The organism is Kitasatospora sp. NPDC004289 (assembly GCF_053602875.1).
This window is the reverse complement of the sequence record NZ_JBSGEL010000046.1, coordinates 13,431-65,534: the sequence shown is the minus strand read 5'-3', so window position 1 is coordinate 65,534 and position 52,104 is coordinate 13,431. Positions and strand designations below refer to the sequence as shown.

The 52,104-nt window shown below is 72.7% G+C and carries 55 protein-coding genes; 30 read left to right on the top strand and 25 right to left on the bottom strand.

Annotated features, from left to right (window positions below; genetic code table 11):
• Window positions 1-377: 377 nt before the first annotated feature.
• On the bottom strand, window positions 378-1,643 hold the full coding sequence (locus tag ACWEPF_RS27205) for an FAD-dependent monooxygenase (RefSeq protein WP_452174598.1): 1,266 nt from the start codon (window positions 1,641-1,643) through the stop codon (window positions 378-380).
• A gap of 117 nt (window positions 1,644-1,760) precedes the next feature.
• Window positions 1,761-3,965 (bottom strand): MMPL family transporter, encoded by a 2,205-nt coding sequence (locus ACWEPF_RS27200; RefSeq protein WP_452174597.1) that lies wholly within the window; start codon window positions 3,963-3,965, stop codon window positions 1,761-1,763.
• A gap of 126 nt (window positions 3,966-4,091) precedes the next feature.
• Here ACWEPF_RS27200 and ACWEPF_RS27195 point away from each other — a divergent pair, with 126 nt between their 5' ends.
• Window positions 4,092-4,715 (top strand): TetR/AcrR family transcriptional regulator, encoded by a 624-nt coding sequence (locus ACWEPF_RS27195; RefSeq protein WP_452174596.1) that lies wholly within the window; start codon window positions 4,092-4,094, stop codon window positions 4,713-4,715.
• 26 nt (window positions 4,716-4,741) lie between these two features.
• Here ACWEPF_RS27195 and ACWEPF_RS27190 read toward each other — a convergent pair whose 3' ends face one another.
• The 3 genes from ACWEPF_RS27190 to ACWEPF_RS27180 all read right to left on the bottom strand — a co-directional run bounded on the left by ACWEPF_RS27190 (window position 4,742) and on the right by ACWEPF_RS27180 (window position 8,245).
• A complete protein-coding gene (locus ACWEPF_RS27190) occupies window positions 4,742-5,134 on the bottom strand; it encodes an Mth938-like domain-containing protein (RefSeq protein ID WP_452174595.1) in 393 nt (130 codons plus the stop codon).
• 52 nt (window positions 5,135-5,186) lie between these two features.
• On the bottom strand, window positions 5,187-7,472 hold the full coding sequence (locus ACWEPF_RS27185; RefSeq protein WP_452174594.1) for a tetratricopeptide repeat protein: 2,286 nt from the start codon (window positions 7,470-7,472) through the stop codon (window positions 5,187-5,189).
• Between the two features lie 221 nt (window positions 7,473-7,693).
• The gene (locus ACWEPF_RS27180; RefSeq protein WP_452174593.1) at window positions 7,694-8,245 is read right to left on the bottom strand and encodes a cupin domain-containing protein; all 552 of its coding nucleotides are present in this window, start codon (window positions 8,243-8,245) and stop codon (window positions 7,694-7,696) included.
• 126 nt (window positions 8,246-8,371) lie between these two features.
• Here ACWEPF_RS27180 and ACWEPF_RS27175 point away from each other — a divergent pair, with 126 nt between their 5' ends.
• Window positions 8,372-8,941 carry a TetR/AcrR family transcriptional regulator gene (locus ACWEPF_RS27175; protein WP_452174592.1) on the top strand — a complete coding sequence of 190 codons (570 nt, stop codon included), beginning with the start codon at window positions 8,372-8,374 and terminating at the stop codon, window positions 8,939-8,941.
• 307 nt (window positions 8,942-9,248) lie between these two features.
• Here the strand turns inward: ACWEPF_RS27175 and ACWEPF_RS27170 are convergent, their stop codons facing one another.
• Window positions 9,249-9,911 carry a hypothetical protein gene (locus tag ACWEPF_RS27170; RefSeq protein WP_452174591.1) on the bottom strand — a complete coding sequence of 221 codons (663 nt, stop codon included), beginning with the start codon at window positions 9,909-9,911 and terminating at the stop codon, window positions 9,249-9,251.
• 269 nt (window positions 9,912-10,180) lie between these two features.
• Here ACWEPF_RS27170 and ACWEPF_RS27165 point away from each other — a divergent pair, with 269 nt between their 5' ends.
• Window positions 10,181-10,501, top strand: coding sequence for a DUF1232 domain-containing protein (locus tag ACWEPF_RS27165; RefSeq protein WP_452174590.1), 321 nt, complete (start codon window positions 10,181-10,183; stop codon window positions 10,499-10,501).
• A 34-nt stretch (window positions 10,502-10,535) separates the two neighbouring features.
• On the opposite strand, the gene tpg is transcribed toward ACWEPF_RS27165, so the two are convergent.
• The 7 genes from tpg to ACWEPF_RS27130 all read right to left on the bottom strand — a co-directional run bounded on the left by tpg (window position 10,536) and on the right by ACWEPF_RS27130 (window position 17,289).
• Window positions 10,536-11,081, bottom strand: coding sequence for a telomere-protecting terminal protein Tpg (gene tpg / locus ACWEPF_RS27160; RefSeq protein WP_345284635.1), 546 nt, complete (start codon window positions 11,079-11,081; stop codon window positions 10,536-10,538).
• Between the two features lie 73 nt (window positions 11,082-11,154).
• Entirely contained in the window at window positions 11,155-13,512 is a 2,358-nt protein-coding gene (tap, locus tag ACWEPF_RS27155) for a telomere-associated protein Tap (protein ID WP_452174589.1), read from the bottom strand.
• 283 nt (window positions 13,513-13,795) lie between these two features.
• Window positions 13,796-14,056, bottom strand: a complete 261-nt coding sequence (locus ACWEPF_RS27150) for a hypothetical protein (RefSeq protein ID WP_345284639.1) — start codon at window positions 14,054-14,056, stop codon at window positions 13,796-13,798.
• Between the two features lie 477 nt (window positions 14,057-14,533).
• On the bottom strand, window positions 14,534-15,400 hold the full coding sequence (locus ACWEPF_RS27145) for an NmrA family NAD(P)-binding protein (RefSeq protein ID WP_452174588.1): 867 nt from the start codon (window positions 15,398-15,400) through the stop codon (window positions 14,534-14,536).
• A complete protein-coding gene (locus ACWEPF_RS27140; RefSeq protein WP_452174587.1) occupies window positions 15,397-15,924 on the bottom strand; it encodes a hypothetical protein in 528 nt (175 codons plus the stop codon). Before ACWEPF_RS27140 ends, ACWEPF_RS27145 begins: the two co-directional genes overlap by 4 nt.
• Window positions 15,925-16,032: 108 nt before the next feature.
• Window positions 16,033-16,554 carry a MarR family winged helix-turn-helix transcriptional regulator gene (locus ACWEPF_RS27135; protein WP_345284645.1) on the bottom strand — a complete coding sequence of 174 codons (522 nt, stop codon included), beginning with the start codon at window positions 16,552-16,554 and terminating at the stop codon, window positions 16,033-16,035.
• Between the two features lie 87 nt (window positions 16,555-16,641).
• Window positions 16,642-17,289: an O-methyltransferase gene (locus ACWEPF_RS27130; protein ID WP_380150236.1), complete on the bottom strand. Its 648-nt coding sequence runs from the start codon at window positions 17,287-17,289 to the stop codon at window positions 16,642-16,644.
• A 361-nt stretch (window positions 17,290-17,650) separates the two neighbouring features.
• Here ACWEPF_RS27130 and ACWEPF_RS27125 point away from each other — a divergent pair, with 361 nt between their 5' ends.
• Window positions 17,651-18,181 (top strand): ArsR/SmtB family transcription factor, encoded by a 531-nt coding sequence (locus ACWEPF_RS27125; protein ID WP_452174586.1) that lies wholly within the window; start codon window positions 17,651-17,653, stop codon window positions 18,179-18,181.
• Window positions 18,182-18,292: 111 nt separating this feature from the next.
• Complete coding sequence (locus ACWEPF_RS27120) at window positions 18,293-19,006, top strand: hypothetical protein (protein ID WP_452174585.1); 714 nt, start codon at window positions 18,293-18,295, stop codon at window positions 19,004-19,006.
• Between the two features lie 683 nt (window positions 19,007-19,689).
• Here ACWEPF_RS27120 and ACWEPF_RS27115 read toward each other — a convergent pair.
• Together ACWEPF_RS27115 and ACWEPF_RS27110 are read right to left on the bottom strand one after the other, a co-directional pair.
• Window positions 19,690-20,226 (bottom strand): glycine-rich domain-containing protein, encoded by a 537-nt coding sequence (locus ACWEPF_RS27115; protein WP_452174584.1) that lies wholly within the window; start codon window positions 20,224-20,226, stop codon window positions 19,690-19,692.
• 728 nt (window positions 20,227-20,954) lie between these two features.
• The gene (locus ACWEPF_RS27110; protein ID WP_452174583.1) at window positions 20,955-21,128 is read right to left on the bottom strand and encodes a hypothetical protein; all 174 of its coding nucleotides are present in this window, start codon (window positions 21,126-21,128) and stop codon (window positions 20,955-20,957) included.
• Between the two features lie 208 nt (window positions 21,129-21,336).
• Between ACWEPF_RS27110 and ACWEPF_RS27105 the strand changes: the two genes are divergently transcribed.
• On the top strand, window positions 21,337-22,152 hold the full coding sequence (locus tag ACWEPF_RS27105) for a helix-turn-helix domain-containing protein (RefSeq protein ID WP_380150235.1): 816 nt from the start codon (window positions 21,337-21,339) through the stop codon (window positions 22,150-22,152).
• Entirely contained in the window at window positions 22,149-22,352 is a 204-nt protein-coding gene (locus tag ACWEPF_RS27100) for a DUF397 domain-containing protein (protein WP_345286915.1), read from the top strand. The genes ACWEPF_RS27105 and ACWEPF_RS27100 overlap by 4 nt, the downstream gene beginning before the upstream one ends.
• 207 nt (window positions 22,353-22,559) lie before the next feature.
• On the opposite strand, the gene ACWEPF_RS27095 is transcribed toward ACWEPF_RS27100, so the two are convergent.
• Window positions 22,560-23,623, bottom strand: a protein-coding gene (locus ACWEPF_RS27095) for an IS630 family transposase (RefSeq protein ID WP_452174582.1) whose coding sequence is annotated in 2 segments (ribosomal slippage) — window positions 22,560-23,176 and window positions 23,176-23,623 — 1,065 coding nt in all. Because the reading frame shifts where the segments join, the coding sequence is not laid out codon by codon here.
• 1,081 nt (window positions 23,624-24,704) lie between these two features.
• Here ACWEPF_RS27095 and ACWEPF_RS27090 point away from each other — a divergent pair.
• Window positions 24,705-24,860, top strand: a complete 156-nt coding sequence (locus ACWEPF_RS27090; protein WP_452174581.1) for a hypothetical protein — start codon at window positions 24,705-24,707, stop codon at window positions 24,858-24,860.
• A gap of 450 nt (window positions 24,861-25,310) precedes the next feature.
• Window positions 25,311-25,649, top strand: coding sequence for a hypothetical protein (locus tag ACWEPF_RS27085; RefSeq protein WP_452174580.1), 339 nt, complete (start codon window positions 25,311-25,313; stop codon window positions 25,647-25,649).
• A 125-nt stretch (window positions 25,650-25,774) separates the two neighbouring features.
• On the opposite strand, the gene ACWEPF_RS27080 is transcribed toward ACWEPF_RS27085, so the two are convergent.
• The 3 genes from ACWEPF_RS27080 to ACWEPF_RS27070 all read right to left on the bottom strand — a co-directional run bounded on the left by ACWEPF_RS27080 (window position 25,775) and on the right by ACWEPF_RS27070 (window position 28,115).
• Window positions 25,775-26,344 (bottom strand): DUF4262 domain-containing protein, encoded by a 570-nt coding sequence (locus ACWEPF_RS27080; protein WP_452174579.1) that lies wholly within the window; start codon window positions 26,342-26,344, stop codon window positions 25,775-25,777.
• 82 nt (window positions 26,345-26,426) lie between these two features.
• Window positions 26,427-27,556 (bottom strand): IS630 family transposase gene (locus ACWEPF_RS27075; protein WP_452174578.1). Its coding sequence is split into 2 segments (ribosomal slippage): window positions 26,427-27,061 and window positions 27,061-27,556, totalling 1,131 coding nucleotides; the frame shifts between segments, so codons are not numbered across the junction.
• Window positions 27,557-27,608: 52 nt separating this feature from the next.
• Window positions 27,609-28,115 (bottom strand): hypothetical protein, encoded by a 507-nt coding sequence (locus ACWEPF_RS27070; protein WP_452174577.1) that lies wholly within the window; start codon window positions 28,113-28,115, stop codon window positions 27,609-27,611.
• Window positions 28,116-28,753: 638 nt separating this feature from the next.
• On the opposite strand from ACWEPF_RS27070, the gene ACWEPF_RS27065 reads away from it, so the two are divergent.
• On the top strand, window positions 28,754-28,930 hold the full coding sequence (locus tag ACWEPF_RS27065) for a hypothetical protein (protein WP_452174576.1): 177 nt from the start codon (window positions 28,754-28,756) through the stop codon (window positions 28,928-28,930).
• Window positions 28,931-28,963: 33 nt separating this feature from the next.
• Window positions 28,964-29,767 carry a GNAT family N-acetyltransferase gene (locus ACWEPF_RS27060; RefSeq protein ID WP_452174575.1) on the top strand — a complete coding sequence of 268 codons (804 nt, stop codon included), beginning with the start codon at window positions 28,964-28,966 and terminating at the stop codon, window positions 29,765-29,767.
• 10 nt (window positions 29,768-29,777) lie between these two features.
• Here ACWEPF_RS27060 and yidD read toward each other — a convergent pair whose 3' ends face one another.
• Window positions 29,778-30,278 carry a membrane protein insertion efficiency factor YidD gene (gene yidD / locus ACWEPF_RS27055; protein ID WP_452174574.1) on the bottom strand — a complete coding sequence of 167 codons (501 nt, stop codon included), beginning with the start codon at window positions 30,276-30,278 and terminating at the stop codon, window positions 29,778-29,780.
• A gap of 134 nt (window positions 30,279-30,412) precedes the next feature.
• On the opposite strand from yidD, the gene ACWEPF_RS27050 reads away from it, so the two are divergent.
• Window positions 30,413-31,036 (top strand): DUF4865 family protein, encoded by a 624-nt coding sequence (locus ACWEPF_RS27050; protein ID WP_452174573.1) that lies wholly within the window; start codon window positions 30,413-30,415, stop codon window positions 31,034-31,036.
• Between the two features lie 31 nt (window positions 31,037-31,067).
• On the opposite strand, the gene ACWEPF_RS27045 is transcribed toward ACWEPF_RS27050, so the two are convergent.
• Window positions 31,068-31,583: an HAD family hydrolase gene (locus tag ACWEPF_RS27045; RefSeq protein ID WP_452174572.1), complete on the bottom strand. Its 516-nt coding sequence runs from the start codon at window positions 31,581-31,583 to the stop codon at window positions 31,068-31,070.
• Window positions 31,584-31,707: 124 nt separating this feature from the next.
• Here ACWEPF_RS27045 and ACWEPF_RS27040 point away from each other — a divergent pair, with 124 nt between their 5' ends.
• From ACWEPF_RS27040 to ACWEPF_RS26975, 14 genes are all read left to right on the top strand, one after another.
• Window positions 31,708-32,745: an SCO2583/SCO2584 N-terminal domain-containing protein gene (locus ACWEPF_RS27040; RefSeq protein ID WP_452174571.1), complete on the top strand. Its 1,038-nt coding sequence runs from the start codon at window positions 31,708-31,710 to the stop codon at window positions 32,743-32,745.
• A 96-nt stretch (window positions 32,746-32,841) separates the two neighbouring features.
• Window positions 32,842-34,359: a M1 family metallopeptidase gene (locus tag ACWEPF_RS27035; protein WP_452174570.1), complete on the top strand. Its 1,518-nt coding sequence runs from the start codon at window positions 32,842-32,844 to the stop codon at window positions 34,357-34,359.
• 114 nt (window positions 34,360-34,473) lie between these two features.
• Complete coding sequence (locus ACWEPF_RS27030; RefSeq protein WP_452174569.1) at window positions 34,474-35,589, top strand: calcium:proton antiporter; 1,116 nt, start codon at window positions 34,474-34,476, stop codon at window positions 35,587-35,589.
• Between the two features lie 127 nt (window positions 35,590-35,716).
• On the top strand, window positions 35,717-36,157 hold the full coding sequence (locus ACWEPF_RS27025) for a GNAT family N-acetyltransferase (RefSeq protein WP_449796737.1): 441 nt from the start codon (window positions 35,717-35,719) through the stop codon (window positions 36,155-36,157).
• Between the two features lie 49 nt (window positions 36,158-36,206).
• Entirely contained in the window at window positions 36,207-36,581 is a 375-nt protein-coding gene (locus tag ACWEPF_RS27020; RefSeq protein ID WP_452174568.1) for a hypothetical protein, read from the top strand.
• Between the two features lie 86 nt (window positions 36,582-36,667).
• Window positions 36,668-37,213 (top strand): hypothetical protein, encoded by a 546-nt coding sequence (locus ACWEPF_RS27015; protein WP_452174567.1) that lies wholly within the window; start codon window positions 36,668-36,670, stop codon window positions 37,211-37,213.
• 253 nt (window positions 37,214-37,466) lie between these two features.
• Window positions 37,467-38,012: a hypothetical protein gene (locus ACWEPF_RS27010; protein WP_452174566.1), complete on the top strand. Its 546-nt coding sequence runs from the start codon at window positions 37,467-37,469 to the stop codon at window positions 38,010-38,012.
• A 20-nt stretch (window positions 38,013-38,032) separates the two neighbouring features.
• A complete protein-coding gene (locus ACWEPF_RS27005) occupies window positions 38,033-39,223 on the top strand; it encodes a sensor histidine kinase (protein WP_452174565.1) in 1,191 nt (396 codons plus the stop codon).
• The gene (locus ACWEPF_RS27000) at window positions 39,220-39,891 is read left to right on the top strand and encodes a response regulator (RefSeq protein ID WP_452174564.1); all 672 of its coding nucleotides are present in this window, start codon (window positions 39,220-39,222) and stop codon (window positions 39,889-39,891) included. Before ACWEPF_RS27005 ends, ACWEPF_RS27000 begins: the two co-directional genes overlap by 4 nt.
• 52 nt (window positions 39,892-39,943) lie before the next feature.
• On the top strand, window positions 39,944-40,621 hold the full coding sequence (locus ACWEPF_RS26995; protein WP_452174563.1) for a Type 1 glutamine amidotransferase-like domain-containing protein: 678 nt from the start codon (window positions 39,944-39,946) through the stop codon (window positions 40,619-40,621).
• A 14-nt stretch (window positions 40,622-40,635) separates the two neighbouring features.
• Entirely contained in the window at window positions 40,636-41,193 is a 558-nt protein-coding gene (locus ACWEPF_RS26990; protein ID WP_452174562.1) for a nucleoside monophosphate kinase, read from the top strand.
• Between the two features lie 29 nt (window positions 41,194-41,222).
• Window positions 41,223-41,471: a hypothetical protein gene (locus ACWEPF_RS26985; RefSeq protein ID WP_452174561.1), complete on the top strand. Its 249-nt coding sequence runs from the start codon at window positions 41,223-41,225 to the stop codon at window positions 41,469-41,471.
• Complete coding sequence (locus ACWEPF_RS26980; protein ID WP_452174560.1) at window positions 41,468-41,839, top strand: fic family toxin-antitoxin system, toxin component; 372 nt, start codon at window positions 41,468-41,470, stop codon at window positions 41,837-41,839. Before ACWEPF_RS26985 ends, ACWEPF_RS26980 begins: the two co-directional genes overlap by 4 nt.
• 73 nt (window positions 41,840-41,912) lie before the next feature.
• Window positions 41,913-42,527, top strand: a complete 615-nt coding sequence (locus ACWEPF_RS26975; RefSeq protein WP_452174559.1) for a hypothetical protein — start codon at window positions 41,913-41,915, stop codon at window positions 42,525-42,527.
• Window positions 42,528-42,555: 28 nt separating this feature from the next.
• On the opposite strand, the gene ACWEPF_RS26970 is transcribed toward ACWEPF_RS26975, so the two are convergent.
• The 3 genes from ACWEPF_RS26970 to ACWEPF_RS26960 all read right to left on the bottom strand — a co-directional run bounded on the left by ACWEPF_RS26970 (window position 42,556) and on the right by ACWEPF_RS26960 (window position 46,644).
• Window positions 42,556-42,975: a hypothetical protein gene (locus ACWEPF_RS26970; RefSeq protein WP_452174558.1), complete on the bottom strand. Its 420-nt coding sequence runs from the start codon at window positions 42,973-42,975 to the stop codon at window positions 42,556-42,558.
• 42 nt (window positions 42,976-43,017) lie between these two features.
• Window positions 43,018-44,655: a PQQ-binding-like beta-propeller repeat protein gene (locus ACWEPF_RS26965; protein ID WP_452174557.1), complete on the bottom strand. Its 1,638-nt coding sequence runs from the start codon at window positions 44,653-44,655 to the stop codon at window positions 43,018-43,020.
• Window positions 44,656-44,739: 84 nt separating this feature from the next.
• Window positions 44,740-46,644, bottom strand: a complete 1,905-nt coding sequence (locus tag ACWEPF_RS26960) for a serine hydrolase domain-containing protein (RefSeq protein WP_452174556.1) — start codon at window positions 46,642-46,644, stop codon at window positions 44,740-44,742.
• A gap of 95 nt (window positions 46,645-46,739) precedes the next feature.
• Between ACWEPF_RS26960 and ACWEPF_RS26955 the strand changes: the two genes are divergently transcribed.
• Window positions 46,740-48,365 carry a sensor histidine kinase gene (locus ACWEPF_RS26955; RefSeq protein ID WP_452174555.1) on the top strand — a complete coding sequence of 542 codons (1,626 nt, stop codon included), beginning with the start codon at window positions 46,740-46,742 and terminating at the stop codon, window positions 48,363-48,365.
• 198 nt (window positions 48,366-48,563) lie between these two features.
• Here ACWEPF_RS26955 and ACWEPF_RS26950 read toward each other — a convergent pair whose 3' ends face one another.
• A complete protein-coding gene (locus ACWEPF_RS26950) occupies window positions 48,564-49,538 on the bottom strand; it encodes a LuxR C-terminal-related transcriptional regulator (RefSeq protein WP_452174554.1) in 975 nt (324 codons plus the stop codon).
• Window positions 49,539-49,935: 397 nt separating this feature from the next.
• On the opposite strand from ACWEPF_RS26950, the gene ACWEPF_RS26945 reads away from it, so the two are divergent.
• The 3 genes from ACWEPF_RS26945 to ACWEPF_RS26935 all read left to right on the top strand — a co-directional run.
• Complete coding sequence (locus tag ACWEPF_RS26945) at window positions 49,936-50,109, top strand: hypothetical protein (protein WP_452174553.1); 174 nt, start codon at window positions 49,936-49,938, stop codon at window positions 50,107-50,109.
• 7 nt (window positions 50,110-50,116) lie between these two features.
• Complete coding sequence (locus tag ACWEPF_RS26940; protein ID WP_452174552.1) at window positions 50,117-50,425, top strand: hypothetical protein; 309 nt, start codon at window positions 50,117-50,119, stop codon at window positions 50,423-50,425.
• 116 nt (window positions 50,426-50,541) lie between these two features.
• The coding region (locus ACWEPF_RS26935) for a CHAP domain-containing protein (protein WP_452174551.1) at window positions 50,542-52,104 on the top strand (1,563 nt) is incomplete at its 3' end.

Here is a 52,104-nt window from a genome sequence, read left to right as displayed (position 1 = left end):
GCTCGCCGACCGTTACCACGCCGGAGTTGTCCTGGCCTCGCTGATCCTCTGGCTCCGCGAACCAGCCAGGTGATCAATTGTCAGACACCCCCTAGGCCGTCCCTGCGGGTACTCGCCGCTCGAGCCGCGGTGACGGGTGAGGTGCCCGACCCGCGGTCGGGGTCGGGCACCTGCCGGGTTCACGCGTCGGCGACCGCCCGCTCCAGCCGCCGGCGGCGTCGACGCGGATCCTGCCGAGTCCTCAAGAGCAGCTGCGAACGCGAAGGCGGAGGACAACACCGGGCACGCTCGCCCCGGTCGGTCCCCGAGCCCTGCACGTGCCTGAGGTCGGGGAACCGCACGTCGATGTCGCCCCGCATCCGCTGACGAGGGGCGCCCTACCGCCGAGCCCGTGGCGCGGAGTCCGGCACCCCCGCGTAGTCGGGCAGGTCGACGCCGTTGATCGCGCGGGTGAGCAGGTCGGCGAACCAGGCGCCGGAGAAGTCGGGGAGCGGCTCGGCGTCCGGCCCGCGGACCTCGCGGGTGCGGGCGTTCAGGCGGCCGATCTCCTGGTTCGCCTCGACGAACGGACGCATCAGCGTCTCGTAGCGGGCGAACCCCGCCTCCGGGTCCCACTCGGCGGCGGCCAGCTCTCCGGCCAGCACGTAGGCACCGACCAGTGCCAGCCCCGTGCCCTGCCCGGACATCGGTGAGGAGCAGAACGCCGCATCGCCCAGCAGCCCGACCCGCCCGTTCGACCAACGGTCCATCACCACCTGGGCCACCTGGTCGAGGTAGAAGTCCGGGGTGTCGTCCACGTGGGCGAGGATCTCCGGGGCCAGCCAGCCGAGGCCGGCCATCCGCTCGCGCAGCAGACGCTTCTGCGCCGCCACGTCACGGTGGTCGACGTCGAAGTCACCGGCGGCGGAGTAGAACATCGCCATCGCCCGGGTCGCGTCCTGGATCGGCCGCAGCAGGACCGAGCGTCCGGACGCCTGGTCCTGGTACTCCAGCAGCCACCGGTCCAGGCCGAATTCGTTCGGCACGCTGTAGAACGCCAGCACGTGCCCGAGGGGGCGCAGGAAGCGCTCGTGCGGTCCGAAGGCCATCGCCCGCAGCTCCGAGTAGGGCCCGTCGGCTCCGATCACCAGCTCGAAGCGCCGCCGGGCACCGCCCGCGAAGACCACGTCGACGCCGTCGGCGTCCTGGGCGAGCGAGGCGATCCGGTCGCCGAAGACGTACTCGACGCCGTCGCGGGTGTCCTCGTGGAGCACCCGGGACAGGTCCCCGCGCAGGATCTCGATGTCCGCGATGAACCCGTCACCGCCGTCGTCGTCCGCCCGGACGGTCTCCAGCACCCGCCCGTGCTCGTCCACGGTGTGCGCGCCGGCGGTGTCGGTGCACGCGGCGCGGACCGCCGCGTCCAACCCCATCCGCCGGATGGCCTCCTTGGCGATCCCGCGCGCGTCCACCGCCTGACCGCCGGGACGCAGACCCGGGGCCCGTTCCACCACCGTCACCTCGGCCCCGCGCCGGTGCAGCCAGTGGGCCAGTGCGGGCCCCGCGATGCTCGCCCCCGCCACCAGGACCCTGGGCGCGCCGGCCCGCGCCCCCTGCCGTGCGGTGCGGACCGTGGACCGCGGCCCGAAGTCGTCGACGCCCATTCACTGCCTCCGTGTGCTTCCTCGTGCGCCGGGACGCCCCCGGCACGGGCCCACCGCTCTCGATGGATCCGGAGTGTCGACTGCGGAACCGCGCACGACTCATCGGTACGGCCGACATTACGTCCCGTGGACGTCCGGTTGGGCGTGTTGGCGGCCCTCGACGGCGATGCGCGGCAGCAGGCGGCCGAGGCGCGCCGGGAGCCACCAGTTGGCGCGGCCCAGCAGGACCATGCTGGTGGGGACCAGGAGGCCGCGGACGACGGTGGCGTCCAGGGCCACCGCGGTGGCCAGGCCGATGCCGAACATCTTCACCACGGGATCGCCCGAGAGCAGGTAGCCCAGGAAGACGCTGACCATGATCAGGGCGGCCGAGGTGATGACGCCGGCCGTCCGGGTCAGGCCTTGGACGACGGCCGCGCGGTCGTCCAGGCCTTGGAGGTGGGCCTCGCGGACGGCGGTCAGCAGGAAGACCTCGTAGTCCATCGACAGGCCGAACAGCACGGCGAACATCAGCAGCGGTACGTACCCGGGCACCGGCACCGCCGCGTCCAGCCCCGTCAGCGCCCGCCCCCACCCCCAGGGGAACACCGCCGTCAGCACCCCGTACGCGGCGCCGACCGAGACCAGGTTCAGCAGCACGGCCTTCACCGCCACCACCGGCGCGCGGAACGCCAGCAGCAGCAGGAGTGCGGCGGTGGCCAGGACGAACCCGGCCACCCGGGGCAGCCGGTCGGCGATCCGCTGGTTGAGGTCGGCCTGTGCGGCGGGCACGCCGCCGACGTGGGTGACCCAGCCGGTGCCCGCGGTCACGGACGGAAGCGTCCCGGCCCGCAGCCGGTGGACGAGGCCGGCCGTCGCGGGGTCGGCGGCCGCGCTCGTCGGGGTGACCTTCCAGCGGACGTCCCGTCCGCCGGGCGCGACGGCAGGCCCGGCGACCGCCGCCACCCCGGGTGTGCGCCGCAACGCCTCGGTGACGGCGGCGAGCCCAGGCTCGGCCGGTCCCATGGCGGAGACGGAAACGGAGTCGGAGGCGGAGGCAGGGGCGGGCAGGGTGGCCGTCACCAGCAGGGCGGCCTCGGCTCCCGGTCCGAAGGCGGCGGCCAGGCGGTCGTGGGCGGTACGGCTCATCGTGCCGGGGGCGTGGTGGGAGCCGTCCAGCTGACCGAACGTCAACTGCAGTGCGGGAGCCGCGAGGAGGGCCATCAGGGCGAGGCCCGCCAACAGCGGGCGCCAGGGCCGGGCGGTGACGAGCTCGGCGATCCGCCGCCAACCCCTCGTCCGGCGCCGGTCACCCGCCCCGACGGGAGGGCGCTTGGCGCTCAGCCAGGGTCCGAGCAGGACCAGCAGGGCCGGCAGCAGGGTGAGGTTGACGGCGACGGCGGTCAGGACCGCGAGGGCGGGAGCCAGCGCGAGCGCGTACAGCAGCGGCAGGCCGCCGAGGGCCAGCCCCGCGAGCGCCGCCACCACCGCGCATCCGGCGAAGGCCACGGCACGCCCCGACCCTGTGGTCGTCGCCAACGCCGCCGGGCCCACCTCGACGCCGGCGCCGCGCAGTTCGCGGAACCTGGTGAGGCTGAAGAGGGTGTAGTCGATGCCCACCCCCAGGCCGATCATCGCGGCGATCGTGGTGCCGGCGGAGGGGACGTCCACCACGTGCCCGACCAGCCCCAGCAGCGAGAGCGACACCGCGAGCCCGGCCAGACCGGTCAGCAGCGGCAGGACGGCGGCGGCCGGGCGGCGGAAGGCGAGGGCCAGCACGACCAGGGCTGCGGCCATCCCCACCAGTTCGCTGCGGTGGGTCGAGCCCTTGTCGGCCGCGGCCGCGAGGCCACCGCCGGGGGTGACCTCGATGCCGGCGGCTTCGGCCGGGGCCGCCGCCGCGAGCAGCGAACGGGTCAGCTCGGGCGTCAACCCGCGTGCGCTCACGTCGAGTTCGACCGTCAGGTAGGCGGTGCGTCCGTCGGCGCTCATCCGCGCCCGGCCCTCGTCCCCGTAGGGCAGGCCGACGTCGAGCACGTGCGGGACCAGGGCCATCGCGCGGGCCGCCGCCCGGACCGCCTCGGCGGACGGCCCCGAGCCGAGCGGCGGCCGGTCCGGCGGTACGTGCAGCACCACCGGCTGACTGCCGGAGGGCGCCTCGGGGAAAGAACGGGCGGCGAGGTCGTGGGCGGCCTGGCTGTCGCTGCCCGGGATGGTGACGGTCTCGGAGGTGGCGCTGCCGAGGAGCGTCACGGCGGCGAGCGCGGTGGTGATCAGGAGCAGCCAGCCGGTCAGGACCGTTCCGGGTCTGCGGACGCACCAGCGTCCGGTGAGGGTGAGCATGCCGGGCGCCTCTCGCATGGCCTGGGGCGGCGGGTCCCCGGGAAACGACACTTGCACTCCGAGTGCAATCGAGAGGCTTGCACTCGGAGTGCAATAATGTCAACGCGAGACGAGGAGAGGAGCCCCGTGGAACGCACCGAGCCCGCGAAGCCCACCCAGCCCACCGTCGACGGCCGGACCGCGCGCGGCGAACAGACCCGCGAGAAGATCGCCGACGCGGTGCTGTCCCTGCTCGACGAAGGCCGCACCACCTTCCCCGCCGACCAGGTCGCCGCGCGCGCCGGCGTCTCCCGCCGCCTGGTCTTCCACCACTTCGCCGATCTCGCCCACCTCACCGGCGTCGCCATCACCCGCCGCCTGGACCAGCTGATGGCACAGGTCGTCCCCCTGCCGACCACGGGCCCCCGGGACGTACGCGTCGCCGAACTGGTCGCCCAGCGCGCCCGCATCCTCGAGGGCCTCACCCCCACCCGGCTCGCCGTCATGCGCCTGGAGAACCCGTCCCCGCAGATCGACGAAGCCGTCCGCCTGATGCTCGACTTCGCCCGCCAACGCCTGTCCGAGGTCTTCGCGACCGAGCTCGACCCCCTCCCCCGGGCCCGTCGCACCGACCTGCTCCACGCCCTGGACGCCGCCACCACCTGGACCACCTGGCACCACTGGCGCAGCTCCGGCCTCGGCACCGCAGCCGCCGCCCGCACGATGGCCACGACCGTCCACGCGCTCCTGAGCGCCGCGGCACCGGACTGACACCCTCACGGGCACATGACGGTCGGTCAGCAGGTCGAGTGGAACAGCGCGCCGGTCGGGCGGGTCTCGGCGAGGCGGTTGTAGAGGTCGAGGGCGGCACGGGTGTCGGCGACGTGCACCTCCACCTCGGCGGCCGCGAGGAGCTCCAGGGTGGCCGGGGCGATCCGCAGGACCCGGTCCATCCCGAGGGTCAGGACGACCACCTCGGCGCCCAGGTCAAGGAGCTCCTGGGCATCGCCGGGCTGGACACCCGCCGCGTGGCGGGTGCCGTGCACGCTCCAGTCCCAGGCATGCCCCCCACCCGGGTACAGCACGAAGTCCTTCCCGGGGGCGAGGCCCTCGACCTCCATCCGGCCCCACTCCAGGTGCGTGATCCGCGGCGATCGGCGGATCCCTGTCGAGCCGTCGGCATCGTTCATGCGCTCGATTCTCGCAGGCGTCAGGGTGCAGCGAACGCGCACGGGGCGAGCACTACCCGGCGGGCCCTGCCCGCCCGGGCTGCTCGATCAGCGCTCGGGTCCGTTCCGTCTCGGGATGGCCGCTCCCCAGCAGTCGCTCCTGCCGCTCGTGCACGTCCAGCAGCAGGCTCCTCGCCTCGTCCCGTCGGCCCTGCCGGGCGATGACCCGGGCGAGCAGGACGGTCGAGTTCAGGGTCCCGAGGTAGGACGGGCCCATCAGGCGAGTCCTGATCCCGACGACGGAGGCGAGATCCCGCTCCGCCTCGTCGAGCCGTCCGTTCAACGCCCGGACCCAGGCGAGCCGTTCGACGGTGGCGAGGGTGTCGTGGTGCTCGTCTCCGAAGAGGCTGCGGCGCACCGCGAGCACCCTGCTCAGTTCAGCCTCGGCCTCCTCGGTCCGCCCCTGCTCGCCGATCGTCCAACCGACCCGGTTGCGGCTGGCGAGGGCCGCCGGGTGGTCGGTGCCGAACACCGCTGCCCGGCCCGTGGCGGCTGTGCGGAACATCGCCTCGGCCTCGGGCCAGCGCCGGCGGTGGCCCTCGACCCGCCCCAGCTCGTGGTAGGTCGCGAGGGTGTCGAGATGGCGCTCGCCCAGGACCTCCCGCTGCGCCGCGAGTACCGCCCTGAGCAGCTCGTCGGCCTCCTCGTAGCGGCCGAGGCCGATCAGCACGGCGGCGCGCACGCACTCGGTCCGCAGGGCCTCCGGTGCGGCAGCCCCGAGAGCGGCCACCTGATCGGCGTGGAGCTGTCCCAACTCCCGTTCCGCGGCGACCCTGTCGTCCTGGAACACCCTGCACCGGGCCAGCCAGTAACGGACCTCGAGGACGTCGCGGTGATCCTCCGGCAGTGAGCGGACGGCGGCGAGCGTCGCAGTCGCGACCTCGACCCCCAAGGAGGCCGGACCGCTCCACTCGCAGTAGTCGGTGAGGGTCGTCCCGCAGCGGGCGAGCAGCGCCAGCGCCTCACCGTCGAGAGTCGGAGCGACGGTGTTGAGCAGGGCCCGGAAGTGCGGTGCGAGCAGGCGGAACCGCGGCCAGTCGGCGGGCCGGTCAGTGGCAAGCCGGTCGAGCGCTCCAGCGATCAGCGCCACGGCCACGGACGGCGTGGCGACCGCCGAGACCTCCCCGGCCCGTCGTTCGGTGTCCAGGTGCACCCGTGCGACGTCGGCCACGACCGGGTGCAGCATCAGCTGACCGGTCGGCTCGCCCTCGGGCGCTGTCGGCGTCCGGTCGACCAGGCCGAGGCGGATCAGCGCCCGCATGCCCTGCTCCAGCCAGCCGATCCGGTCGGTGGCGGTGACGGCGTCCGGCGGTGCGAGCGTGCGGAGCAGCTCCGGATCCAGCAGACCGTCGGGGAGCGCCGTCGCGGAACCGAGGCAGCCGAGCAGCCGCAGAAGGGTACGGGCCTGGGGCACGCCCGCGAGGTCGAGTGCGTCCAGCGAGGTCTCCCAGGTCCGCAGGACGGTGGCCCGGTCCGGGAGGTTCAGGTCCCGGTCCGGGGTCAGCAAGTCCACGGACCGGGAAGAGGTGTCGAGCGACCTCTGATAGTCGGCGAACCCACGCGTCAGCGCGAAGTCCGAACCGAGGTAACGACCCGCCAGGTGCAGGGCGAGCGGCAGACCACCGAGCCGCTCCCCCAGGCTCTCCGCCTCCCGCTGGTCTCCGCCCTCCGGCGCGAGGTCGCGCAGGATCCGCCCGGAGTCGGCAGCGCCGAGCCGGTCGATCCGGCGGATCGTCGCGTCCCGGCCCCAGGTGGCCGCGTCCGCGTAGCGCGTGGTCACGACGACCATCCCGCTGCGCGGCTTCCTGAGCCAGCCCCGGCCGTCGGCCACCCGCGCCGCGCCGGTGTCGTGGGTGGACTCCCCCTGCGGACCGGCGGGCGCACCGGGGAGGGCGAGGTCCTGCGGTGTGTCGGCATTGTCGATGACCAGGAGCCAGCGGTGCCTGGTCCGCTCCAGTACGGCCCAGAGGGCGTCCGGTGCCTGCGGCGCTCCGGACGCGATGGCGTTCAGCTCGGCGGTCGACGCCCCGAGGGTCCGCGCGATGGTCAGCATGCCCGCGACCAGGCTGCCCGGCTCGGCGACCGAGACCCACCAGACGTGCCGACGGATGCCGCGTCGTTGCACCTGATCGGCCAGCGCGGCGGCCACCGTGGACTTGCCGATGCCGCCCATCCCCGTGAGCACCACGACCCGCCCCTCGGAGTGCCCCGCCATGGTGAGGAGTTCGTCGAGCCGGTCTTGGCGGCCACGGAGCTCGATGGGCAGGCTGCGCACGGGCGGCAAGACCGGGACCGTCACGGGAAGATCCTGCGGATCCGGCTCCAACGGCCCACCGCCCAGGGCATGCTGACGCAGTTGCAGACGGATCTGCCAGCTCGCCAATCCCAACGCGACGCATCCGGCGAGCGTTCCCCCGGCCGTCCACAACAGTGCGGCGTCCATGGTCCGTCCGCTACCCAGCCGCCGCCCGCACCATGCCTGTCAGTGGAAGGCCTCCCACCGGGCATCGTGCGCCGCACTCAGGAGCCGGGCGGCGGGGTGAGGCCGTAGCGGGAGATGACGTCCGGCAGCCAGTCGGGGCGGCCGAACTGCAGGCCGTAGCCGGCGGCGAGGCGGGGCAGGGCGTCCTCGGCGAGGGGTTGGCCGTCGGCGAGCAGCTCGGCCAGTTCGCGGAAGAAGTGCTCGAAGCCGGCCGGGCTGATGATCTCGATCATGCGGGCCGGGGCCGGGCCGGCGTTCCACATCGTGTGGAGTTCGCCGCGGGGTTTGGTGAGGTAGCCACCGGCCCCCAGGACCACCTCGCGGTCGCCGGAGCGGAAGCCGATCTCGCCCTCGGTGACGATGGAGTACTCGTCCTCGCGGGTGTGCAGGTGCGGCGGCACCAACGCCCCTACGGGGAAGGGGTGTTCGACGACGGAGACCGCTCCGCCGGTGTCGGCTCCCCAGAGCTTGAAGGCCACCCCGATCGAGCCGAGGAAGGCCTCGGTGCCCTCTCCCGGGCGGACGACGGTCAGCGGCGGGGGCACGCGCGCGGCGGACGGGGCGGGCGGGCTGATGAGCGGTCCGGTCATGACGATCACTTCCCGGCAGTGTTTCGGGATACACTGGTGTTCTCTGAAAACGAGTCTCCTCCGCCGACTCCGGGGCGTCAACAGTTGAGCGAACAGCAGCGTTCACCGAAACCGCGTGGCTACGAGATGCGCAAACGCGCCGAGGACGTGGACCGCACCCGGCAACGGATCGTGGAGGCCGCCGTGCACCTGCACGGCACCGCCGGCCCCGCCGCCACCAGCATCGCGGCCATCGCCGAGCGCGCCGGTGTGACCCGGCTGACCGTCTACCGCCACTTCCCCGACGACACGGCCCTGTTCACGGCCTGCTCCGCGCACTGGCTCGCCCGGCAGACCCTGCCCGACCCCGACCGTTGGGCACGGGTCGCCGACCCCGTCGAGCGCCTGGCCGTCGGACTCGCCGACCTCTACCGTCACTACCGCGAGGGCGAGGCGATGCTCGCCCTGGTCCACCGCGACCAGCACGTCGTACCACCGGCCGTCCGCGACCTGCGCCTGAGCGCCTTCCGCCACTACGTCGACACGCTCGCGGACGCCTGGCCCAGGCCGCACGACCCCGTCCGCACGGCCGTCCTCGGCCACGCCGCCGCCTTCACCACCTGGCAGTCCCTGTGCCGCGACCAGGAGCTCACGAACGAGCAGGCCGTGGAGGTCATGACCGCCCTGATGCGGACCGTCCACGCGACGCGCCCGTGACTCCCGGCCGCGGCCTCCCCGTCGTCCGTTAGGGGCTGTCTCCTTGATGGGGTCGGCTGTGACACCCTGCGGCTCCGCCGCGTGGGGCCGCGTCGTCGGAGGGCCCCTCCTGCCCGTCGGCGGGCAGGAGGGCGCGTGCCTCGGCGGCGCCGAGAAGGGGGCACCTCCCGGCCGAAGGCTGGGGGAGAGTCCATGCGGAGCATCGGCGACTGACGAGAAGCCGGCGAAGGGCCCCTCCTGCCCGCTGGCGGGCAAGGAGGGCGCGTGCCCCGGCGGCGCGGACCCGGCCCCATCAAGGAGACAGCCCCTAACCCCGGTTGACGATCAGCGCCACGATGTCGCCCCGGCCGGAGAGCGTCGCCAACCGCGTGCTGTCCACCCCGACGATGCTCACCCGGGCCGCGACCACCGCCCGCACCACCGGGTTCACCGCACCACCGCGCCCCGCCACGCCCGCCGCACCGCCCGGCCCCGGCTCCGCCTCCTTCGCGGCGAAGCGCTTGGCGTCCAGGTAGGGGTAGGTGTCGCCCGCCGTACGGCGCTGCTGCAACTCGTCCTCGACCCGCCGGACGTCCCGGGCCGCGAGGAACTCGGCCTGCGTCATGCCCGCCCAGACCGCGCGGCCGCCGGTGACGAAGAAGTGGTTGGGGGCGGCGCCGGGCACCAGCCCGGAGTTGTCGACCAGGTAGGTGCGGCCCGAGGTGACCGTCAGGCTCCGGCCGAACAGCGGGCCCCACTTCCCCTTGGAGCTCGTCAGCAGGGTCTCCAGCAGGCCCCCGACCTCCAGCGCCTCCGCGACGATCGTCGCGTCGTCGACGCTCGCGTGCAGCAGGCTGTTGACCCCTGCGGCGGTGGCGGCCGTGCCGCAGTGGCGGTAGGAGTGGCGTTGCAGGGACATGTCCAGCCGCAGCGGCGGCGTGGAGTCGATGTCGACGGTGACGACGTTGCCGTTGATCGCGGCAGTGGCCATGACGGTACCCCCCATCACGAGCCGCGCCGGGTCCCCCCACCGGAACACTCGGCCGCGGCCCACCAGCTCTTCCACTGTCCCAGAGACACACCGCCCCGACACATCACCGAACCAGCCAACTACCCGCCCCCACGGCACCGTTGATGCACGCCCCACCAGCGGCTCGGCACCTCACGCTCCCCACGGGCCGCCGACAGGTGTGTATGGTCCGCAGGGAAGAGGGCAGGCTGACGGGACCCGATCGGAACGGGAGAAGGGCGGGGACGCGGATGGACGGCGGCGGTGTGTTCTGGTGGCTGGCCGGCGCGCTGGTGGTGGCCTGCATGGTGGTGGCGGCCGTGCTGCTGGTGAAACTGGTCCAGGCCCGCAAGGTCCTGACGGCCTCGGGGATCCCGATGTCGAACAAGGTCCTGTTCTGGGGGTCGATCGCCTACCTGGTCAGCCCCGTGGACCTGCTGCCCGACCCGATCCTGCTCGACGACATCGGCCTCCTGCTGCTGGCCCTGCGCTCCCTCCACCAGGCGGCACTCCGCCCGGGCCCGCACTCCCCGCCGGACGCCGACCACGATGCCGGCCGCGACGCCGCCTGACGACCTCGCCTGACGACCTCGCAGTCCCCGCTCGCTACAGCTGCTCGATGTCGAGCCACTCCAGGTCGGTCAGTTCGACGCCCAGGCCCGCCGCGCGGTGGCCGCCGTCCTTGAAGTAGTGGTCGCCGAGGGCGTCGGCGAGGATCTGCTCCTGCTGGGCCTGGGTCGCCCCGGCGTCGCGGGCGGCGTAGAGGCGGGCGGCGACCTCGCCTGGCATCAGCTGGGTGAGGGTGCGCGGCCGCGGGTCGTCGGTGGAGCCGGCGGAGGAGGTGAAGCCGAACCTGGCCTGGAGGTGCAGCATGAACCCGCGCTTCTCCGCGTCGCGCCGCACCCGCTGACGGACCCTCGGCTGCCACTTCGCCCTCACCCGCTGCTCCACCTTGGCCGCTGCGGCCGGCTTGGGGGTGGAGGTGCCCTTGAGCCACCGCTGGACGGTGCGCTGGGAGACGCCGAGTTCGGCGGCCAGGGCCTTGGTGGAGCCCTTGTGCCCCTTGAGCAGGAACCGCAGCCGGGCGCCCAGGGACTGCGGGATCGGCCGGGTGCGCTCCACCCGCTCCAGGCCTTCGTCGATCTCCCCCACGCTGCGGCTCCTCCTCGTACGGATGGTGGTGGTGCCGGCGGGGCGTCGGACGGACGCCGGTCACCGGTTCGTCCTACTCGTCGGCGGAGACCGCTCCGCCGGTCTTGATGTGCCGGGCCGGGTTGACGCCGTCGGCGAGCAGCGCGGCGATCTCGGCCATGGGCCGGGTGCCCTCGTGCTTGACGTGCCCGGGGCTCACCCCGAGCCGCAGCGCGCCGCTGACGGCCCCGTCGGGCCGGGTGAGGACGTCGAGTGCACCCGGGCCGGGAGAGGCGAAGACCGCGCAGTCGGAGAGCACCGCGAAGGCGTGGCGCCCCTCGGCGGCGGCCTTGCGGAGCTTGCGGTGCAGGTTGACGGTGGCGGTGTCGATGACCAGGGCGCGCATCAACGGGTCCCAGGTGGGCCGCTCCAGCGCGGGCCAGCGCTCGCCGGGACGGTAGCCGTGGCCGCGCGGCCGTTCCCGGAACTTCCCGATGGTGCCCTTGGCCGTCTGCTTGACGGCGCTCAGCACGGCCAGTTCGACCGGGTCGCCGGCCGTCCGCAGGCCCGCCATGGCGTCGAGGAAGGCGACCGGGTCGGTGTCGGCCAGGTCGAGCGGGATGCCGAGCGCGGCCATGGTGTCCACGTAGGCCTGCCGCAGGTGCTTGTGCCAGGGGTCGAGGTAGGGGCCGGACTCGTGCCGGAGCCAGCCCTCGGCCGGCTGCACGGGGTGGCCGAGTTCGGCGGCGTAGGCGAGCTTGGCGGTGCTGTACCAGGACGGACCGGTCGGGCAACTGCCGTCCGGGGTGAAGGGGTTGGGCAGCAGCGGGTCGACCGGGACCTGGGAGAGGTCGGCCAGCCAACTGCCCGGGATCCGCTTGTCGAAGGCCGGGGCGAGCTCGTGCACCGGCTCGGACAGCGGCAGGGTGAGACGGCCGGCCGCCGCGAGGAAGGCCATGTTGACGTCCAGTCCGACCGCGTACGGCAGAGCGCTCTCGGCCGGGGTGAGCGGCCGGTGCCAGTCCCAGGCCTCCGTCACCAACTCGCCGTTCCCGTCCCGCTCCTGAGCCAGCGGGTGGACGTCGGGCACCTCCGGCGGCGCGGCGTCGAAGGCGTGCGTCCGGGAGCCCTCCACCGGGCCGGAGGTCCAGCCGTTCTCGGTGCGCACCGCCCGCGTGGGCGGACGCAGCGAGGTCACCAGCTCCAGACCGCTGACGGCCGTCGAACCGCGCGGCGTCAGCACCCTGGTGGCGTACGTGCCGAGCAGCCGGGCCAGGCCGGGGGCGTCCAGGCCGTCGGGGACGGACCAGCCGCCGGAGGCGAGGGCGCCCCAGGCCGGCACGCAGAGCTGGACGCACTGGCGACGGCCGTCCTCCGGCGTGCGGTAGATCCGGGCCCACGGGCCGAGACCGCGCTGGGTGAGCAGCCAGCCGGCCTTCTCCAGCGCCTTCACCGCCTTGTGGTTCTTGGGGAGTTGGCCCAGCCGCGGGACGAAGTCCTGCTTCTCGTCACGGCCGGCGCGGGGCAGGCCGAGCTCCGCGAGCGCGGTGTCGGTGAGGACCAGCAGCGGATCGCCGTCGCGGCCGTGCCGGTGCAGCCTCCCCTGCCCGAGTCCGGCCTCCAGCGCCCACGCGACGGCGGCGGCGACCGTACGGGCGTCCGGCGCGGTCGCGGCCGGGGAACCGTCCGCGAGGTACGCCACCAGCCCCCGGCCGTCGGCGGCGACGTCGAGCACGGCGAGCGGGCCGGCCGGGAAGCGGGCCGCGGCCGCCTGCTCCCAGTCCGACTGCGCGGCAACGGACTTGGCGGGGGCCTTCCTGGGCGCGGCGGGTCGGGAGCGCACGGCCGTACGCGGGCGCGGCGCGGCGGGGGCCGAAGGCGCGGCAGCCGCGGCCAGCGGCACGCCGGTGGGGGCGGCGACCCGCGCCGGAGCAGCCTCCTGCGACGGAGCGGAGACGGCCGGGGTGCACCAGCCGCCCATGTGCACCGGACGGCCCTGCGCGCGGTACGGGGTCGGACGTCCGCACCGCACGCACGCCTGCGGCTCCGCGACCACCAGCTCCCCCGTGGCGGTCCGGTCCAGCTCCACCACGACCTCACCGGCCGCGGCCGGAGCCGGAGTTGCCGGAACGGGATCTGCCGGGGCGCCCGCGGTGACCGGCGCGGACGAGGGACCGGGCGGCGGCGGGGCGAGCCGGGCGGCCAAGCCCTCCAACAGCCGCGCGTACGCCGCGCGGCCCTCCCCCTGCGGTTCGCGCTGCCCGGACTCCCAGGCGGTGAGCGTCCCGGCGCTGACGTCCAGGGCCGCGGCGGTCTCCGCCTTGGTCAGCCCGTACTCGGTGCGCAACCGCTTGCGCTCGGCCGGCTCGGGTAGCGGGACGGCTCGCCGGGGACCGGCGCCGAGCAACGCGTCGATCGCGTCCGGGGTCTGCTGCGGCGAGGCACCGGTCATGTCCGTCTCCTGATCCCTCTCTGACGCCGTCTCAGACCGCCCGGGACCGACCTCCCGAACGTCCTCCCACCTGCCCCGGCGCCTCGACCGGCGAGCGGGGTCAGGTACCAGACCCTAGCAAGCGATCTCCATGCTCCCGACGATCTCGGTGCGCCTCCGCCGTCAGGGCGGACCTCCGGCACCGAAGGGGTCGCCGGCCGCCGGCCGGGAACGACGGAGGGTCCCGGCCGTAGCGCTACGGCCGGGACCCTCGGGTGGTCTCAGATGGGTCGGGCTTCCGGCCTCAGTGGCCGGTCGGTACGACCAGCACCGCGCCGGGCCAGAGGTCGAGGTTGTTGCCGACGTTGGAACCGGTGGCGGTCACCGAGGTGACGTTCGCGTAGTTGGAGGAGACGCCGCCGCCGTCGGCGCCGGAGCCCTGACCGATGGCGACGTTGCCGCTGCCGGACTGACCGGCGGCGTTGTCCGCGAAGGCGGTGGTGGGGAGAGCCGAGAGAGCGCATGCCGCAATGAAGGCGCCGAACGCCTTACCGAAGGTTCGCATGAGTCCGATCATGGCAAACGGGTCAGCGGAAAGTCACGCTCCGTAACTCGTTCAGCCGAACGCCGAACCGTACGGCCCCCGATCCCACCCGTTCGGCCGCACGCCGAGCGCCCTCTCCCCAGCGGCGAACCGCCCGCCACCGCGCGGGCCGTGAGGGTCCGTCACCCGCAGTGTCCCGCCGCGGCCTTGCAGGCCGGTTCGTGCCACGTGGTGCGCACGACGCGGCCGCTCCGCTCGCGGCGTTCGCTGGACCAGGTCCGGCAGCACCCGCCCCGGCCGGTGTGCCGTGGCGGCGCCGGGGCGCGGTGGGCCTGCAGGCCGACGGCGGGGCGGGACGGGCGGCGGCGGGGGCGCGACCGGCGCCCTGCGGAGGCTGCGGAGGATGAGTTCGTCACGGAACGGGCTCTGCCCGCCACCGCCGCCCATCGAACCTCAACCCACCCGAAGGGAGGATCACACCCCCACCTCCGCCACTCGTCAGCGGAAGACGTGGAGGTTCTCGGCGAGGAAGGCCTCCAGGGTCCGGGGCTCCCGCCCGGTGACCCGCCGGAAGGTGTCGTCCGGCCGCTCCTCCCGGACCACCGCCAACTGCTGGATCTCCACCACGTGGGTGGCCAGCCACTCCGGCATCCCGGCCCGCTCGATCAGGTGAGCCCGCAGGCCGTCCGGCCCTAGGTCCACGTAGCGGACCGTCCGACCGAGCAACTCCCCCAGCACGTCCACGAGTTCGGGGTAGCTGTAGGCCCGGGGACCGGTCAGCGGGTAGGTGCCGCCGGCCAGTTCGGGGCGGATGAGGGTCTCGGCGGCCAGCTCGCCGATGTCGCGGACGTCCACGTAGTTGCAGCGTGCCACGCCCATCGCGCCGGTCACCACGCCCGCGGCGGCGATGCCGGGCGCCAGGAGCAGCAGCTTCTGCAGGAAGGCGTACGGCCGCAGGACGGTGGTGGTGATGCCGGTCGCGCGCAGCCGCTCCTCGATGAGGTGGTGGCCGCGGGAGACCTCGACGGGCGAGTCCGCCTCGGCGGCCGGTGCCGAGATCTTGACGACGTGTCGGATCCCGCTGTCGAGGGCGGCCTCGACGGCGTTCAGCTCGTACCGCACCTGCTGCGGTCCGTTGGCCATGGTGAGGAAGAGCTGCTCGGCGCCCTTGAAGGCGGCCCGCAGCGAGTCCGGGTCGGCGGCGTCGGCGGCCAGCACCTCCGTGGTGGCGAGGACGGAGCCGTCCAGCGACGAAGCGAGTCCGTCGGGGTCGCGGGTGAGGGAGCGGGTCGGCACGCCGCAGGCGGCGAGTGCGTGCAGCGTGGCGCTGCCGGTGGCGCCGGCGGCGCCCATGACGACGATCACGAGGGCTGCCCTTCGAGGAGCGGAGCCTGAGCAGGCTCGGCGGTGGCGGAAGCGGGAGCGGAAGCAGTGGCGGCTGCGGCGGCAGCCCGCTGCGCGGCGCGGCTGCCGCGCCAGCGGAAGGTCGCGATGGTGCCGGCTATCGCGGAGGAGATCGCGAAGTCGGCGGGCAGCCGACCCGGCCACGGGCTGCCGTCGAGCGCGGGGATCAGCGGCAGCAGCTGGGAGGCGGCGAGGCCGACGGCCAGGCCGGCGGCGGCACCGGCGAGGCCCACGGCGAGGGCCGCGAGCAGCCTCGGGGTCCGCGGCGGGCGGGCCGGCACGGGGCGGCGGTGCAGGGCGACGGTGAGCGCGCCGGCCACCAGGGCGGAGGAGCCGCCGATGGTGGTGAGGGCGGCGGCCACCAACTGCGGCTGGCCGGAGGCGAAGCCGCCGGCGCTCGCCATCACGGCGGGCATGAGGTAGGCGGGCAGCACCTCCTTCCACAGGACGTACGGCGCCGGAGCGTCAGGAGTTCTCGTCCGCATGAACGGTCTCTTTCCATTGGTTGACGGGAGGCCCAAGACTTGTACTTAGGTCCCTAACTAATAGGGTCGAAGGAAGGCGGGCCGCCATGCGGCCCGCCTGAGCGGGAGTCAGTCTTCGGTGAGTGCGTCAACGCCCGCCACCACACGGGCCAGCAGGTCGAGGAAGGTGGCGCGCTCCTCCTCGGAGAGCCCGCCGACCATCGCCTGCATCCGGGCGAAGTGCTCCGGAGCCAGCGTGCGCAGCCGGTCGGCCCCGCGCGCGGTGAGGATCACCACGTTGCCGCGCCCGTCCTCCGCGGACGGACGTCTGGCCACCAGGCCTTCCCGCTCCAGGCCGTCGACCAGCCCGGTCACGGTCGCCCGGGAGACCCCGAGGCCGGCCGCGAGTTGGGACGGCGACTTCTCACCGCCGTGGTCCTCCAGGTCGGCGAGCAGCCGGTACCGGCCGGTGGAGAGGCCGAAGCGGCCGAAGTGCACCTCGCCCGCCTGGCTGACTCGGGTGCCGGCCGCCATCAGCCGGGCAGCGACGAGCACCGCCTGCGGGTCGGCCGCGAGGCCGTATCGGGAGATCTGGCGGCGCGCCTGATCGAGGCTCGGGGCGCCAGGGTCGAATGCGGACTGCGGGGTCACGAGAAGTAATATGGCGCCTAACCAGCTCCTCGGTCAAGGACTTCCGCGAAACGACCCGCCGTGTCGCGCGGGACCGCCCCGGACGGCTCAGCGCTTGCGGGCGACCGTCACCCCGTCGCGCAGCGGCAGCATGACCGCCTCGACCCGGGGGTCGGCCGCGACGAAGGCGTTGAGCTCGCGGATCGCGCGGTGGTCCGGCCCGTCGAAGGCCGGGTCGAGGACGCGGCCGCCGAGGAAGACGTTGTCCAGCACGATCAGGCCGCCCGGGCGCAGCCGGGGCACGAGTTCCTCGTAGTAGGCGGGGTAGCCGGCCTTGTCGGCGTCCACGAAGGCGAGGTCGAGCTCGGGCGCGTCGGGCAGGGCGCGCAGGGTGTCCAGGGCGGGGGCGATCACCAGGTCGATCCGGTCCGCGACGCCGGCCCGCTCCCAGTGGCGGCGGGCGATCGATCCCCACTCCTCGTTGACGTCGCAGGCCAGCAGGCGGCCCCCGTCGGCCAGGCCGCGGGCGATGCAGAGCGAGGAGTAGCCGGTGAAGACTCCGACCTCGACGGCGCGGCGGGCTCCGACCAGCCGGGTCAACAGGGTCAGGAAGGCGCCCTCGTCGTGCGAGACCTGCATCCGGGCGGCCCCGCCGGTGAGGGCGCGGGTCTCGGCCTCCAGCTCGCGCAGCACCTGGTCGGCGGGGGTGCAGTGGGCGAGCACGTACTCGGCGGCGACCGGGTGGGTGGTCTCCAGGCTGTCCCCGCCGTACGGGGCGTCCCACTCCACCGCCGGCCCGTCGGCCGACAGGCGGGTGACGGTGCGTCGGATCTCCTCCAGGGAAGCGGAGTCCGGCGCGGTGGCGGTCAGTTCGAGGCCGTCCGCCGTGGCGGTGGCGGTGCAGACGCCGCCGGCCAGGGCCAGGCGGCCGTCGGGCCCCAGGGGCAGGGCGGCCCGCAGGAGGTCGGCGCGGTCGGTGGCGATGCGGGCGGTGGAGATGGGCATGCGGTTCCCCCAGTTGAAAGTGTCGACGGATACGGACGCTTCCGGTCGAGCAGGAGTCTGGGGCGGGAGGGGCACGATTGTCAAAGCGTCGAATTCCATGGACACTTTCCGCATGGAACCCCCCGAGGACGACGAGCCGCTGACGCTCGACTCCCCCGCGCACTTCAAGGCCCTCGGCCACCCCGTCCGCCACAAGATGGTCAACGCGCTGCGCCAACGCCCGGCCACCCTGCGGCAGTTGGCGGAGGCCACCGGCCTGGCCAAGGGCACCGTCAGCCACCACGTCCGGGTGCTCCAGGACGCCGGGCTGGTCCGGGTCGCCGAGACCCGGCAGGTGCGGGGCGGCACCGAGCAGTACTTCGCGCTGGTCAGCCGGGGCTTCCGACTGCCGGAGGAGGAGGGCGGCGGGGCCCGCTTCCTGGTGGAGGCCGCGCTCGCCGAGATGCTGCCCGAGCGGGACGACACCACCCACACCCGCCTCAGCCACCTCTGGCTCACCCCCGAGCAGGCCCGCGAACTCGCCCGCTCCATCGAGACCCGGGCCGCCCACCCCGGCCAGGATCCCGAGCACGGCGAGGCCTTCGGACTGCTCGTCAGCTTCTACCGGGCCGACGTCCCGCGCCTCCCCGCCGACAGCGCCTGACGGACCACCGACAGAAATCCGGCTCGCGGGTGCAACCGAACCGCCCGCCCGGAACGTACTGGGTGTGGGCCCGTCCGAGCAGCGGGCCGTTCACCGTCCTGGGAGCCCTCCTTGAAGAACCGTCACCTCACCGCCACCACCACCCTGGCCTGCGCGGTCCTCGCGCTCAGCGCCTGCAGTTCCACCGGAGCCCCGGTGGCGGCCGGTGACACCAAGGCCTCCCCGACGGCCTCCGGCTCCGCCCCCTCGGCGGCCACGGGCGGCGGCGCGTCGCCGACCGTCCCCGCTCCGACCTCCACCACGCCCACCTCGACCGGCCGGCCCGACGCCCCGTCCTGCGGCGGCTCCGAGAAGGAGACCGACGTCACCGGCGTGCTGACCGGGCTGGACAAGAGCGCCTCCCCGCGCTGGTCCGGCGTCATCAAGCTGACCAACGTCTCCGCCAAGCCGTGCAAGCTCTACGGCCCGGCCGACGTGCGCACCGACGGGGCCGGCACCTTCCACAAGCTGGTCACCGGCGTGATCGGCGACGTCAAGTTCGTCACCGACCGGGCGAACGCGACCGTCATCGGCCCGGGCGAGAGCCTCTACCAGGCCGTCAGCTGGCTCTCCTCCCCGCCCAGCGCCCCCAACGCGGAGTGCGCCACCGGCAACCAGCTGGTCCTGGTCCGCAACGAGGAGGCCCTCTTCATCTCCGTCCCGGTCAAGGACGCCCGCTTCTGCCCCTCCAAGGAGACCGGCTCCCCACAGGTCATGATCGGTGCCCAGCTGGCGGTCGAGGCCCAGGCGAAGGGCCAGCTGGAGGTCTTCGCCACCAAGCGCTGACCCGCCGTCAGCCCTCCGTCCGCCCGGGCCACCACGGCCGGTGCGCCACCCACCACGCCGCCCGGGGGAGCATCATTCTCGCCGAGGAGCGTCTCGCCACCAGGTGGCCGCAGCCCCTCGAATGGAGGAGGGCGGCGTTTCGCCTGCGCCGCATCACAATCCCGGTCGACGGCCGGCTCCGGCCGTTGTGGGTCGGCGTCCTCGGCCCCCGCCCGAACGACAGCATCGACCCGTGGCCCCACCTCGACCGGCTGCCGTTCACCACCGTCGCCTGGGCTCTCGGCCTCACCAACCGTTGTGCCGATCCGTCCTGAGAACCGGGCTGACCGCCTCCGGGAGGTCCACCGCCGCCCGGCGTCGCCCAGGCCATCGCCGACCAGCTGTGACCGCCACCCGGTCCTGCTGGGTGGCGGTCACAGTCAGTCGGTCAGGGGTTGGACGGTAGGACGAAGCCGCGCCGAGGCCCGACCCGCCGGACATGTAGCGTCGCGTCGGTGATCTCCCGCCGGGTCGCCGGGTCCGCGCCGTCGAACACCCGCCACTCGCCCTCCGGATGGTCAGGGTCCAAGGGCCCGGCCACCCCTCGAAGGCCCTGGCGTCGTAGTTCGCTCGCTGCCCGCTCGGCTTCGTCCTCGTTCATCGGCCCCGCCTCCCGTGTTGATGGAGCCTCAGGCTAGCGGGGCTCACATGCCCCGGGTCGCACCGCTGCCACCACCCTCACCGCCGCCGCCCCCGCCGCCGGAGCAGTGCGAGGCGCACGCGCCGGGGTTGATCGGACCGCATCCGCCCGGCACCGGCGTGTGCGAGCACTGCGCGGCGACGACGACGAGGTTCCGCGTCGGGCTGAGCCACAGCTCACGGTCGGCGGTGTAGCCGGTCTTCTCGATCAGGGCGACGGTCCGCAGCAGGACACCCTCGTCGTGCCGGCAGGGGTCTGGCCGCTCCGGGTAGTGGTGGACGAACCCGCCGAGCCTGCCGCAGAGTTCGGCGTACGTGCTGGTGTGGAGGATCAGCGCGTGCCAGCCCTCGTCCACGACGTTGGACGGCGTGATCGGCACCTTCGGGAAGGTGCGGGCGGTGGCGACGAACTTGAGCGCGTCGGTGACGATGCGCTCCGCCAGCTCCTGCGCCATGCCGGGGTTGTTGTCCTGCACGGTGTGGACGACCAGGTCGAACTGGTCGGGGGTGAGCAGCGTTCGGACGTCGATCGTTTCGGACATACTGATGTCTCCTCGCATCATGTCGAATCCGGGGCACCGTCCAGTGCCTCGGGTCGTGCGGCGGAGCCTCGCCCGTCTCGGCTAGCGGACCTACCAGGGTTGTGACTGGCCGAGACGGGCGTTGTGCAGCCCGGCAGTAGAACTCGACTTCTCCTGCCGGGAGTTCAAGGGGGTGCTCAGCGGGTGAGGGCGCCGAGCAGAACGGCCGTGCCGACGAGCGCGAGCAGGACCCAGTACCGGGCCTCACGCCGCCGCTGGGCGAACCGGTCGTCGTCGGTCACGGCCGTTCGCCTCGCAGGGGGCACGGGCCGGGACACTCGCACGGCGGGTACTCGCGAAGACCTGCAGCGAGGTCACCGCCGTAGCGCTGCCGGGGTGCCCGCTCGGCTGCCGTGCCGTCAGGGCGGCGGTCGTAGACGCGGATCGAGATCCACGAGGCGTCGTTCGGTGCGGTCATGCTGACCGCCGGGGCTGGCTGATCCGGGTCCGGAGGGCTGCGTGCCGTTGCCAGACGACGGCCATCGCCGCTCCCATCCTCCCCGCAACCTCGGCCGCGGTAGCCCGCTCTGCCGGATCACAGTCGTGCCGCCGGGCGTCGGCGATCTTCGACGGGTCCATCAGGATCGGCGCGTCTGGGGCGGCTTGCTGACGTTCGATGCTGTCGAGCCAGACACAGGCGAGGCAGCCTGGCCGGGCGGGGGCCCGCGGTCTCGGCGGGGCGACGGCCGTCACTGGTCGCTCCCGGATCCCTTGGCCATCGGGTCGGTGCAGCGCATCCGACCCCTCGCCTGCCAGCCGTTGCGGTAGTCGGTGGCGAAGGCTTCGAAGTCGGCGGAGCCGACCCGCTGGTCAAAGTCGGGGATCGCCGTCCGCCGATCCGGGATCGTCCACTGCTTGGTCATGCTGCACCCATTCGTCCGGCGGGCTTCGGCCTGCAGCCTTGCCCGTTGGCTCGTTCTGGGTATCAGCATCGGCACGCAGCGCTACGATCACCAGGTGTGACGGCCCGACACCTCGAACTGTCGGGCCCCGCCTGGAGGGGCAGCCTCCACCACCGCCACGGCACTGTCTCTCCGACAACCAACACTGTCGGACCACCGGAGGGGACCGATGGGAAGCCCGAAACCAGTCGATCCCGCGTCGACCCCGCTGGCGTTCGTCGCGAACGAGATCCGCGCCTACCGTGACCGGGCCGGCCTGAGCCAGGACCAGGTCGGCGAACTCCTCGGCTACACCGCCGACACGATCGGCCTCGTCGAACGAGCGCGGCGGGCACCGAAGAAGGAACTCCTCGACCGACTCGACCAGGTCCTCAACGCACATGGCGGGCTGTCGCGGCTGTGGCCATTGGTCCAACAGGCGTTCCACGAGCCTTACCTACTCGACTACACCGAGCACGAGAAGCGGGCCGAGGACATTCGCAGCCTCGAAATTCAGTTGGTCAGCGGTCTCCTGCAGACGGAGGCGTACGCCCGCGAGGTCATCTGGGAGGCGCAAGTACCGAACCCCGAGGAGAAGTTGGCGCTGCGACTCCAGCGGCAGGAGCGCCTGCGCGCGGCTGACGCGCCGACCTGCTGGTTCATCGTCGACGAGTTCGTGTTGCGGCGTCAGATCGGCGGGCCAGCGGTGATGCGGGAGCAGCTGGAGTTCCTGATCGACGCGAAGGCGGAACTCGATGTGGAGATCCAGGTACTTCCCCGGGAGATCGGTGCTCACCAGGGGATGGGTGGAGTCCTCACGATCCTAGCGTTCTCGGAGAGTCCGGGTGTGGTGTACGTGGAGAATCCCATCGACGGGACGATACTCGCCTCGCCCGACTTCTTCCGGAAAGCCGTACGTCTCTACGATCACTTGCGGACCGTGGCGTTGACGGTGCCTCAGTCGCGGGAGCGAATTGCCTCGATCTTGAAGGAGACGAAAGCATGAGGATCATGAAGGCGAGCGAGTTGACCGGGTGGCGCAAGAGCAGCCACAGCAACGGTGGCGGCGCGTGCGTCGAGGTCGTCGACGGCCTGCCCGGCATCGTCCCCGTCCGTGACAGCAAGGACCCCGACGGGCCCGCCCTCGTCTTCGAGGCGCCGGCCTGGCAGGCGTTCACCACCTTCGCCGCACGCTTCGACGTGTAGCTGCCGCAACGAAGCACCGAGGGCCCCACCGGAAATCGCCCGGTGGGGCCCTCGACGTTCGGCAGCCCGCCCGCCGGAGCTGACGTTGGGTCCATCGAGCGGCCTACTGGGCATCGGGGTTTCCCTCCGCGTCCTTCCTCAGCCACTCGAACACCTCCTCCGGGGTGTACCGCTCGGCAGCTACTGAACTTGATTTGGTGATGTCGGTCAGTCGTCCAAGGTGAGCTCAGTGCCGGCGAGGCAGCCGTCGACGAGGTGTGGGCGGTACTGGATCTGCTTGAGCTTGTGCTTGACGGCTCGGGTGAGCTGGTCGAGGTTGGCGGCGGCCAGGTTCCCGATGTCGCGCTTGACCAGCGACCAGATGCCCTCCTGCGGGTTGAGGTCCGGCGCATAGGTGGGCAGTTGGAAGACGGTCAGCCAGTGGGCGTTGGCCTCGAAGAACGCCTTGAGCGGTGGCACCAGGTGGATGCGGGCGTTGTCCCAGACGAGGACGACCGGGCCGCCGAGCTGGATGCGGGCGCGGACGATCAGGTCCCGGAAGTCACGCCATCCGAAGCCCTTCGGCTCGCCCTTGCGGCCCCGGTACTCGCGGATTGCGTAGATCAGCCGGGAGCGCTCACCAGGCTTGTAGCAGGCCATGCCCGCCATCGAGACCCGGCCGGAACCGCGGCCACGCACGCGGACAACGGGTGTCTGTCCAATGCGGCCCCAGGTCCTGGCGCGCGGCGGAGTCATCGACTGCCCGGCCTCGTCCTCGAAGACGATCCAGGCGCCGCGACCCGCCGCGGTGCTCTTACCCGCGGCCAGGTCTCCTTCTTCCGCCGCTCCACCGCCGTGTCGTCGCGCTGGATCGCCCTCCGAGTCGGCTGCTGCCACGACCAGCCGCGCCGCCGCAGCAGTCGCCAGGTGCCCTCCACCGTGTAGCTCACGTGGAACAGCCGGCCGATCAGCGTCTTCACCCGGGCCAGCGTCCGCCGCTGGTCCGCCCACCCGTGGGCCAACGGACCGCGCTCCAACTCCCGCTCCAGCCTGGCAATCTGGGCCGAACTGAGCCTCGGTCGCCCCGGCGAACCCTTCGAGGAGACCCCGGCCTCGCCCCGCTCGCTCCAGGCGCGGCGCCACCGCTCCACCGACCGCCCCGACACTCGCAGCGCGGCAGCGATCTCCTTGTTCTTCTCCCCGCCCGCGAAGCGTTCCACGGCCTGCAGCCGGATCCGCTCCCGCGCGGCCCTCTCGGCGTCGGTCAACCCGCCGCCCTGCGCGTATCTCACGGTTCAGGGCTACTGGAGCCCGCCCACCGCCGTCAGGCAAACAACTCCGACATCACCCAATCAAGTTCAGTGGCATACCCTCGTCACCCAACGCCAAAGCCGGGGCATTCGAAGGCAATGATCAGGAGAGTATCGACTGAATAGCCAGAACCAAGCCGACTACACTACCGACGATGCGGCGTTGGCTGCTCGCGAACAGTTCCATCCCGTACAGGCTCCTCTTCGGCCCAAAACGTGCCACCGACTTCCTTACCCAGATGGCAGAATGATGCGAAGCGGAGTATTTCCCATGGGGGCCCAATCGGATCCGATAGTGATCCGCTTCGGAGGATTGTTGTTAACTCTCTGCCACTCTAGGCCTCGAGCATCGAGGATCTGGCAGCTGACCTGCAAGTAATCGTCGAACTGCACTTGCCGGAATGAGTGAACAAACAAACCATCGCTTGGACTGAGGTCGTCAGGAAGATCAACGATCCATGTTTGGCCAGGCGGAAGTGGACCTTAGTGCCGATGTGACCAATTACGGGCTGGTGTAATCCATGAGGTTCCATCACCTGTGACCATCGGGTCATAGAGAGCCAAGCTTAGAATCGGCTCGGAACTGTGATTTGTTACGGCAAGCTGCAGTCGTTCATACGGCGTAGCAGCCTGTGGGCTAGCGTCAGGTCGCAGGATAATCGAAAGCAGAACGGATCGGGCTTGCGCAGCCTCCGAGTCGGAGCGCTCATCATCCCGCGCCTTCTGGTCCTTACGACTCTTAGACCCGTTGATAATCATGCCGATGACGGCCGCCGCCACGGCACAGACGGATCCAATGCCGGACAGCCACTGAGGAGCGGTCGCTCCTGAAGTTGCGCCAGACAGGAGTGGCAATACCGAATCGCAGCACAGGGACATCCTTTGATTGTGCACCACCGAAGTACTGAGCCGCTGCATTGGATTGAGGCGACATGGCAGGCTGCCTTGGCCAATCCTTCTCTAGGCAACGCTCGCCTTCCACCACGCCATCACCGGCGACCAGACCGCCCTGGCGCCACCCTGGTCCGTCTCGCCGCCTCGATCCCCGCCCATCGCCCACTTCATGGCCGACCGCCACCTCCCCGCCCCCTCCAGCGTCCGGTGGCTCGCCCCCGAGGAGACCGTCCGCGAGCGGTTGCGCACCCTCGTCACCCAGCGGCAGGGCCGGATCACCGGCACCCCGGTGACGGCGGGGAAGAGCGACCAGAGAGCAGGTTGAAGCCGGTCCCCGATCGGGGACCGGCTTCAACCTGCTGATCAGTACCGTTCGGGCATCGGCTTCATCCGGGCGTGCAGGAGCGCGGCCCGGGTCAGCTCCATGTCCGAGGCGTACCTCTCCTCGGCGTTGAAGAGGGCGGCGAGGCCGCGGGGGGGCGTCCTGGTAGTGGCGGTGGGCGGGGATCGGGGCGGCGAGGTCGTCCAGGAGCAGGTGGACGACGTGGGTGAAGTTCCCCCTTGATCTGGTCCATGCTGGGTGCGCTGACCTCCGGCGACCAGACCGATGGGGACGGCAGCAGGGGTTGAAGTTCCAATGGATCTGGTTCGGCAGGTCCGTTCGGCGGTGTTCGTCCCGGTTGATCTGGTCTGCGTCGGGTGTTCCGTGGTCTCGGGCCGCTGGACTGCGGGCCGTGGCGCAAGGGGCCAGATGTGATCGGGGTACCGTTCCGCCGTGACCCTTGAAGCACTGCGCGGCCACTTCTACTGGTTGACGTCGGTTGTCATTCGGACCGATCTGCAGCCGAGCGAGGCCATCATCGAGCTCCGTTCGGAGAGTGCTCGTGCGACCCTGCACCTTGTGGGTGTCCTGCATGCGAGAGCTGACTTCTCTGGCCCCGATTGCGACTTCGTGGACGAAGTCGTCGTGCGGGAGCTGCCCCGGCAGGGCCCGTGGCCGGCCGAGGCCCGCCATCTTCTTCAGCACCACAACAACCGCTGTGCGCTCCAGTGGTTGACCATCACTGGTCCGAGTGAGGTGGAGATCCTCGCCGAGGAGTTCACGGCTGACTAGGTGCTCCGTCGGTGCCTGGATTGACCAGACCGGTTGCTACTGAACTTGATTGGGTGATGTCGGTGAGTACCTGTCTTTGAGCTCTCTTGGAACTCCAGAAGGGCGTCGGCCCCGCAGCTTCGCTGTCAGGCAGCTTCCTGGGTCCAGACCCCCTTTGGGTGCTCGTCGACCGGAAGCTGGAGGTTGGGCTGCGCGCGGCAGGCCGGGCTGGCCTGCTCGTCCGAGGGCCAGCGGTGTTCCCGGTCAGGCCAGACCAACTGGACGACGGGGACTGGGGTCCGCCGGTAGAAGCCGACGGACGTACCGAGCAGTGGATGGTGCCAACTGGGATCCACCGGTTGGCACCGGAGCTGGTAGCCCTCGATGACGCCGGCGAGTAGTGCGCCGGGCTCCGTTGATGCCCCGTCGCGAATCCGGGCGGCGGCATCGCCGACCCAGTGCATCAGGCCGTGCAGCTCCAGGCCGAACATGGCGGCCTCCGGGATCCGGTAGGAGTGCCACAGGCCGACGGTGAAGGCCCAGTCGGGGACTTCACCGCCGCCACTCACGCCGACCACGTGCCAGCCATGCTCGCGGACGTGTGCGATCACCGAGGCCCAGTGCTTCCTGCGCTGCCTCCGCGCGCCGAAGGTCGCGGAGGCAGCGGAATCACAGAGCACACAGGGGCAGGGGGAAGTCGCGGTCAGGTCGGTCACCCGGGTATCTAAGCAGGCCAGAACCTGTCGCCCGGCCGTAGGGATGGGGGCGGTGAGGGGGGGTGAAGGTCGGCGAGGTGGCTCACGCTTGATCATGTCGGGTGCGGCGCGATGTGAAGGTGGAGCGTATGGGAGTTGGGGGAGGTACTGAGCCGTCCATGATCAGGTCAGTGTCGGCGAGGCAGCCGTCGACGAGGCATGGGCGGTACTGGATTTGCTTGAGCTTGCGCTTGACCGCCCTTGTCAGTTGCCCGAGGTCGGCGGCCGCAAGGTTGCCGATGTCCCGTTTGACCTGCGACCAGATGCCCTCCTGCGGGTTGAGGCCGGGCGCGTAGGTGGGAAGTTGGAAGACGGTCAGCCAGTGCGCGTTGGCCTCGAAGAACGCCTTGAGTGGCGGCACGAGGTGGATGCGGGCGTTGTCCCAGACGAGGACGATCGGTCCGCCGAGCTGGATGCGTGCACGGACGATCAGGTCGCGGAAGTCATGCCAGCCGAAGCCCTTCGGCTCGCCCGTGCGGCCTCGGTACTCGCGGATCGCGTAGATCAGTCGGGACCGTTCGCCCGGTTTGTAGCAGGCCCTGCCCGCCATCGAGACCCGACCGGCTCCCCGACCGCGCACGCGGACGACGGGTGTGTGCCCGATGCGGCCCCAGGTTCTGGCGCGCGGCGGCGTCATCGACTGCCCGGCCTCGTCCTCGAAGACGATCCAGGCGCCGCGACCCGCCGCAGTGCTTTTACCCGCGGCCACACCTCCTCCTTCCACAGCTCCACCGCCGCGTCGTCACGCTCGATCGCCCGGCGGGCCGGTTGCTGCCACGACCAGCCATGCCGCTTCAGCAGCCGCCACGCGCCCTCGACCGTGTAGCTCACGTGGAACAGTGGGCCGATCAGCGTCTTCACCCGCGCCAGCGTCCAGCGCTGATCCGACCAGCCGTGACCCAGCGGACCGCGCTCGAACTCCCGCTCCAGCCTGGCGATCTGCTTTTCACTGAGCCTCGGACGACCGGGTGATCCCTTCGATAGGACTCCGGACTCTCCATGCTCACGCCACTGCCGGCGCCATCGTTCCACCGACCGCTCGCTGACCCGCAACGTGGCAGCAATCTCCCCGTTCTTCTCCCCGCCCTCGAAGCGTTCCACGGCCTGCAGCTGGATCCGCTCCCGTGCGGCCCTCCCTGCGTCGGTCAACCCGCCGCCCTGCGCGTACCTCATAGCCCGGGGCTACTGGAGCCGAGCGGTCGCTGTCAGGCGAACGGGTCCGACATCACCCAATCAAGTTCATTAGGACCCCCAGTCTGAAGTCGAGGCCGTGGTAGTACTCCTTCAGGTCAACACACTTCCGCACCCGCTGGCCGTCGACCTCACCATCAAGCAGCGCCACGACCCGGCTCTCCCACGGCGTGGCGTCTGTCAGTGGCGGCGAGACCCAGGCGTCCAGCAGGATGCCGAACTGGGTCCTGGCCACACGCTCATGCTCGACGATTCGGGATCGGAGATGTGGCGTGCGGCCGACCTTGACGTAGGGGAACGGGGCCGCGAAGGAAAGCACGTAAAGACGGTCACCCTTCGCGCTGATCGGACCGCCAAGGGTGTGGATCTTGTGCCATGCCCCCCGAACGACAGTCTTCACGTCATCCAGCTCTGGCTGGAGATCGAGCTTTCTGGCCTTCCGGACCCTGGCCTGAGCCTCCGCCAACTTGTATTCGTTCGGTTCGAGTTGGCGGAAGTCGATGTTGGAGAAGTCTTCGAAGTCGCCGAAGAACACGGTCACGTTCGAGGGGTCCTGTCACTGAGGGCTGGGTCTCATCCGTCCGGCGCCCGCGCCTGATGGCCTGTCAACTCCAGTGCAGTGGAAGCAGTTCCCGTGAAGGAACCGACGAAGCACAACGAGGACGAGCACGGGTACTGCGACGAGGACGGCGAACCGTGCCCGTGCGCAAAGTACCTTGCGGTTCCACCCCACTCAACCTCCCCGCCTACCGCGCCGCCCTCGTCGACTACACAAGCGGACCGCGGCGACTCACCCCTGACTCGATCGCCTGGGGCCGCGACCGAACCCACGGCCCCGCCCACCCCTGCGGCACCCACAGCCGCCCTCTGACCACCCCCGAAGCGGACAGCGCAACGGCCTGCGACACCTGGCAACAACTCGGGTGGACATCGTCCGCGAACTGCCCGCGCCGAAACAACCCGAAGGGCCCGCCCGCCTGTCGCGTGACGCCGAGGGACAGTGCGACCCAGCCCCAGCGTGCACGTCCCCTTCGGACGGCTCAACGGCGACCCCTCCTGACCGGCCCCTACCTCCCGCCTCAGGTTTCGCTCAACTCCCTTCCCCACGAGGGGCGTCCGCGCCTAGCGTGATCACCGAGGGAGTGGGATCCACTCCACCGGAGCCCCGGAGGCGTGCACGTGAACCGCATGATCACGACCGTCAGGACCGCCCTGCGCCGGCTCGCACAGCTGGGCAACCGTCAGAACCACCACACCGAGCTGGGCCGCCACCACCCGCTCCCCGCCCACTCGGCGGCCATGCACCACCGCACCTCCCCCGACTTCGCCTCCAGCGTGGGCAACGTCTACCTCTGATCCCGCGCCAGGCGGCCCAGGTAGGCTGCCGGGATGTCTCAGCACACCCTGCACAGCCTGCACGACCGGGCCGCCCTCGGCGCCCGCCTGCTCCGCGACCCGGCGCCGCACCTGCTCGAACTCGGCGACCTGGACGACCTGTTGTGGCCGCACACCAGCTGGTACACCCTCGACGACGAGGGCCCGGTGGCACTGCTGTACGCCGTCGGCGAGACCCCGACGGTGCTGGTGTCGGCACGGCCGGAGCGGGCGGCGGGGGCGGAGGAGCTGGCCGCCGCGCTGCTGCCGGTGCTGCCGCGGCGCTTCATCGGGCACCTGCCGGAGGGCGCCGTGAAGGTCCTGGAGGGCGCGTACCGCCGTACCGGCAGCGACACACTGCTGCGGATGGTGCTGACCGACCCCGCACCCACCACCGCGCACGAGCCCGACCAGTGGGAGCCGGCCGTGCTCACCCGGAGCGAACTCCCGGAGCTGCTGGGGCTGTTCGCCGCCGCCTACCCCGGCAACTGGTTCGACGACCGGATGCTCGACACCGGCCAGTACGTGGGCGTCCGGCACGAGGGGCGACTGGCGGCGGTGGCCGGGGTGCACGCGTGGTCGGCGGAGCAGCGGGTGGCGGTGCTCGGCAACGTCACCACCCTGCCCGAGCTGCGCGGACGCGGCGCGGCGGCGGCCTGCGTGGCCGCCCTCTGCAACCGCCTGGCGGAGACCGCCGACCACATCGGGCTCAACGTCCGCGCCGACAACGCCACCGCCGTCCGCCTCTACGAGCGCCTCGGCTTCACCGGGGTGACCACCTTCACCGAGGCGCTCTTCACCGCACTGCCCTCCGATTGAGCGACGAGGACTACTCGGGCACCGGGTCGCTGCCGCCCCGGGTGCCCGGGCGGCAGCGCAGCAGCCGACCGGCCGTCAGGCGGGTGGCGCGCAGGGCGCCGTGGCGGTGCAGGGCCTGCACGGCGTAGGTGGAGCAGCTCGGGGTGTACGGGCAGCAGGCGGCGCGGGCGGGGCTGATCCGGGTGCGGTAGTGCTCCACCGAGCCGTGCAGGAAGGCGGAGGCGCGGCCGCCGGGGAGCCGGGGCCCGCGGTGGGCGGTGAGCACGGCCCGCAGGCCGGAGGTGAACACCACCGGGATCAGCGCGATCAGGCAGGGGTCGGTGCAGCCGTCGGCGCAGTCGAGGGCGTCGCAGCAGTCGTTGTCCTTGTCCTTCTGCTTCTTCTGCTGGGCCTTGTAGCGCTCCCAGGCCCGGCGCCGCTCGCGCCTGGCGCGCCGCTCGTCGCTCGGCAGCCACCACCACGCCCGCTCCAGGAGCGGTGGCCGGGGCGCGGGTGGGTACACGGGGCCCATGGGGACCGCCTCTCATCCATCGGGTGACACGTCTGCCGGGACATCCTGCCGTACGAGCCCGCCGCCGTACGACGAGCATCTAGGGTGATCACCTGACGGCCCGTCGCACCGCCTGCTGCCGGAGAGGTCCCACCGTGTACGCCAAGCAGTACGAGCTCACCCTGCCCGCCGACTACGACATGGGGATCATCCGCAAGCGGGTGGCCGTCGGCGGGCACGTCCTCGACGACCGGGCCGGTCTCGGGCTGAAGGCGTACCTGATCCGCGAGCGCGGCGAGCAGGGATCACCAGTGAACCAGTACGCCCCGTTCTACCTGTGGAACGACACCGGGGAGATGGCCCGTTTCCTGGTCGGTGGCGGCGGTTTCCAGAACATCGTCCGGGACTTCGGCCGCCCGGCCGCCCTGCACTGGACCGGCCTGGCCCAGCACGCCGGCCCGGCCCGCGCGGCCGTGCCCCGCGCCGCCTCCCGCCGCCTCACCGCCGTGCCGGTCGACCCCGACCGGGACCGCACCGGCCTCGGCCTCACCGAGTTGATCGCCCGCGAGACCGAGGAACTCGCCGAGCTGGCCCGGCAGGAGGACGTCCACACCGCCGCGCTGGCCCTCGACCCGCACCACTGGCAGCTGCTGCGCTTCGTCCTCCTCGCCGGCCCCCGCCCCTGCCCCGCCGCCGGCGAGGAGCACTACGAGGTCCTGCACCTCTCCGCCCCCGGCCTGGCCGACCTCCCGGAGGGCCGCACCTGGGCGACGGCCTGACGCCCGGTCAGCCGCCCGGTCCGACACCCGGTCAGCCGCGCGGTGCGAGCACGTCGACGGCGGCCATCCCGGCGGCGGCCGCCGCCTCCAGGCCGAGCACGGAGTCCTCGAAGACCAGGCAGTGCCGCGGCTCGACGCCCAGGCGGTGGGCGGCCAGCAGGAAGCCCTCCGGGTCGGGCTTGGGGCGGGTGACGTCCTCGGCGCAGACCAGGGTCGCGAACATCCCCTCCACGCCCACCGCCTTCAGCGAGGCCTCGACGGACGCGCGGGTGCTGCCGGAGACCACCGCCGAGCGGCGGTGATGGAAGGCCTCCTCGACATGCGGCAGGATGCCGGGTAGCAGCGCCACCTCGGGGAGCAGCTCGCGGTAGAGCTCCTCGCGGCGGGCGGCCACCTCGGCGACGGGCATGGCCAGGCCCTGACGCGCGTTCAGGTCCGCGACGATGTCGGCGACCGGGCGGCCGCCCCAGGCGTAGAAGAGGTCCTCGGGGAACTCGCCGCCCCACTCACCGACGGCCGCGCTCCACGCCCGGTGGTGGACGGGCATGGAGTCGACGACGGTCCCGTCGCAGTCGAACCAGGTACGCCCGGAAGTCGCCCGGCGGCAGTGGAATGATCATGGCCCCACCCTAGCGACCGGACCGTCGGTGCACCGGTGCATACTTCTGCCCGTGCCGATAGCCGAAGATCCGGACCAGCGTCGCCCGGACCCCAGAAACCCCACTGACCGCCCCTCCGGGCCGGACCCGTTCGAGGGGCTGGTGCTGGACGAGGACTTCGTCAAGGGCGCGACCGCCCAGGAGGGTTCGGCCCGGGCCCGGATGCTCGCCGCCCGGTGGCGGGAGGAGGCCCCGGTCGACCCCGGCGGCCGTCGCTGGTCGCCGTCCGATCCGGTGTCGGCGAAGGCCTCCCGCTGGATCGACCGCCGGGGCAAGCTCGCGCTCTGGGTGCTCTGCGGACTGCTGCTCCTCGCGGTGGCGGTCGGCTACTCCGACTTCTCCCCCGCCCACCGCGGCGGCCGTCCCATCCACAACCCGGTCGTGGGCTCGACCACCGACCTGGCCCTGCCCGGCGGCGGCACCTCGATGGGCAGCGCGTGCGGCGCCAAGGGCCGGCACCGCCACGCCCTCCCGCCGTTCGAGCCGGTGGGGCGGATCAAGGGCCCGCAGCTGGTGCTCACCTCCTACGGTTCGCAGCGCCTCTCCGGCGACGACCCCGGCGCGTTCGAGATCGACCTCGCCGTCGCCCCGGGCCTGGTGCCGCTCACCCTCCCCGCCTCCCTCGGCGCCGAGGGCGTGACCGTCGAGATCGAGGGCCCGGACGGACTGGTGGCCGGCGGCCACCACCTCCCCGTCACCCTCGTCGAGGGCACCACGCGCACCCCGGACGGCGGCCTGGCGGCCCCGCTCGGCGGCACCGTCCGGCTGGACGCGCTGGCACTCTGCCCCGGCCAGGACCTCAGCCGGATCGGGCGGGGGCTCTCCTCACCCATCGACGGCCACAACACCATCACCGGGCCGCCCCCGTACGTCCTGACCCTGTCCTTCTCCCACCCGGCCGTCGCCACCGCGCGGGCCGCCGCCGGTTCGGCACTGCGCAGCGACGTGCTCGCCGCCGACAACCTGGTCCGCGAGGAGGACGTCACGGCGTTCGACGACCCGTCACCGACCGTCCCGGCGGCGCCCGTTGCGGCAAATGAACTGGCGTGAACATTTCATAACGGCCCCGCCGATCCCCACCCCACCGGCCCGCGCACGCTCTAGCGTCGAACGACCCCGTCCGTACTCGACGCACCGGAGGACCCCGTGCGCACCAGGCTGACCCTCGCCGCCGCCGCAGCAGCCGTCCTGCTCCTGGCCCAACCCGCCACCGCGGGCACGGCCCCCTACGGCTCCGCCGGCGTCGGCGACCCGTACTACCCGGACTACGGCAACGGCGGCTACGACGTCTCGCACTACGACCTGCGCCTGACCTACCAGCCCGCCACCGACCGGCTCTCGGGCACGGCCACCATCCTGGCCACCACCACCGAGGCGCTGGCCCGCTTCAACCTGGACTTCGCCCTGGCCGTCCAGGAGGTGCAGGTGAACGGCCGTCAGGCGAAGTTCGCCGCCACCGGCGACCACGAGCTGGAGATCACCCCCGCCGCCCCGCTCGCCAAGGGCAAGAAGGTGACCGTCGTCGTCCGGTACTCCGACGTCCCCTCCAGCCGGAAGGTCTACGGCTGGACCGGCTGGCAGCGCACCCCGGACGGCGGCGTCGCGGCCAACGAGCCCGAGGGCTCCTGGTGGTGGTACCCGAGCAACGACCACCCGACCGACAAGGCCACCTTCGACGTCTCCGTCGCCGTCCCGGACGGCACCCAGGCGATCAGCAACGGCGCCCTGGTCGGCCAGTCCTCCAAGCTCGGCTGGACCAGGTACAGCTGGCGCCAGACCAAGCCGCAGGCCACCTACCTGGCCACCCTCGCCGTCGGCCGCTTCGACCTGGACACCACGACCACCACCACGGCCGCCGGCGTCCCCGTCATCACCGCCTACAGCCGCGACCTCGGCGAGTACGAGGGAGCGGCCCGCGCCAGCCTGGAGCGCACCGGCGAGATCACCGACTGGCTGGCCACCCAGTTCGGCCCGTACCCCTTCGCCACCGTCGGCGGCTACGTCCCCAACGTGCCCACCCGGTACGCCCTGGAGACGCAGGGTCAGGTCTTCTACAGCCCCAAGGTCTTCGCCGCCGGCTCCAACACCTCCGTGGTCGCCCACGAGCTGGCCCACCAGTGGTACGGCGACAGCGTCTCGCTGGAGCGCTGGAGCGACATCTGGCTGAACGAGGGCTTCGCCCGCTACGCCCAGTGGCTCTGGTCCGAGCACGAGGGCGAGGGCACCGCCCAGGAGCTGGCCGACTGGACGTACTCCTCCCGCCCGGCCGACGACCCGTGGTGGCAGGTGCTCCCCGGCGACCCGGGCGCGGACAACCAGTTCCACAGCGCCGTCTATGACCGGGGCGCCCTCGCCGTCCAGGCGCTGCGCAACGCGGTCGGCGAGCAGGCCTTCTTCGCTATCCTGCGCGGCTGGCCGGCCGAGCACCGGCTCGGCAACGCCTCCCTGGCGGACTTCCGCTCCTACGCCGAGCGGATCTCCGGCAAGCCGCTGTCCGCCCTGCTCGACAGCTGGCTGCTCACCCCGGGCAAGCCGGCCCCCGGCACCGCCACCACCCCCGCCGCCGCCTCGGCTCCGCAGGGCCTCGCCAAGGCCGCGGCCCCGCAGGAGCCCAGGTCCTGGAAGCAGATCAAGGCCACCGACTCGCTGCACGCCGGACACTGACGCAGCGTCACCCGTGGCGGCCCCGGCCACTCCCCGCCGGGGCCGCCACGGGCGACACGCCGAGGGCGGCCGGGGCTTCGTGCCAGGGCTCCCCCGGCTGGAAAACTCGAGGTCATGAACGCCCAGGCCCGTCGTGAAGCTGTGAAGTGGACCACCCTCGTACCCGTACTCGCCTTCGTGCTGCTCGCCTGCACCTGGGGCAGATCACTGCCCGGCCCGGTGGTCGCGGTGGTGGCGCTGTTCCTCGCGGGCTCGGTGCTGGCGGCGGTGCACCACGCGGAGGTGATCGCCCACCGGGTGGGCGAACCGTTCGGCTCCCTGGTCCTGGCGGTGGCGGTCACCATCATCGAGGTGGCCCTGATCGTCACGCTGATGGCCGACGGCAACGAGAAGAACGCCACCCTGGCCCGGGACACCGTGTTCGCCGCCGTGATGATCACCTGCAACGGGATCGTCGGCCTCTCCATCCTGGTCACCGCACTGCGCCACCGGGTCGCGGTGTTCAACCCCGAGGGCACCGGCGCGGCCTTCAGCGCGATCGCCACCCTGGCCACCCTGAGCCTGGTGCTGCCGACCTTCACCACCAGCAAGCCCGGTCCGCAGTTCTCCACCACCCAGCTGGTCTTCGCCGCCGTCGCCTCGCTGCTGGTCTACGGGCTCTTCGTCAGCACCCTGACGGTCCGTCACCGCGACTACTTCCTCCCCCTCTCCCCCAGCGGCCGGATCCTCGACGACGTCGGCGGCCACGACGACGACCACGCCGAGCCGCCGACCAAGCAGCAGGCCTGGATCAGCCTCGCCCTGCTCGGCGTCGCCCTGGTCGCCGTGGTCGGCCTCGGCAAGGGCGTCTCCCCCACCATCGAGCGCACCGTGGCCGACGCCGGACTGCCCTCCTCGGTGGTCGGTGTGGTGATCGCCATGCTGGTGCTCGCCCCCGAGACCATCGCCGCCGTCCGCGCGGCCGGCCGCAACCGCCTCCAGACCAGCCTCAACCTGGCGCACGGCTCGGCCCTCGCCTCCATCGGCCTCACCATCCCCGCCGTCGCCGTCGCCTCGGCCTGGCTCAGCGGCCCCCTGGTGCTCGGCCTCGACTCCACCCACATGGTGCTGCTGGCCCTGACCATCGCCGTCGGCACCCTCACCGTCATGCCCGGCCGCGCCACCCCGCTCCAGGGCGGCGTCCACCTCGCCGTGATGGGCGCCTACCTGGTCCTGGCCGTCAGCCCCTGACACCGCCTCACCTCCGCACGGGCCCCGCCACCGCCTCCCGGTGCCGGGGCCCGTCCGCGTCCACGTCCGAATCCCGGTGTCCGAATCCCGGTTGACGCCACCGCCGCCCGCCCGCTTCGCTACCCCCATGAGCGATCTTCAGATCCGGGTCGTGGACGGCGAGTCCGACCTCCTCGACTGGCAGCACGTCCACAACACGATCATCCCCACCCACCAACTCACCCCGGACGAGATCCGCGAACGCGCCACCCGCAACCGCCTCACCCTCGCCCACCTCGACGGCCTCCTCATCGGCTGCGCGACCGTCCGCCCACCGACGGACGACGAGCCCGCCACCACCGTCATCGCCCGCATCCTCCCCGCCCACCGCCGCCAGGGCCACGGCACCGCCCTCTACCACCACGAACTCGCCCACGCCCGCACCCTCGGCGCCACCGCCGTCACCACCGTCGTCCTCGCCTCCAACCACGACGGCCTCCTCTTCGCCCTCCACCACGGCTTCACCGAGACCGACCGCTACACCCTCCCCGGCGACACCGTCCCCTACGTCGACCTCCACCTCGCCTGAGCGGTGAGCGACCCGGGAGGAGAACGCCGGCGGCCGTAGGATCGGCCGGATGCACAGCACACTGACCGAGCACGCCCAGTGCCTCTACGGCGACGGGCCACGACCGACACCGGGCTGTCCGGTGCGCGATCACGACGAGGTCTACTTCGTCGAGGAGCTGACCTTCGCCGACGCCGGAACGATCCTGGCCATGCTGCGGGCCCTCTGCCCCCACTACGTCGACGGCCACCTGCCGGTGTGGCTGCGCAACCTCTCCTACCGGCTGATCCTGCTGCAACGCCCCGACGAGCCGGACCTGATGCGCGAGGCCGCACTCAACCTCGAATGCCACGGCCCCGACTGGGACCCGATCGCCGCCGAACTACGGCAACGTGCCGACGCCCTCGACCCCGACCACGCGGCCCCCACACGCCCCCAACCGTGAACACCCTCGTGGCGCTCGTCGACGAGTTGAACTCGCGACGTCGGTGATCGTGATCGGGCGAGAAGCCGCTGTGGCATGCTCTCCGCGTGATCGATGCCCCGAACGATGACTGGTCGTTTGCCACAGCGCGAGAGCCGGCCCGCTTCGGTGCCTGCGGGGTGAACGGCGTTCCCGGTGTCGAGCATGCGGCGGGCGAGCGCGGGACGCTGTGCGGAATCTCTGCGCGGTACACCACCGTCCACCTGCATCTCTTCGTTCCCGACGCCCTGCAGTCGTGCCGGCGGTGTCGCCAGGAGGCCGAGCTGTCCCGGACACAGCCGTGCGTCCAGGAACGCCTTCACGGTCGAGTCCTGGAATCGGCTCAGGGCACGATGCGTGACGAGTTGCTCGCCGCGCTGCGCAAGGGGGCGAACGTCCGTTCGTGGATCAGCGGCCCCTCCGCGGACCTGGCGAAGTTCTACGCGGAGCTCGACGAGCTGACCGAGGGCAGCGGGACCGCAGCCGAGGCTTTCGCATCCGCAGCGACGATCGGACTGGCGAACGTGGAGACCGGCCTCTGGCGGTTCCTGGTCGTCCTGCCGCAGGACGGTGGCTCACCGATCATCGCTCGCGGACCGCGCAGCGCTCGTTGACGCGGCCGGGAAGACCCCTGCCATCATCATGAGTTGACCTCGAACGGAGCCCAAACCGGTTCGGCAACTCGGTGGCCACCACCTCGTCGGCCACCGGATCAGCGCAGGACCCAGCCCTCGCGGCGCAGCCGGCGTGCAGGCCTCACGCGCAGCCACCGAGCCGCCTGCGACAGGAGCTCCACCCGCTTTCTCCACCCCTCTTTCCACCCGTGGGTGCAGGTGTTCCGAGCCCCTGATCAGCAGGCTTGGACCCATGACAACCACCGAATGGATCACCGACCTCGCCCTCCTCCTCGTGGTCTTCCGCCAGCTCCGCGAGGGCCGCCTGGACCGCCGCTCCTACCTCGTCCCGCTCGCCATCGTGGCCTTCGTGGCCAACAGCTACCTCGACGGCGTGCCCACCGGCGGCAACGACCTGGTGCTGATCACCGTCCTGGTCGCCTTCGGCGCCGCGCTCGGCATCGCCGGCGGCCTCTTCACCCGGATCCGCAACCGCGGCGGGCAGCTGTTCATCAAGGCGGGAGCCACCTCCGCCGCCCTCTGGGTGCTGGGCATGGGCACCCGGATGGCCTTCCAGCTCTGGGTCACCTACGGCGGCGGCGCGCCCCACGTGGCCCGGTTCAGTGCCGACCACCGGATCACGAGTCAGCAGGCCTGGGTCGCCGCCTTCGTCCTGATGGCGCTCACCGAGGTGGTGACCAGGCTGGCCACCATCTACCTGCGCAGCCGCACCGTGAGCACCGTCCTGCCGCAGTCGGCCGACGCGCGGGCCGTGGTCGGCACCGGCCGGGCGTCCTGAACCGGGAGTAGGGTCGCGCCGTGTCCGTGAACACCTCCAGCCCCCGCCCGACCCCTGATCAGGGGCCGGGCGGCCACCGCACCGTGCTGCTCCGTCAGGACGGCGCGGTCCGCTGGGTCGTCACCCTGGTGGTGATCGCCTCCGCGTTCCTGACCACCCGTCCGCTCGGCCTCACCGGCCGCGGCCTGGCCGTCCTCCTCCTGCTGGTGGTCTGCTCGCTCGCCCTGACGTCCCGTCACCTCCCGGCGGACTGCCCGCCCCGGATCACCCTGCCCCTGCTGACCGGTGGCGTCCTGGCCGCCGCGGCGCTGACCGGGCTGAGCAGCAGCGGTTCCGGCTTCCTGTTCGCCTACTTCCTGGCCGGTCACATCGGCTTCCGCTTCCCGGCCCGGCAGGCCCTCGTCCTGGCCGCCCTGACCAGCCTGCTCTGCGGCGCGGTGCTGTACTTCGGCCTCGGCCCGGGCCACGAGCAGCTTCCCTGGACGGTCGGCCTGACCACCGGCGTCCCGGTGGTCACGGGCATGCTCAGCCGGAGCAGGCAGCGGGCGGTGGAGGCGATGGTGGCCTCCGCCGAGTCGGCCGAACGCGCCGCCCGGGCCGAGGCCCAGGCCGCCGTGCTGACCGAACGCGGCCGGATCGCCCGGGACGTCCACGACGTGCTGGCGCACTCGCTGGCCGGGATCAACATGCAGCTGGAGCTGGCCGACGCGCTGATCGAGACCGGTGACCTGGCGAAGGTGCGGGAGGCCAACGCCAAGGCGCACGACCTGGTCCGGGAGAGCCTGCGGCAGGCGCAGTGGACGGTGCACGCGCTGCGCGAGGACGCCCTCCCGCTGGTGGAGAGCCTCACCGCGATGGCGGAGTCCTCCGGGCACCGCGACGCCCTGCGGGTGATCGGCACCGTCCGCGACCTGTCCGCGCGCTCCACCCAGAACCTCCTGCGGATCGCCCAGGAGGCGCTGACCAACGCGACCCGCCACGCCCCCGGCGGCCCCGTCACGGTGGAGCTGGCCTTCGCGGACGCTTCCACCACCCTCCGGGTCCGCAACGGACCCGCCCGGCACTCCGGGCATCCGACGGCCGGCAGCGGCCTCGGCCTGGTAGGAATGCGGGAACGGGTCGCCCTGCTGGGCGGCACCCTCACCACGGGACCGGTCACCGAGGGACCGGACCGGGGAGGCTGGCTGGTGGAGGCGGTGATCCCGGGATGAACGACGCACCGGACGAGGAGAACCGGCCGCTGCGGGTGGTGGTCGCCGACGACCAGGCCGCCGTGCGCGAGCCGCTGGCCGCGGTGCTCGACCTGGCGGCCGACGTGGAGGTGGTCGCGGCGGCGGCCGACGGCACCGAGGTGCTCGCGGCGCTGGCCGCCGGGCAGCCGGTGGACGTGGTGCTGATGGACCTTCGGATGCCGGTCCTGGACGGGATCGAGACCACCCGCCGACTGACCGCCGAACACCCGCAGGTGGCCGTCGTGGTGCTCACCACCTTCGCCGACGACGAGTCCATCATGGCCGCCCTCGGCGCCGGGGCCCGCGGCTACCTCACCAAGAACGCCGGCCGCCAGGACATCCTCCGCGCCGTCCGCGCAGCCGCGGCCGGCCAGTCCGTCCTGGACCGCGAGGTCCAGGACCGCCTGCTCGCCACCGCCCGCAACCGCTCCTCCGCCGAACCGCAGCCGCTGCCCGCCGACCTCACCCGCCGCGAACGCGAGGTCCTCGCGGCGATCGGCCGCGGCCTGCCGAACCGGGCCATCGCCGAAGAGCTCTTCGTCAGCGAGGCCACGGTCAAAACCCACATCAACAACCTCTTCGCCAAGGCCGACATCCAGGACCGCGCCGACGCCGTCCGCCGCGCCATCGCGGCCGGGCTGGCCTGACCTCCGACCTCTGACCTCCGCCCCATTGCCCCGACCCCCGACGGAAGGCCCGATGAAACTCCTCCTCACCTCCGGCGGCGTCAGCAACGGGACCATCCGCGACGCGCTCACCCACCTCCTCGACAAGCCCGTCGCCGACGCCACCGCCCTGTGCATCCCCACCGCGATGTACGGCATGTACCCCCGCACCGCCGAGATGACCTGGCGTCAGATCGCCGGGCAGTCCCCCACCCCCCTGGTCGAGCTCGGCTGGAAGTCCGTCGGCATGCTGGAACTCACCGCACTCCCCAGCCTCCCCGACAACCACTGGATCCCCCTGGTCCGCGAGACCGACGCCCTCCTGGTCTGCGGCGGCGACGTCCGCTACCTGCACCACTGGATGCTCACCTCGGGCCTCGCGGCGCTCTTCCCCACCCTCCAGGACACGGTCTACGTCGGCCTGAGCGCCGGCAGCATGGTGACGGCCCCGCACGTCGGCCGCGAGTTCCTCGGCTGGCAGCCACCCACCGCCGCCCCCGACGACGACACCGCCCTCGGCCTGGTCGACTTCGCGGTCTTCCCCCACCTCGACAACCCGATGTGCCCCGACAACACCACCCCCGACGCCGAACGCTGGGCCGCCCGCCTCCCCGTCCCGGGCTACGCCCTGGACGACGAATCGGCGATCACCGTGGTGAACGGCACCGTCGAGGTAGTCTCCGAGGGCCACTGGATCCACTTCGAGCGGTAGGAGAGGATCACCTGGTGCGCATCCTGCTCTTCGCGCCTCCGTTCTGGGAGCGCGACACCCCCGCCCACCTCCTGGCCCGCTCCCTCGGCATCCCCGGCATCAACCTCGGCGACGTGGTCCGCAGCCACCTCCACCGGGGCACACCGACGGGAGTCCGGATCCAGGAGCGGATCGACGGCGGACACCTCGTGCCGGACGGACTGGTGGCCGAGGCCGTCCGCGAGCACCTGACCGACACAAGCCCGACCGCCTTCCTCCTCACCGGCCACCCCCGCACCCCCGAGCAGGCCGTCGCCCTGGACCAGGACCTGCAGAGCCTCGGCACACCACTCGACGCCGTCCTCCTCGTCAGGCCCACCCCACCCACCGTCGACCGCTTCGTCCGCCACCGCGCGGCCCGCTCACCGGGCGAGCACCCCGAGGAGACCCTCCGCAAGCTCGAACACCTGGCCTCGACCGTCGAACCCCTCGCCCACCACTACGCGGCCCAGGGCATCCTCCGCACCGTCGACGCCCTCCCCTCCCCCGAAGCCACCGCCGCCGAAGCCCTCACCGCCCTGCACTCCTTGTAGCGCCACCTACCCTTCGCTACGTTGGAGCCATGAAGCAACTGAACGTGCGGCTGGACGACGGGGTGCACGAGGCACTGGAGCAGCGCGCCGAGGCCGCCGGGATGACCCTCCCCGACTACGCGCGCAAGGTCCTGGCCGAGGAGGCCGACGAGCGGCGGGAGCGGTTCCTCACCGCCGCCGCGCACTTCGCGCAGGCCTGGGGCCCCGCCTTCGAGGCGGAGTTCGGGCCGTACCCGGCCGGCAAGCGGGCCGACGCCGGGACGGCGGACGCGGCGTGATCCTGCGCGTGGACCGGGCCTGGCTGCTGGACATCGCCCACCAGTTCCTGCCCACCGATCCCGACGTCACCGACTACGGCACCCTGGCCGCCGCCGTCGCCCGTCACGTGGACGAGGTGATGGACGTCCCCGTCTACGGCGCCGTCAACCAGCGCGCCGCCGCCCTGATGCACCAACTGGTCCGCGTCCCCGCCCTGGAGTTCGCCAACGAGCACTTCGCCGCCGTGGTCGCCGCCTCCTACCTCGCCGCCTCCGGCGTGATCGTCACCGCCGAACCCAAGCAGGCCGCCGAACTCGCCGCCCGCATCCGCGACGGCCACGCCGACGTCCGCGAGGCCGCCACCGCCATCCGCACCTGGTACCGCTAGGACACCGGCCCTGACGGCCCCTCAGGACGGGGGCCCGGCGGGCCCGGTCGAGCGGCGTAGTACAGTCCCGCCCATGATCAAACGGGGGCGGATGACGGCGCAGCGGCGCAGACGGATCGCGTGGTCGCTCAGGGGCCTGGCCCTGCTGGCGGTCCTGGCCTACCTGCCGGGGAGGTTCGCCCGCCGGTCGGGCGGCCTGGTGGTGCTGGAGGACTGGCTGGACCACCCCGTGCTGCTGGTCGGCACCGCGATCGGGCTGACCGTGGTGTCGCTGGTGGTGGAGCTGGAGTTCCGCACCGTGTGGTCGCAGGTCGGCTGCGCGGCCGGTCTGGTGGCCCTGCTGATCGTCGGTGCGCCGATCGTCTTCCTGGCCGTGGTCTTCGGGGGCGACGGCCTTTCGGTGACCCGGGTGGCCGACCCCGACCGCCCGGACCGCGTGCTGCTGGTGACCAACGTCTCCGGCTCCATCGACCCGGACTACCAGGTGCAGGTGCTGACCGGCAGCGGCTGGTCGGCCCGCCACTGGGACCTGGGCGTGTGGCGGGACCGCGACCCCCGCGGCAACTTCGGCCGCGCCTCCTGGTCCGGAACCGACCGGATCACCGTGACCACGGACGAGGAGACCGCGGTCTTCACCCTCGACCCCACCACCGGCCGCCCCTCCGCCCCGGTCGTGACCCCCCGTTAGGCGGGCGCCACCGGACCACTGCACGGAGCTAGTCCGCAGTGCAGCCCCGGTAGCCGATCTCGGCGGGTTCACCGTCCCGGTACAGCACCGTGCACCGGCCGATCCCACCCTCGACCGGGTCGAGCAGCCGGCGCGTTGCGGCCTCCCACTGCTCGCGCGTGGGCCGGCCGTCGGGGGCCCAGCCGCGGATCTCGGCCTCGGTCAGGGGGCGCATCATGGCGAACTGGTCGCCCGCCTCGGCGTCGATCAGCGCGTGGTGGTCGAGCACCGTGCACGTGCCCCCGGTCAGGATGTACTCCTGCCAGGCCTCGTCCTCCCAGAGCTCGACGATGTCCCGCCCCGGAAACCCGTGGTGATCCCTCGTCAGCTCGTCCTTCTGTGCCTGCCGGAAGGCCGCCCCCAGGTCCTCCTGGTACGGCCCCGTCGCCGTCCACTCGTTGCCACCCATGGCACGTCCTCCCTGATCACCACTGGTCCGCTCGGCCGCAGGTTAGCCCCGGCCCCCGACAGGACAGAGCAGGATCCGCCCGTCCACCGTGCCGAGGACCAGCTCCCCGCCACCCGACACCGTCAGCGAGAGGACGACGGTCGGCACCCCGCAGACCTCCGCGCGAGAGCGCCACAGCACCGCGCCGTCCACCGCGTCGAGGGCGAGGACCTCGCCGGAGGTGAGGGCCGCGTAGACCGTCCGGCCGTCGGTGTCGAGCGCGGTGGCGGGGTGGTCGCCGGTGAACGCCCACTGCAGGGTTCCGTCCGGGAAGCCGCGCCGGGCGATGAACGCGTTCCCGGGCAGCAGGCCGTGCCCGTGGTGGATCCAGCCCGCGTGGACCAGGGCCTCGCCGCCTTCGGAGAGGCGTACGGCCGGGCCGCCGAAGAGCCGCCCGTTCCGCTCGGTGTCCCACTCCAGCGGGAAGTGTTCGCGGACCTTCGCCTTGCCGCCGCCCGTCTCCGGGGCGAGCGAGACGAACCGCCGCTCCTTCCAGGGCTTCTTCCGCTTGCCCTGGATGAACAGCAGCTCGGGGCCGCGCCGCACCTCCAGGTGGTGGTTGAAGAGGTCGTAGCCGCCGACCGTCGGGCCCGCCACGACCTCCCGCTCCGGCGAGATCAGCACCAACGCGGGCTTCGACTCCTCGTCGCGGGTGTCGCGCAGCGCGATCCACCCGCGGTCGTCGGACGTCATCGAGGCCGGGAAGGGGACCTGCGCCGAGCCGAGGGTGCTGCCGTCGGCCAGTGAGAGCAGGTCGACGGTGCTCGGGACGTCCTCCCCGTCGGAGCCCGTCCAACGCCGACGCCGGGGCACGTTGACCCACGCCGCCGCCTCACCCGGGCAGACCGCGAGCTGCCGCCCGCCGTCCGGGTCGGGCACCGACCAGGCGGGCTCGCCGGAGGGCAGCCAGCACTCCAGTGCGGTGCCCTCCAGCGCGGCCAGCACCCGGCCGTCGGCCAGCGCCTCGACGGCCCAGACCTGGCGCCGCGGTGACCGTCCGCCGGCGAGACCGGCGACCAGGTCCCGGGCGGCCTCCTTCGCCGGGCCGCGGTCGTGTCCGGCCTTCACCGACGAACCGCCGAGCTCGCGCGAGGTCACGCTCCGTTCGGTGACGGCCCGCCAGTCCGCCCGCTCGACGAGCGCCTCGAAGCCGCGGGTGAACGGCTTCTTCGCCGTGTCCTCGTCCGGCGGGGCCAGCAGCAGTTCGAGTGCACGGCCGTCCTGCCGCCAGCGCACCCGCCGCACCTCGCGGTCGTGCTCCAGGGCGGAGACCGTGCGCCCGTCCGTGAGGTCGACGAGCAGCAGTTCGCCCTCGAACATGTAGCCGCCGTCGTAGTCGCCCGTCCCGACCGCCAGCAGCGGCAGGCTCGGGTGGAAGGCGAGCGAGCGCACCGGCCAGCGGCTGCTGACGAGCCGTCGGCAGTCCAGGGCGTCGGTCCCGTAGACGCCGACGCGGTGGCCGTGCCAGCCTGCGACGTCCCGCCCCGGCCACTGCAGGTCCCCCAGCTCGCCGCCGACCGCGACCTCTCCCCGCTCCTCGCTGCGCTCGGCCGCCACGGGCTCGCCGATCTCGGCGAACGGACGGCCGCCGAGCACGCGGCGTACGGGCAGGGACGGGGGCACGGGCAGGGGTGCGGGCATCGGTCGGTCCTCCAGGCAGCTGACCCGGCATCCTCGCACGGCCTCCCACCTGCACACGAACGGGAATCCGCAGGTGACCCGCGTTCAGGGCAGCAGCAGGCGGTAGTCGAACGCCACCGCGAAGAACCCGGCCGCGCCCACCGTCAGCAGGGTGTACGCGACGCGGCCGGTCCGGCTCCACCACCCGCAGCGCCAGGCCAGCACCGTGGCCGGCGCCATCGGCAGGGCGCAGGCCAGCGCGGCGGTCGCCAGCACCGGCACGGCCGCCAGCCCGGGCGCGTTCAGCGGGACGGCCGCCATCAGGACGTTCGGATCGGCCCCCACCACGGCGAACCCGCCCAGGAAACCGGCGCTCAGCGCCCCGCACCCCCAGGCGGCGAGCAGTGCGAACCGGGCCGCTCGCGGTGCGGCCGGACGCCGCCTGACCCGCCGGATGGCCGCCGCGACCGGGATGCCGACGGCAGCGGCCACCAGCGCCGCCGCACCGGCCCCGAACAGCGGGGCATCCAGCGTCGGGCTGTCGTACCAGGGCAGCTTCTCGTAGACCTCGGAGGGGAATTCGGAGGAGACCAGGACGCCGTCCCCGGGGAAGGAGATCCGGGCCTCGCCGTCCCGTTCCCGGTAGAGCCCGGGGCCGACGGGGATCCAGTGCTGGGTCGGACGGGCCGGGTCGGGGGAGAGTCCGGTGGTGGTGAGCGTGCCGTCCGGCTGCGCCTCCACCGTCGGAACGGCGAACAGCGTGGCCGCCTTCATCAGGCTGCTCCGGCTGGTCCTGCTGGACCGGTACGACCCGGAGTGGTCCGCTGCCCCGACCGCCACCGGAGTTACCGGGGCCTCCGGCACGGGAGGCGCGGGAGGCGCGGGGAGGCGGCTGTCCAGGACCAGGTCCACGATCCTCCGGACGTCCCAGGGGCCGACGGCGCCGGTCCCGTCCCCGTTGACGGCCACGTACACGCCGAAGCCCTGCTCCGGCAGCAGCGCCATCGCGCTGTGGTAGCCGGGGACGTCGCCGTCCTTCCACACCACCGGGCGGCCCTTCCGCAGACGGTGTTCGAGGACGTAGCCCATGCCGGGCATCCGGTCGTCGGCGGTCAGCCGGCTCTGCTGCATGGACCGGGCGAGCTGATCCCCCTTCAGCTGGTCGGCCAGGTACCGGCCCATGTCGTCCGGGGTGACGGCGGGCCCGGTGCCGGACGGCGTCCAGGGCGCGTACTGGCCGCGCTGCTCGACGTAGCCGGCGCCCTCGGGGCGGTAGCCGCGGGCGAGCCGGGCGGCGACGGGCGCGGGGTGGGGCAGGGCGGCCGTCGAGCCCGTCATGCCGTGGGCGGCGAACACCTCCTCCGCCAGGTACCGGTCGAACGGGCGGCCCGAGACCACCTCCACCAGGTACCCGGCCAGCGCCAGGCCGTAGTTGTCGTAGGCGATTCGGGTGCCGGGCGGACGGACCCGGGGCGGCTGGCGGTCCTTCACGCTCTCGGCCAGCGTCGCCAGGTCCGCCTGGTCCTCCTCCGCGAGGCCGACCAGGTCCTCGTCGAAGCCGGCGGTGTGGGTGAGCAGGTGCTCCACCGTCACCGGGCGGCCGGGGTAGGTGTCGGCGATCCGAAAGGCCGTCAGGTAGCGGTTCACGTCGGCCCGGAGGTCGATCCGGCCCTCGGCGGCCAGCCGCAGGACGGCCTCGGCGGTGAAGACCTTCGCGAGCGAGCCGGTGAGGAACGGGGTGGCGCTGTCCACCGGCCGCCCGGTCCGGACGTCGGCCACGCCGTAGCCCTTGCTGAGCGCCGTCCGGCCGCCCTCCACCACGACCACCGCCGCGCCCGGTATCCGGTCGGCGGCGAGCATCCCGGTGACCGCCCGGTCGATCGCCGCACCGAGCCCGGCCTCCCGACCGACGGGCTCGGCGGCGGCCGGAACGGTGTACAGGGCTACGGTGTGCAGCGCCACGGTGAGCAGGGCCGCGGCGGTGACCGAGCGGCGGATCGCGTTCTTCATGCCCCTGAGCCTGCCGCGCCGGCCTGACCCGCCGTCAGTGCCTGACACCTCGAACGGACATGTGATTCGCATGATCCGGACGTAAGGTGCGGTCCGTGCTGATCATCGTGCTGGTCCTGGCGGGGGTGGTGTTCGATCCCCTGCACCCCGTCCCGAGCCTCCCGCTGGCCGGGGTCCTGGGGTTGCAGCTCCTGCACTGCCTGACGGCGGGCCGGGACCGCCGGCTCCGCTGGACCTTGGCGGCCCAGGTCCTCCTGCTGCCCTGGGCGGGCCCTGCGGCGGCCGGTCCGGTGGCGGCCTCGGCGCTGCTGCTCCTGCGCGGCCGCAGCCGCCGGGTGGTGTTCGCCGGGGTGGTCCTGGGGGCGGGCCTGATGGTGCCGGCCGAGCCGTTCGCGGTCGCGCTGGCCCTGCTCAACGCCGTCTGCCAGGGGCTGGTGCTGTTCGGCGTGACCCGGCTCGGCCGGACCAGGGCCGCCGTGCACGCCGTCCGCGCCGAGCTGGTCGCCGCGGCCGTGGCCGAGGAACGCTCCCGCGCCTCGCGCGATCTGGACGACGCCCTCGGCACGGCGCTCTCCGGGATCCTCGCCCTCGCCGCACGGGGCGAACTGGCCGAGATCATCAGGGTCTCGAGGCAGGCGGCCGCCCTGGCCCGGTCCGTCCCGGAACGGCCGTCGCCCGCATCCGCACCGCCCGAGGACCTCCTCCCGCGCCTCGCCCTGCCGATCCTGCTCACCGTGCACGGCGGCTACCTGCTGATCGCCCTGATCTACCTCGGCGGCCGCCCCGGCCCCGCCCTGCTCGCCGCCGCCGTCCTCGGCCTCCAGCTCCACCACTCCCTCCCCCGCCCACCGGGGGAACGGCCCGCCGGGCTGGCCTGGACCTCAACCGCCCTCCTGGTCCTGACCGTTGCCACCCTCCTCCACCCGGGGCAGGCCTACCCGCAGCTGGTCGGCTTCGCCGCGGCCACCTTCCTGCTGCTCGGCCGCTGGTGGACCCTCGGCGCGGCGGGCCTGCTCGCCTTCCAGACCGCGACCCTCGCCCTCCGCGACCACCCGACCGGCGAGGTTCTGTACTGGGCCTTCAACTCACTGGCCGTCGCCGCGATGCTGCACGCCCTGGCCGTCCAGACCCGCCTGGTCTTCGAAGCCCGCGAGGCCCGCCTCGCCCTGGCCGCCATCGCCGTCTCCCGCGAGCGCCGTCGCATCTCCCGCGACGTCCACGACCTCCTCGGCCAGGGCCTGTCCGCCATCACCGTCCGCGCCGAACTCGCCCTCCGCCTCTCCCCGGCGGACGCCGTGACCGCCGAACTGTCGGAGATCACCGCAACCGCCCACCGCTCCCTGACGGCCCTGCGCGCCATCCCCTACGACGAGGACCCCGATCTCTCCCTCGACGCCGAACTCACCTCGGCCCGCGCCCTGTTGGAGGCGGCCGGCATCCACGTCACGATCCACCGGACCTCCCGCCGCGACGACCGGCTGCTGGCGATCGTCCTCCGCGAGGCCGTCACCAACGTCCTGCGCCACAGCACCGCCACCCACTGCCTGCTGCACCTCGACGCCACCGGCCTCCGCATCCGCAACGACGGCGCGACCACCCCCACCCGCCCCGGCGGCCGCGGCACCACCAACCTCACCGACCGGGTCCGCGCCGCAGGCGGCCACCTGACGGTCCACCAGGCAGACGGCCACCACGAACTCACGGTCCTGCACCCTTCTTGACGACCCACCCGGGAGAGCCGCCCTCCGCCGTGCCGGACCGACGACACCGGCTCCACCGGGGAGGACCTCTGCGACCGGGCCGGCAGGCCGTACGAGCTCGCGGCCGGTGGAACGAGGGGCCGGGGGTGCGCCCGGTCGAGGCGCCCGACGCGGCGCCGGACCGTCGGGCGTCGGGCGTCGGGCGTCGGGCGTCGGGCGTCAGAGCCAGCCCTTGTGAGCGGCCTTGATGCCCGCCTCGAAGCGGCTGCTGGCTTCCAGGCGTTCCATGATGGAAGCCATCAGGCGGTTGACGGTGCGGGAGGAGACGCCGAGCCGCTGGCCGGCGGTGTCGTCGGTGAGGCCGGAGCCGAGCAGGCGCAGGAGTTCGCGTTCGGTGTCGCTCAGGCCCGTCGCGGCGTCCTGGGCGCGGGTCGCACCGAGGGGCACGGCGGTGGCCCAGGCCTGATCGAAGAGTTCGCACAAGGCGCCGACCAGGCCGGGTTCGGTGACGTGGAGTGCGCCTCTGCGCGTGTCGGCGGGGTCGATCGGGACGAGGGCCTGGGCACGGTCGACGATGACCAGGCGCTGCGGGATGACCGGGGCGGTGCGGATCTCGCCGCCGTGGTCGAGTACCCAGCTCGCGTGGGCGACGGTGTGCGGGACGTTGCGCACGGCGTCCTGGTAGAGGCTCCTGATCGCGACGCTGCGGGCCAGGGCTCGGCCGTTGGCGCTCTGGGCCGCGGCCAGGTCCTCGGGGCGGTGGCCGGTCCCGGGGTGGACGCCGAGGCACTCGGCCCGTGCACCGCGGGACAGTTCCTCCAGTCGGGCCTGGATGGCGTCCATGCCGAGCAAGCGTTCACCGTGGGCGGCCCGGGTCTCGGCCCGGTCGGCGACCAGGCGGGTGACGGCAGCCCGGGAGGCTGCCAACTGGGCCTGTCGGGCTGCCAGTTCGGCCTCCTGGCGGGCCAGCATGTCGGCGAGGCCCACTTCGGGACTGACCGCACGCATCTGGCCGGGGTGTTCGCTCGATGCGCGCACCAGCAGCAGGGCGGCGAGCTCGTCCAGGCCGCCGCGCACCCGGTCGGCGGTCAGGTCCAGGTCGGCGGCGAGTGCGGCGACTCCGACAGCGGGCCGGTCGAGCATGGCCTGGTAGACGGCCGCGGCGGGGCCGGACAGCCCCAACGATTCGAGCATGGTGTGTTGCCCCCCGTGAAGACGCGGTTGCGCTTCGGCATCGCCGCCCATGATGGCAGGCCCTTCACATCCCCTTCAAGATCCACTTTGGGGTGTTTGTGCACGCACAAGGCATTTGGCGGGCCTGCCCCTAGTGCCGGGGTCCAGGGCTGTTGCGCAGGTCTGCCCCGGGACGAACCGGGTCGAAGCGGACGTCCCCGGCCCCGCCGTCCTGTCGAAATCCCGCCAGGCGCCTTGGCGACAGCCGGAAGTCCTACCGGCGCCACCACCGGGCCGCGAAGCTTGAGCCATCGCCACCAGGGACCACCCGCAACGGCGAACGGACCGAGCGCCACCGCGGAGCGTCGAACCGGCCCGTGTCCCGCACCCTCTTCCAGCCTCGTGAAGGGCAACGACCATGACCCGCCTGTCTCTTGCCGTCGCCACCGCGGTCACCACCCTCGCCGTGACCGTGCTTCCCACGGCAGCCGCCACCACGGCCCTTGCCTCCCCGGTGCCCGCCACGTCGGCCACGCCGGCCACCACCACGTCCCCCGCGGCGGTGGACCCGGACGAGTTCCAGTGGGGCTGACCCGCCGATGGACATCGTCTACACCAGCCTGGACCACCGCCCCGGCACCCTCCCGGACTCCCTGACCGAGGTTCCCGAAGCCCTCGACGCCCTGTGGGCGCACGCCACGCCCGAGGACGGCCTGGAACACGCCAGCGCCCGCAGCGAGCCCGGCCGCCTCGACCTGCTGCTCTTCCTCCTCCCGCCCGACGGAGCCGGAGCCGGGGCCACCACCTGCCGCGCCGCCGCCCTGGTCGCCCGCAGCTACCGCAACTCCCCCGTGCTGAACCGGCGTTACCTCCCACCGGTACCCGCGCCGAACTTCCCCGGCCGCTGATCACTCGCGCCCGCCCGGCCGACTGCTGGTCCTGCAGGGCAGCCGTCCGCCCCCGTCATCCGCACGCGCCGACGTTCGCCGTGCACGAGAACACCCACACGACCTGAGGAACAGTCATGTCCCGGATCACCCGCCTTGCCGCCACCGCAACGCTGAGTGCCGTCCTGCTGGCCGCCACTGCCGCAGCTCCGGCGTTCGCCGCCACGCCCCTGGGCAACTCGGCGGCCGCCATCGCCGCCGCCAATACCGACAAGGGGCCGTGCAGCACCAACAGCGCGGGAGGCACCGGATTCCTCGGCAGCTGCAGCGGTCACGAGTGGTGCGCCGACTTCGCGAAGTGGACGTGGAGCCAGGCCGGAGCCGTCGACACCGGAGCCATCGACGCCGCCGCCTACACCTTCGCCGGGTACGGTGCGGCGCACAACACCTTCCACTGGGTCGGCGACAGCAGCTACACCCCCCAGCCCGGGGACGCCGTGATCTGGGCCGGCAGCGGCAGGACCCTGCCGAGCGACCCGAAGAAGCTGGGCTACTACGACGTGGAGCACGTCAACCTCGTCGAGAGCGTGGTGTCCCGGACGAACATCACCACCATCGGCGGCAACGAGCGCAACGGCGTCCGTCGGAACCCCGGCCTCGACCCGACCATCGGTGGCCAGGCCTGGGGCCAGAAGGTCATCGGCTACATCAGCCCCGTCGGCGCGGGCGGCGGGGCGGTGATCCCCGCCGGCTTCACCGTCGCCGTCAACGCCGGCGGCGGGGCCGCCTCCGGCCAGAGCGTCTCCGGCACCGTCAGCCTCACCGCGCTGGCGAGCGCGTCCGGCTACATCAACACCGGCCGGTACGTGATCACCGGCCCCGGCGGCTACACCACCGGCCAGGTGGCCCCCTACGCCGGCGGGGCGTCGAACTACCCGTACGTCTGGAACACGGCCGGGCTGGCCGCCGGGACCTACCAGATCTCCTTCATCGCCAACGAGATCGACGGCCGCGACCACACCTACGGACCGGCCACCGTGACCGTCGCCGCCACGCAGACCAACCCGCCCGTGCCGCACAGCAGTTCCTCCGGTCTGGCGGCGGCGCCCAACGGCGGATACGTCACCACCTGGCGCGGCACCGACGGCAAGCTGTGGATGGGCACCGGCAGCGGCACCACCATGGCCCAGCCCACCGCGCCGTGGCTGCTCGGCGTCGCCCAGAACACCAAGCCGTCCGTCACCACACTGTCCGACGGCACCTGGGCCGCCGCCTGGGTCGGCGACGACGGGAAGCTGTGGCTGGGCACCGGCTCCGGAACGACCATGGGCCGGCCCACCGCACCGTGGCAGCTCGGCGTCTTCCCCGGCACCAGCCCGTCGATCACCGCACTCACCGGCGGTGGTTGGGAGGTGGCGTGGAAGGGCGACGACGGAAAGCTGTGGCTCGCCACCGGCTCCGGGACGAACATGGCCCAGCCCGCCGAACCCTGGCTGCTCGGCGTGGCCGACACCACCAGCCCGTCACTGGCCGCCCTGCCGGGCGGTGGCTGGGAGGTCGCGTGGAAGGGCGACGACGGAAAGCTCTGGCTCGCCACCGGCAGCGGCAGCGGCACCACCATGGCCCAGCCCACCGCACCGTGGCAGCTCGGCGTCGACACCAACGGCAGCTCCTCCAGCCCCTCCCTGGTGACGATGGCC

Bases quoted from the DNA above. Each gene is read 5' to 3' on its own strand.
- ACWEPF_RS27205 (WP_452174598.1), bottom strand. From the start codon at position 1,643: ATGGGCGTCGACGACTTCGGGCCGCGGTCCACGGTCCGCACCGCACGG.
- ACWEPF_RS27200 (WP_452174597.1), bottom strand. From the start codon at position 3,965: ATGCTCACCCTCACCGGACGCTGGTGCGTCCGCAGACCCGGAACGGTC.
- ACWEPF_RS27190 (WP_452174595.1), bottom strand. From the start codon at position 5,134: ATGAACGATGCCGACGGCTCGACAGGGATCCGCCGATCGCCGCGGATC.
- ACWEPF_RS27180 (WP_452174593.1), bottom strand. From the start codon at position 8,245: ATGACCGGACCGCTCATCAGCCCGCCCGCCCCGTCCGCCGCGCGCGTG.
- ACWEPF_RS27175 (WP_452174592.1), top strand. From the start codon at position 8,372: ATGCGCAAACGCGCCGAGGACGTGGACCGCACCCGGCAACGGATCGTG.
- ACWEPF_RS27170 (WP_452174591.1), bottom strand. From the start codon at position 9,911: ATGGCCACTGCCGCGATCAACGGCAACGTCGTCACCGTCGACATCGAC.
- ACWEPF_RS27165 (WP_452174590.1), top strand. From the start codon at position 10,181: ATGGACGGCGGCGGTGTGTTCTGGTGGCTGGCCGGCGCGCTGGTGGTG.
- tap (WP_452174589.1), bottom strand. From the start codon at position 13,512: ATGACCGGTGCCTCGCCGCAGCAGACCCCGGACGCGATCGACGCGTTG.
- ACWEPF_RS27150 (WP_345284639.1), bottom strand. From the start codon at position 14,056: ATGCGAACCTTCGGTAAGGCGTTCGGCGCCTTCATTGCGGCATGCGCT.
- ACWEPF_RS27140 (WP_452174587.1), bottom strand. From the start codon at position 15,924: ATGCGGACGAGAACTCCTGACGCTCCGGCGCCGTACGTCCTGTGGAAG.
- ACWEPF_RS27125 (WP_452174586.1), top strand. From the start codon at position 17,651: ATGGAACCCCCCGAGGACGACGAGCCGCTGACGCTCGACTCCCCCGCG.
- ACWEPF_RS27115 (WP_452174584.1), bottom strand. From the start codon at position 20,226: ATGTCCGAAACGATCGACGTCCGAACGCTGCTCACCCCCGACCAGTTC.
- ACWEPF_RS27110 (WP_452174583.1), bottom strand. From the start codon at position 21,128: ATGACCAAGCAGTGGACGATCCCGGATCGGCGGACGGCGATCCCCGAC.
- ACWEPF_RS27105 (WP_380150235.1), top strand. From the start codon at position 21,337: ATGGGAAGCCCGAAACCAGTCGATCCCGCGTCGACCCCGCTGGCGTTC.
- ACWEPF_RS27100 (WP_345286915.1), top strand. From the start codon at position 22,149: ATGAGGATCATGAAGGCGAGCGAGTTGACCGGGTGGCGCAAGAGCAGC.
- ACWEPF_RS27090 (WP_452174581.1), top strand. From the start codon at position 24,705: ATGGCCGACCGCCACCTCCCCGCCCCCTCCAGCGTCCGGTGGCTCGCC.
- ACWEPF_RS27060 (WP_452174575.1), top strand. From the start codon at position 28,964: ATGTCTCAGCACACCCTGCACAGCCTGCACGACCGGGCCGCCCTCGGC.
- yidD (WP_452174574.1), bottom strand. From the start codon at position 30,278: ATGGGCCCCGTGTACCCACCCGCGCCCCGGCCACCGCTCCTGGAGCGG.
- ACWEPF_RS27045 (WP_452174572.1), bottom strand. From the start codon at position 31,583: ATGCCCGTCCACCACCGGGCGTGGAGCGCGGCCGTCGGTGAGTGGGGC.
- ACWEPF_RS27030 (WP_452174569.1), top strand. From the start codon at position 34,474: ATGAACGCCCAGGCCCGTCGTGAAGCTGTGAAGTGGACCACCCTCGTA.
- ACWEPF_RS27025 (WP_449796737.1), top strand. From the start codon at position 35,717: ATGAGCGATCTTCAGATCCGGGTCGTGGACGGCGAGTCCGACCTCCTC.
- ACWEPF_RS27020 (WP_452174568.1), top strand. From the start codon at position 36,207: ATGCACAGCACACTGACCGAGCACGCCCAGTGCCTCTACGGCGACGGG.
- ACWEPF_RS27010 (WP_452174566.1), top strand. From the start codon at position 37,467: ATGACAACCACCGAATGGATCACCGACCTCGCCCTCCTCCTCGTGGTC.
- ACWEPF_RS27000 (WP_452174564.1), top strand. From the start codon at position 39,220: ATGAACGACGCACCGGACGAGGAGAACCGGCCGCTGCGGGTGGTGGTC.
- ACWEPF_RS26995 (WP_452174563.1), top strand. From the start codon at position 39,944: ATGAAACTCCTCCTCACCTCCGGCGGCGTCAGCAACGGGACCATCCGC.
- ACWEPF_RS26985 (WP_452174561.1), top strand. From the start codon at position 41,223: ATGAAGCAACTGAACGTGCGGCTGGACGACGGGGTGCACGAGGCACTG.
- ACWEPF_RS26975 (WP_452174559.1), top strand. From the start codon at position 41,913: ATGATCAAACGGGGGCGGATGACGGCGCAGCGGCGCAGACGGATCGCG.
- ACWEPF_RS26970 (WP_452174558.1), bottom strand. From the start codon at position 42,975: ATGGGTGGCAACGAGTGGACGGCGACGGGGCCGTACCAGGAGGACCTG.
- ACWEPF_RS26965 (WP_452174557.1), bottom strand. From the start codon at position 44,655: ATGCCCGCACCCCTGCCCGTGCCCCCGTCCCTGCCCGTACGCCGCGTG.
- ACWEPF_RS26960 (WP_452174556.1), bottom strand. From the start codon at position 46,644: ATGAAGAACGCGATCCGCCGCTCGGTCACCGCCGCGGCCCTGCTCACC.
- ACWEPF_RS26950 (WP_452174554.1), bottom strand. From the start codon at position 49,538: ATGCTCGAATCGTTGGGGCTGTCCGGCCCCGCCGCGGCCGTCTACCAG.
- ACWEPF_RS26945 (WP_452174553.1), top strand. From the start codon at position 49,936: ATGACCCGCCTGTCTCTTGCCGTCGCCACCGCGGTCACCACCCTCGCC.
- ACWEPF_RS26940 (WP_452174552.1), top strand. From the start codon at position 50,117: ATGGACATCGTCTACACCAGCCTGGACCACCGCCCCGGCACCCTCCCG.